Annotated in this window: 17 protein-coding genes, 13 tRNA genes and 2 rRNA genes (2 of these 32 only partly in view); 2 read left to right on the top strand and 30 right to left on the bottom strand. The window is 51.5% G+C overall.

The window, feature by feature from the left end; all coding sequences use genetic code 11:
• The 7 genes from ACUC6J_RS21425 to ACUC6J_RS21455 form a co-directional block, all read right to left on the bottom strand.
• Window positions 1-5,022: the 5' end (the start) of a non-ribosomal peptide synthase/polyketide synthase gene (locus ACUC6J_RS21425; RefSeq protein ID WP_447249401.1), read on the bottom strand. It extends 12,318 nt beyond the left edge of the window; 5,022 of the gene's 17,340 nt are visible here — the first part of the coding sequence; the start codon lies at window positions 5,020-5,022; the stop codon falls past the left edge of the window.
• A 230-nt stretch (window positions 5,023-5,252) separates the two neighbouring features.
• Window positions 5,253-6,986 (bottom strand): ABC transporter ATP-binding protein, encoded by a 1,734-nt coding sequence (locus tag ACUC6J_RS21430; protein WP_447249402.1) that lies wholly within the window; start codon window positions 6,984-6,986, stop codon window positions 5,253-5,255.
• Window positions 6,983-8,809, bottom strand: a complete 1,827-nt coding sequence (locus ACUC6J_RS21435; RefSeq protein WP_290404370.1) for an ABC transporter ATP-binding protein — start codon at window positions 8,807-8,809, stop codon at window positions 6,983-6,985. The genes ACUC6J_RS21430 and ACUC6J_RS21435 overlap by 4 nt, the downstream gene beginning before the upstream one ends.
• Complete coding sequence (locus tag ACUC6J_RS21440) at window positions 8,799-12,107, bottom strand: non-ribosomal peptide synthetase (RefSeq protein ID WP_447249403.1); 3,309 nt, start codon at window positions 12,105-12,107, stop codon at window positions 8,799-8,801. The genes ACUC6J_RS21435 and ACUC6J_RS21440 overlap by 11 nt, the downstream gene beginning before the upstream one ends.
• Window positions 12,108-12,261: 154 nt before the next feature.
• Window positions 12,262-27,198 carry an amino acid adenylation domain-containing protein gene (locus tag ACUC6J_RS21445; protein WP_447250313.1) on the bottom strand — a complete coding sequence of 4,979 codons (14,937 nt, stop codon included), beginning with the start codon at window positions 27,196-27,198 and terminating at the stop codon, window positions 12,262-12,264.
• Window positions 27,170-27,802, bottom strand: a complete 633-nt coding sequence (locus tag ACUC6J_RS21450; protein WP_016818706.1) for a hypothetical protein — start codon at window positions 27,800-27,802, stop codon at window positions 27,170-27,172. The genes ACUC6J_RS21445 and ACUC6J_RS21450 overlap by 29 nt, the downstream gene beginning before the upstream one ends.
• A 690-nt stretch (window positions 27,803-28,492) precedes the next feature.
• On the bottom strand, window positions 28,493-28,738 hold the full coding sequence (locus tag ACUC6J_RS21455) for a TnsA endonuclease N-terminal domain-containing protein (RefSeq protein ID WP_230877431.1): 246 nt from the start codon (window positions 28,736-28,738) through the stop codon (window positions 28,493-28,495).
• A gap of 438 nt (window positions 28,739-29,176) precedes the next feature.
• Here ACUC6J_RS21455 and ACUC6J_RS21460 point away from each other — a divergent pair, with 438 nt between their 5' ends.
• The gene (locus ACUC6J_RS21460; protein ID WP_447249404.1) at window positions 29,177-29,344 is read left to right on the top strand and encodes a helix-turn-helix domain-containing protein; all 168 of its coding nucleotides are present in this window, start codon (window positions 29,177-29,179) and stop codon (window positions 29,342-29,344) included.
• A 521-nt stretch (window positions 29,345-29,865) separates the two neighbouring features.
• On the opposite strand, the gene ACUC6J_RS21465 is transcribed toward ACUC6J_RS21460, so the two are convergent.
• Entirely contained in the window at window positions 29,866-30,807 is a 942-nt protein-coding gene (locus tag ACUC6J_RS21465; protein ID WP_045245422.1) for a zinc-binding dehydrogenase, read from the bottom strand.
• Between the two features lie 121 nt (window positions 30,808-30,928).
• Here ACUC6J_RS21465 and ACUC6J_RS21470 point away from each other — a divergent pair, with 121 nt between their 5' ends.
• Complete coding sequence (locus ACUC6J_RS21470) at window positions 30,929-31,807, top strand: hypothetical protein (RefSeq protein ID WP_016818710.1); 879 nt, start codon at window positions 30,929-30,931, stop codon at window positions 31,805-31,807.
• Between the two features lie 1,557 nt (window positions 31,808-33,364).
• Here ACUC6J_RS21470 and glmS read toward each other — a convergent pair.
• The 22 genes from glmS to ACUC6J_RS21580 form a co-directional block, all read right to left on the bottom strand.
• On the bottom strand, window positions 33,365-35,197 hold the full coding sequence (gene glmS / locus ACUC6J_RS21475; RefSeq protein WP_447249405.1) for a glutamine--fructose-6-phosphate transaminase (isomerizing): 1,833 nt from the start codon (window positions 35,195-35,197) through the stop codon (window positions 33,365-33,367).
• A gap of 630 nt (window positions 35,198-35,827) precedes the next feature.
• Window positions 35,828-37,168 (bottom strand): phosphoglucosamine mutase, encoded by a 1,341-nt coding sequence (gene glmM, locus ACUC6J_RS21480; protein ID WP_017427765.1) that lies wholly within the window; start codon window positions 37,166-37,168, stop codon window positions 35,828-35,830.
• A 59-nt stretch (window positions 37,169-37,227) separates the two neighbouring features.
• Window positions 37,228-38,697 (bottom strand): CdaR family protein, encoded by a 1,470-nt coding sequence (locus ACUC6J_RS21485; protein WP_447249406.1) that lies wholly within the window; start codon window positions 38,695-38,697, stop codon window positions 37,228-37,230.
• Window positions 38,694-39,527 carry a diadenylate cyclase CdaA gene (cdaA, locus tag ACUC6J_RS21490; RefSeq protein WP_013373237.1) on the bottom strand — a complete coding sequence of 278 codons (834 nt, stop codon included), beginning with the start codon at window positions 39,525-39,527 and terminating at the stop codon, window positions 38,694-38,696. Before cdaA ends, ACUC6J_RS21485 begins: the two co-directional genes overlap by 4 nt.
• A gap of 221 nt (window positions 39,528-39,748) precedes the next feature.
• A complete protein-coding gene (locus tag ACUC6J_RS21495; protein ID WP_045245420.1) occupies window positions 39,749-40,372 on the bottom strand; it encodes an anti-sigma factor in 624 nt (207 codons plus the stop codon).
• A gap of 150 nt (window positions 40,373-40,522) precedes the next feature.
• A complete protein-coding gene (gene sigW, locus ACUC6J_RS21500; RefSeq protein WP_013373239.1) occupies window positions 40,523-41,089 on the bottom strand; it encodes an RNA polymerase sigma factor SigW in 567 nt (188 codons plus the stop codon).
• 190 nt (window positions 41,090-41,279) lie between these two features.
• Entirely contained in the window at window positions 41,280-44,072 is a 2,793-nt protein-coding gene (gene ppc, locus ACUC6J_RS21505; protein WP_045245419.1) for a phosphoenolpyruvate carboxylase, read from the bottom strand.
• 727 nt (window positions 44,073-44,799) lie between these two features.
• Window positions 44,800-44,870: transfer RNA gene (locus ACUC6J_RS21510), tRNA-Gly, on the bottom strand.
• 9 nt (window positions 44,871-44,879) lie between these two features.
• Window positions 44,880-44,953: transfer RNA gene (locus ACUC6J_RS21515), tRNA-Pro, on the bottom strand.
• 22 nt (window positions 44,954-44,975) lie between these two features.
• Window positions 44,976-45,052 (bottom strand) — tRNA-Arg (locus ACUC6J_RS21520).
• Between the two features lie 5 nt (window positions 45,053-45,057).
• A tRNA-Gly gene (locus ACUC6J_RS21525) sits at window positions 45,058-45,132 on the bottom strand.
• Between the two features lie 10 nt (window positions 45,133-45,142).
• Window positions 45,143-45,223 (bottom strand) — tRNA-Leu (locus tag ACUC6J_RS21530).
• A 12-nt stretch (window positions 45,224-45,235) separates the two neighbouring features.
• A tRNA-Lys gene (locus ACUC6J_RS21535) sits at window positions 45,236-45,311 on the bottom strand.
• A gap of 4 nt (window positions 45,312-45,315) precedes the next feature.
• Window positions 45,316-45,390 (bottom strand) — tRNA-Gln (locus ACUC6J_RS21540).
• Window positions 45,391-45,445: 55 nt separating this feature from the next.
• A tRNA-Val gene (locus tag ACUC6J_RS21545) sits at window positions 45,446-45,521 on the bottom strand.
• Window positions 45,522-45,532: 11 nt separating this feature from the next.
• Window positions 45,533-45,604, bottom strand: a tRNA-Glu gene (locus ACUC6J_RS21550).
• An 11-nt stretch (window positions 45,605-45,615) separates the two neighbouring features.
• Window positions 45,616-45,688, bottom strand: a tRNA-Thr gene (locus ACUC6J_RS21555).
• A 3-nt stretch (window positions 45,689-45,691) separates the two neighbouring features.
• A tRNA-Asn gene (locus ACUC6J_RS21560) sits at window positions 45,692-45,767 on the bottom strand.
• An 18-nt stretch (window positions 45,768-45,785) separates the two neighbouring features.
• A 5S ribosomal RNA gene (gene rrf, locus ACUC6J_RS21565) occupies window positions 45,786-45,902 on the bottom strand.
• A gap of 150 nt (window positions 45,903-46,052) precedes the next feature.
• A 23S ribosomal RNA gene (locus tag ACUC6J_RS21570) occupies window positions 46,053-48,980 on the bottom strand.
• Window positions 48,981-49,165: 185 nt separating this feature from the next.
• Window positions 49,166-49,241, bottom strand: a tRNA-Ala gene (locus ACUC6J_RS21575).
• A gap of 20 nt (window positions 49,242-49,261) precedes the next feature.
• Window positions 49,262-49,315: transfer RNA gene (locus tag ACUC6J_RS21580), tRNA-Ile, on the bottom strand (it continues 23 nt past the right edge of the window).

Below are 49,315 nucleotides of genomic sequence, written 5' to 3' on the forward strand. Positions count from 1 at the left end.
CGTTCCCGACGTGTAGATGACATAAGCCAGGTTGAGCGGCCCGGAAATCGGCTCCAGGTTCGAAGCGTCCAGCGCACCTTCGGAGTCCGCCCCTCTGTCGCCCCAAACGAAATCGTCCAATTCGAGGCGCGTTCCTACGAAGTCGGTCTTCTCGTGCAGATGCTTTTGAATCAGCAATAACGGCGCACCCGAATCCTCGATCATGAAGCGGATGCGCTCCTCCGGGTAGTCGGGATCGACAGGCACGTATGCTCCGCCTGCTTTGAGAATCGCCAGAATGCCGACGACCATATCGAGCGAGCGTTCGGCCAGAATCGCTACCAGCTGGTCCGCTTCTACTCCCGTCTCCCGCAGCTTCCGCGCAAGGCGGTTGGATCGCTCGTTCAGCTCGCGGTAGGTCAGCTGCCGCTCGTTCATGACGGCGGCCACGTTGTCCGGGTAAAGCTCCGCCTGCTCTTCGAACAAGCCGTGAATCGTCTGCTGCCGCGGGTAGTCCGCCTCTGAATCGTTGAAACCGCGCATCAGCTCGCGGATTTCCTCCTCCGTGAGCATTTCCAGCGAGGCAATATCCCCGTCCGGCGCTGCTGCGATGGTTTCGAGCAGCTTGTCATAATGTCTGGCGAACCGCTCCGCGGTCTCCTGTTTATACAAAGCCGTAGCGTACTCCAACCGACATTCGAGCTGACCGTCCATCTCCGAAATGTCCAAGAGCAGCTCGAACTTGGATGTTCGGTTTTCCAGCGGATAAAACGATTGCTCCAGCCCCTCGATGACAATTTGCTCGTTCTCCGTATTTTGTAGGGAGAAGAACGTGTCAAAGAGCGGATTCCGGCCGGTCGCGCGCGGAATGTGAAGACTTTCTACCAAGTCTTCGAACAAATAATTTTGGTGTTCGAAAGCCCCGAGCGTGATATCCTTGATTTCTTCCAGGTACGAAAGGTACGGCTTGGAACGCTCCGGACGGCTGCGAATGGCCAGCGTGTTGATAAACATCCCTACGATCGGCTGCACTTCTTCCTGCGTTCTTCCGGCAATCGGCGTTCCTACGATCAGATCCTCCTGACCCGAATATTTATGCATAAGGATGGTGTAAGCCGACAGCAGCACCATGTACAGGGTCGTCCCTGTCCGTGCCGCTAGTTCTTTCAGCTTCTCCGTCCGATCTTTCTCGATATAAAACTTCACGGTTCGGCCGTCAAAGCTTTGCACCGCAGGCCGCGGGAAGTCCGTCGGTAGCTCCAAGACCGGCAGCTCGCCCGACAGCTGTTCCAGCCAATACTCCTTCTGCGGCTGGAGCATCTGCCCGTAAGCTTCGGAATGCTGCCAAACGGCATAATCTTTGTATTGAATGCGCAGCGGGGCCAGCTCCTCGCCCCGATACAGGCGGCTGAACTCGTCGAAGAGCAGCGCTGTCGAAATGCCGTCCGAGACGATATGGTGCATATCGAACAGCAGAATGTGGCGATCCTCGGCGACTTCGATCAAGCCGATGCGGAGAAGTGGTGGCTTAGTCAGATCAAACGGGTGATAGTAAGCTTCCACCACTTGCTCCACTTCCCGCTCGCTCGCTTGGAAATAATCTACAGCAAAATCCAACTCGTCATAGATGCGCTGGACAAGCTCGCCTTGAACCTGCTCGATCCCGGTACGCAGCGTCTCATGGCGCTGAATCAGCGCCCGGAACGCGTGCTCGACGCGTGTGCGGTCCAGCTTGCCTTCGAGAAGAAGCGCCGCCGACATATTGTAGCTGCGCTCGGCCCCGTCAAGCTGGCGCAGGACGTACAGACGCTTTTGCTCGGATGAAACCGGATAGTACTCGGCCTCAGCCGCCTTTGTAATCTCATACGTCTCCTGCTGCCTTAAACCGCCGATTCTTTGGGCCAGCTGTTCGATCGTGGTGTAGCGGAAAACCTCCCGCAGCGGAACCTCGACTTGCAGCTCTTTCCGAATCTTGGAAACCAGCGTGGAGGCCCGCAAGGAATGACCACCCAAGTCAAAGAAATCGTCTTGGACTCCTACTCGCGCAATACCCAGCACCTGCTGCCAAATGAGAGCAAGTCTTGTTTCCAGCGTTGTGCGAGGAGCCACATACTCACGGCCTGCTTCTATCTCTCCGGTCGGTTCAGGCAGCGCTTTGCGGTCAATTTTGCCGTTCGGCGTGAGCGGAAGCTTATCAAGAGACACCAGCCGGGCCGGGACCATATGAGCCGGCAGCTCTTGCTTCAATTGGGACAGCAGATCGCTCAGCTGCACGGAAGCATCCGCCGCCACGTAGCCGCACAAATACTTTTGCCCCTGCTCATCCGTACGGTCGGTCACCACAGCCTGCTTGACGCCCGGGAAACGCAGCAGGGCCGTTTCAATTTCACCGAGTTCGATCCGGAACCCGCGAATTTTCACCTGATAGTCGATCCGGCCGAGGAAGTCGACGTTGCCGTCTTCCAGCCAGCGGGCCAAATCGCCTGTCCGGTACAGACGTTCACCCGGCACAAACGGGCTGTCCGCAAACTTCTCGGCGGTTAGGTCCGGACGGTTCCAGTACCCGCGCGCCACCCCGGCGCCGCCGATGACAAGCTCGCCCGGAACCCCTACAGGAACCGGCTTTAACGCAGCATCGACAATGTAAAACCGGGCGTTCAGCCAAGCTTTGCCGATCGGCACATGACCCGACGGCGGCAGCTTATCCAGCGGCTCACCGTAAAAGCTGCTGTCAATGGCCGCTTCGGTAACGCCATAGCTGTTGATGATGCGGAATTGTCCGCCGAATCTTTCCTGCAGCAATCGGTAATCGGTGACACTGCAAGCATCCGAGCTGGTAATCAGCAACTGCATGGAGCTAACGTCCAGCCCTTCTTCATAAATATGCTGCATGAATGGCAGGATGAGCGCAGGCGTCGATTCGAATACCGTAATGTTTTGGTCCCGAATCCAGCCGTATAAGAGGTTCGGATCAATCCGGTCATCCTTCGGCACAATCACCATCGTGCCTCCGTTATACAGCGTCCGCGCGATGTCTCCGACAAACACGTCAAACGAGAAGCTGGCCAGCTGCAGCAGCCGCACCGGAAACTGATCCAACCGGTACTCGCGACGGTACGCATCCGCCGTATTCACGAGACTACCGTGCTCAATCATGACGCCTTTCGGGCGTCCCGTCGTACCCGAGGTGTAAATCACATAAGCCAAGTCTTGCGGGGCGCTGTCGGCAGATTCAAATTCCACGGCTAAGGCATCCCCGTTATAAATCTGTTCATCGTCCATGGCATAGACAGCTTGAAGCTTCAGCCGGTCATCGGCCAACCAACCTCCGGCCCGCTCCAACAGATGACGCTGCGTAAGCAGCACCGATGCATCGCTATCGCTGAGCATATACTCAATCCGCTCCGCTGGATAATCGGGGTCCAGCGGTACATAGGCTCCGCCGGCTTTCCAAACGGCGAGCACCCCGACCAGCAGTTCCACCGAACGCTCCGCCCAGATCCCCGTAATCGTCTCCCTTCCCACGCCCTGTTCGCGAAGGAGAGAAGCCAGCCGCTCGGCGCGTTCGTTCAATTCGCTGTAGGTCAGCTGTTTGTCCATGTAGACGACTGCCGGATGATCCGGAATTTCCCGGGCAAACTTTTCAACATACCGATGAAACGCTTCTCCCTCGCTCAGCCCTGCCACCGGCGGGTTAAAAACGTTGAGAATGCGGTGTTTCTCATCATCGCTCAGCAGAGAAATCTCGCGTACCGGCAGTTCGGGAGTCTGAAGAAACTGGTCCAGAACGGTTACGTACTGTTCCATAATCCGATCAATCTCGGCCTTCTCGAACAGGCCGGTACGATAGGAAGCATGGAGAATTACATGGCCTTCATTCAGCATATGGTCGAAGCGCAGCAGCAAATCGTCCATCTCGTGCCTAGCGAAGTGAGCCTCTAAGCGTACCTTGATTTCCTCGTACTCCACGATTTTCAAAGGCAGATATTCCAGAGACGTGCGGAACAGCCCCGAAAGATCGTTGCGGCCGTGTTGTTCGCGTAAATCCTGGATCAGTTGGTTATAAGGGTATTTCTGATACCGCAGATCCGCCGTATTTTCCTTGGAAACCGTTTGGATCAAGGAAAGTACGTGCTCGTCTGGATTCAGACAAATCCGCGTAGCCACGGTGCTGACGAACATGCCGATCGTTTCTTTTTCCTTCTTGCTGGTACGATTGGCGAAAACCGTGCCGACCGGAACATCGGTGCTGTCGGTCAGTTTGTACAATAAGGCGTACATGGCGGACAGAAATAACGTATATAAGCTGACCTGATATTGTTCGCTGAAGGCCAGAATGCGTTCATACCGGGAACCGTCCAAAGTGATGGACAGTTTATTGGATTCGCTGCCGATCGAGAATGGCGGATACGATTTAATGCCGGTCGTTTCAGGCAAAGTGTTGTACTTTGTCAGCCAGTATTCCTTGCCTTTTTGATAACGCTGCGATTGCTCATATTCACGCTCTGAGGAAATATAATCTAGATAGGAAGGGGGCTGGTAACTGCTGGAGATGCCTTTGCGCAGTTCCAGGTACTTTTCCATCACCGCATGCAGCAAAGCATTGACGGACAAGCCGTCGGCGATAATATGATTTACCGTCAAATTGAGCCATACTTGGCCGTTCGCAAAATGGATAATCGTAAATTGGTAGAGGTGTTCGTCGAACACGCTGGCCGGTTTTTCGCTTACTTCTTTCACCCAAGCATAGAATTGTTCGGTTGTGCCTATTTCGAGGCGGCTTATCCTAGCTTGGACATTCTCCGGCTCTTCGAACCACTGCGTTGGATTTTGCAAATCCCCGCTAATGCGGATTCGGAAAACGTCATAGGTTTTGACGATCTCTGCCGCCGCTTGCTTCAGAAGCTGTGTGTTGATCTCGCCCGTAATCTGGTAGGTCGCGGAAAGCATCGTGATGGACGTTCCCGGATTCATAATTTCCATGAACCATATTCGGCGCTGGGCTTGCGTTAATCCATATTGCTCGTTGGTATCCTCTCTCACATCGACACACTCCCGGTTTAGAGATTCTTTATAGATAGGCTTTGTACCTAGATGTCACTTAGTCACTCTTAGAAGAACCGCGCAGGCCATTCCCGGAACGGCTCCTTCGGACTCTTCCTCCTTTTTCGTGTCTGCGTTTTCTGGTAACTACCGGTTATAAAGTCATACCTTGGATTGCTAAAAGACTCTGTCGCATTCGCGAGCAAGAAGCCGCCCGCCGTAAAGCGGGTCTAGCCGTACAGCCGGGCGTAATAACCTCCGAGCGCAATCAGGTCCTGATGGCAGCCCCGCTCGACGACCGTCCCTTGGTTCATGACGGTAATCAAATCCGCATGTTCCACGGTGCTGAGACGGTGGGCGATCAGGATGGTGGTGCGCCCTTTCATCAATACGTTCAGGGCCTGCTGTACCCAATGCTGGGATTCGTTATCCAGCGCGGAAGTCGCTTCGTCCAGCAGCAGAATCGGGGCGTTTTTGAGAATCGCCCGTGCGATCGCAATTCGCTGCCTTTGTCCGCCCGACAACGACGCTCCTCTCTCTCCCACCGGCGTTTTATACTGTTCAGGAAGTTCCTGAATGAAATGGTGAGCGTACGCCGCTTTGGCCGCTTCGATCACTTCTTCATCCGTTGCATCCAGGTTGCCGTAGCGGATGTTTTCCTCAATTGTGCCGGTAAACAAGAACGGCTCCTGCGGAACGTATGCAATCTGCCTGCGGATTTCGTCCAGCGTGTAATGGCCGAACGGTTTGCCTTGGAGCAGGATTTCTCCGCTGTCCACAGGATAAAAGCCGAGCAGCAGCTTGATCAGCGTACTTTTGCCACTGCCGCTGGCCCCCACGATAGCGGCGACCTGTCCGGGAAACACCTGCATGGAGATGTCGACAAGCACCTTTTTATCCGCCTGATAGGAAAATTCCACATCGCGAAACTCCACCGCAGCCTCCGACACGAGCTCGCTGTGAGGAGATCCCAAACGCTCCGGTTCCTCTTCCTCTTTTAGTACTTCTTGAATCCGGTGAGCGCCCGCGAGCGAATTTTGGGTCATCGACAGAACCGTCCCCAAGTTCAACAAGGCGTGCGTCAGATTCACTTGCAGAACCGCCAGGGCGGCGACGCTTCCCATTCCCATCAGTCCGTAGGCATAAAGAAGACTGCCGATGACGATGATGCCGCAGAACGTGACGTAGCTGATAAAATGATTCACCGCAGCCTGCATGCCGTTCTTCTGCGCGGTTTGCCGAAGCGTCTGCGTCATTTGTTCGTTCAACGCCTCGTACTGGCCGTAAATCGTGCGGATGCGGAACAGCTTCACAATTTGAATGCCGCCCATAAAATCTTTGAATTTTTCGGTCATTTTACCGAGCGTTTGCAAGCCTTGTTCGGACAAGGCGCGAATATCCCGCGCAAATTTCAGGCTGACCACGGAGGACAGCAGCAGAATGACGAAGGATACGCCGGCAAACCGCCAATCGATCAACACCATGGAGACAATGGAGCCGATGCAAAAGACAACTTGAAGCAGCAAAACAAAGTAAACCTGCGAGAATGTAAACTCAACGGTCGTTACGTCGTTGTTCACCCGCGACAGCAAGTCCCCATGGTGCGTCTGCTCCAGGAATCTCGGCCGCACCCGGCACAGCTTTTCATAAAGACGTTCGCGGATATTCAGCACAGTCAGCTCGACACTGCGCTGGTATAAGTAAATGAACCAGGGAGAAATCACATTTTCCAGGAACAAGGCCGCGCCCAAAATAATAAAGGCTTCCACTATCAGGGACGTATCTCGGGACACGGCGAAATCAACCAAGTTATGTACGACCAAGCTGAAGGCGATCAGGAACAATGTCTGGGTGAGCGCCGTCACTGCCAGGCCAATGGCGTACTGGGTTTTGCGCTTGCGGTTCATAAACATCAGCAAGTAGCTTAGTTCTTTCACTTGCAAGAGCCATCCGCCCTTTTTCATGTGTACGCCACCTCCCTGCGTTCGGCAGACTCGGTAAATTCCTGATAGTACGACTGGGCGTACAGTCCCTTCATCTTCAGCAATTGTTCATGAGTGCCCTTTTCAACAATACTCCCCTGTTCCATGACCCAAATTTCGTCGGCGTTTTGTACTGTAGAAAGCCGGTGGGCAATAATCATCGTCGTTCTCTGCTTCATCAATACGCCCAGCGCTTCCTGAACCGCGCTTTCCGACTCCGGATCAAGAGCCGACGTTGGCTCGTCCAGCAGCAGAACGGGAGCATCCTTCAGAAAAGCCCGGGCCATTGCAATGCGCTGGCGCTGCCCGCCGGACAAAAAGCCTCCGCGCTCTCCGACATACGTCTGGTAGCCGTCGGGAAGCTGCATAATGAAGGAATGCGCCTGAGCGGCTTTGGCGGATTCGATAATCTCGTCCATCGACGCTACTTCCCGCCCGTAGCCGATATTTTCAGCGATCGTGCCGCTAAACAAATACGAATCCTGAGTTACCACGGAAAAATGCGACCGAAGCTGCTCCGGATCGGCGCCGTGGATCAGGCTGCCGAACACGCGGATCTCGCCCTGGTCCTTCGGAAGCGGATAAAAGCCGCATACAAGCTTAAACACCGTGCTCTTCCCTCCGCCGCTCGCTCCGACAAGCGCGATCGTCTTCCCTTCCGGCACCGAGAAGCTAACATTCCGCAGGATCGGGGAGCTCTCCTCATACCCGAAGGTTACGTTCTGAAACTCGATGGGGGCGGCGCTCGCTTTCGATAGCGAACGGCCATTTTCCGTTTCGGTCGGCTGCTCGACGATTTCGGAGACCCTTCTCAGGGCACCGGTCATTTCGAACGTCCGCGTGATGAGCTCGGGAATATGCTCCAGCGGTTCCAGACACAGATTCAGCAAGTACAGGAAGGCGATCAGCTCTCCCGCGCCTAGCTGCCCTTTGTAGATCAAATAGCTTCCGTAACTGACGGCGAAAATGATCGGGCTGATCATCAACGTGGAAAGCAGCGGGTTGACCCAGGCTTCCCGCTTTTTCACGGCCAGCTTTTTTTGGGCCGTCAATTGCAGCAGCACTTGGTAGGAGCGAGATAACATGCCGGATAGCAGGTAGCTTTTTACAATAGGCATACCCCCAAGCGTATCCTGGAGGTTGACGTTCATTCGGCCCATGTTCGCCTGGGCTTCCTCCGTCAACCGCTCCAACTGCTTGCCGATCCATTGGGAAACCAGCAGCGCTACGGGAAATAACAGCAGGCTGTACAGCATCAGCTCCCATTGGAGGTAGAGCAAATAAGCGAAACAGCCGATGAACAACAGCGGATGATAAAACCACTGGGCGAGGTCCCGAATCATAAACTGCTGGATGAGCTGCAGGTCGTTGTTGATCCGCGACAATACGTCGCCAGAGTGCTGCTTTTCTAAATAGGAGACCGGGAGTTTACCGATATGACGCATGACATGGTTGCGGATATCCTGCACCGCAGAGGCGCTGCTTCGCTCCACGCCGAAGCTCATGAAAAACTTCGCCGGCACACCGATCAAGATGACCACAAAAACCGCGTACACGATTTGCAGAACGATTGGCCCCGCCCCCTTCTCGGCCTGGGTGGTCAGTTGCTCGATCAAACCTCCCGTCCATATCTCAATAACGGCGGCGGCAATCGCGGACAAGACACCGACGATCATCCAGCCTTTGTGACGGCTTACATAGGACATCAGCCAGCGGAACGCTTTCCAGGCGGCGTAAGCGGTTTGGCGCTTGAAAGGCGCCGCTGTGCCTTGTTCTTGAACAGACGGCTGTCGGTCAGCTTCCATGCAGTACACCGGCCTCCGCTTCAATCTGCCGCTTGACTTGCTCTAAGATGTCCCGGATGACGACGGCCGTTTCGTCCACGCGCGCGAGTTCCAGCAATTCCTCGTGCGCGCCCTCCAGCCGGTAATCAGCGTAAGCTTGCGTCGTTGCCCCCCGCCAGGAAGGCAATTGGTGCTCCAGGCGGAACGCTTCGCTGTCCTTCGCAATCAGTTCGTAAATCCTGGCCGGGATCGTGCCGGAATTAATGAGCTGCGCTTCGTACGCCAAGGTCGCTTTGACCTTCCGATGAACCCGCTCCCGCATGAGCGGGTTGCTCATTAATCCCTTCTCTTCTTCGTCGAAATCGGCAAGCGTTTCTTCAAGCTCTTTCTCCGACGTTTCGGAAGGCGTCAGCGTGTGCTTAATCCACGAGTCCACCATAAGCACGTCTGTTACGGAATACCCTCTTTTCTCCATCGTTTTGGCTACCTCGAACGTCAGGTTTCCTCCGAAGCAGTAGCCGAGCAGCACGTAAGGTCCTTCCGGCTGGATGTGGACGATCTCGTCCACATAACGGTTCAGCATGGCCTCGTAATCGACGGCATCGTCGATAAAATCAATGCCGTGAAGCACGAACCGACCGTCGAGCCTGCTTGCGAGCTCTCGGTAACCGATACCGAAGCCGCTGCCCGGAGGGAAGCAGAACACGTTCAGATCTCCTGCTTTATTCAGCTTAATGAAGGAGTCTCCCCCTTTATCCAGGCCCAGGTCCCCCTCTCCGAAAGCCATGGCTTCAACTGTTACATTGTGGAATTGGCGGTTTAGCGGTATCTCAATGCCCGTTTCATCGTAAACGGCTTGAACGAGCCTCATCAGACTTAACGAATTGCCACCCAACTCAAAAAAGTTATCCTTTACGCCGACCTGCGGAACGCCAAGCGTATCCTGCCAGACGCGGGCGATCTTCATTTCGAGCAGCGTTCTCGGCGCGACATATTCCGTTCCTCGGGCCGCGGCTTCCTCCGGCGCGGGCAGCGCTTTGCGGTCGATTTTCCCATTCGGCGTCAGCGGCATCCGCGCAAGCTGCACGAGGTGCGAAGGAATCATATACCCCGGAAGCTGCTTGGCAAGCTCCTCCTTGAGTTCATGCGCCGCCAGCCTCGTTTCCGCAACGTAGTAAGCGACAAGCTGCTTTTGGCCGTTCGCGTCGTCGCGGTCGAGCACCTTGGCTTCTTGCACGGCGGCGATCTTCAGCAACTGCGTCTCGATTTCGTCCAGCTCGATCCGGTACCCGCGGATTTTCACCTGATGATCGATCCGGCCCAGGTATTCGATGTTGCCGTCCGGCAGCCAAGCCGCCAAGTCGCCCGAGCGGTACAGTTTCTCCCCCTCCGCAAACGGGGAATCGACGAACTTCTCCGCCGTCAGATCCGGACGGTTCAGGTATCCTCTCGCAAGGCCTTCCCCGGCCACGTACATTTCGCCCGCTACACCGATCGGCACAGGGCGGCGGCTTTCATCAAGGACGTACACCCTCAGCGTCGGGATCGGCTTGCCGATATTGCTCTTCGCCGCCTCCATTTCGACCCACGTGATTTCCTTATATGTAACGTGAACCGTCGTCTCGGTAATGCCGTACATATTAATCAGCTTCGTCTCCGGGTACTTCGTCTTGAAGCCCTTGAGCAGCAGCGGACTCAGCGCTTCGCCCCCGAAGATGACGTTGCGAATCCGCAAATCGTACGGATGGTCCGCCAAGACCTTACGCAGCAGCTGGTAGAAGTACGTTGGCGTCTGGTTCAAAATGGTAACCTGTTCGCGGCCCAGCAGCGCCAGGAAATCGGCTGGATTTTTCGCTGTGAGCGGCGGTACGATGACCAGCTTGCCTCCGTTCAGCAGCGCTCCGTACATTTCCCAGACGGAGAAATCGAAGCAGAACGAGTGAAACAGCGTCCACGTGTCGGACGGCCCGAAGTCGAATAGGTTCTTGTCGTTGAACAGGAGGCGCACGACGTTCTTATGCTCGATCAGCGTTCCTTTCGGTCTGCCGGTCGTTCCCGACGTGTAGATGACATAAGCCAGGTTGAGCGGCCCGGAAATCGGCTCCAGGTTCGAAGCGTCCAGCGCACTTTCGGAGTCCGCCCCTCTGTCGCCCCAAACGAAATCGTCCAATTCGAGGCGCGTTCCTACGAAGTCGGTCTTCTCGTGCAGATGCTTTTGAATCAGCAATAACGGCGCACCCGAATCCTCGATCATGAAGCGGATGCGCTCCTCCGGGTAGTCGGGATCGACAGGCACGTATGCTCCGCCCGCTTTGAGAATCGCCAGAATGCCGACGACCATATCGAGCGAGCGTTCGGCCAGAATCGCTACCAGCTGGTCCGCTTCTACTCCCGTCTCCCGCAGCTTCCGCGCAAGGCGGTTGGATTGCTCGTTCAGCTCGCGGTAGGTCAGCTGCCGCTCGTTCATGACGGCGGCCACGTTGTCCGGGTAAAGCTCCGCCTGTTCTTCGAACAAGCCGTAAATCGTTTTCCCCCGCTCGAACCCGGTTTCGGTGTCATTAAATCGCTTCAGCAGCGTCTCCCTCTCGTCTGGGGACAGCACATCGGCTTGTCCAAGCTCCAGATCCGGCTGAAATAAAAGCACGGACAGCAGCCGAACAAGATGGTCGGCCGCCTGTTCTACAAATGCCCGCTCGTACCGCTGCCCGTCAAAGCTTATTTCCAGCTCGATGGAGTGGTTTTTGCGGTCGAAGCGAAAAACCGTATCGGCCGCCACCCGGTTGCCCAGCGGTTCCGGATGAATCGGGGCGAAGGATGCGACGGTGTTGACGACCGGGAGACCGTCCCCCGTATAGTCCAGATGGAGCGGCTCCACCATTTTCCGAAAAGGCAGGTGCTGATGCTCCAGCGCCTCGCCGATGGAGGCTTTGATGCCCCCGAGCAGCGTTCTCAGCGTAGTCTCGCGGCTTACGGACGTCTTGATCACCAAGATGTCATGCGGCGGCGGAGTCCCGTCGGGGTCTGCGCTATAAGAAGGCATGCCGACCAGCACTTGGTCCCGCCCGGTATATTTGAACAGCAGGCTTTTTACTCCTGCCAAAACAATCATGTACAAAGCCAAATCCGAACCGTTGGCAAGGCAAATGATTCTCTCCGAGATTTCGCTCGGCAGAGTACGGTGAAGCAAACCCGGCTCGGCCGCAGCTTCCCCGTCGGCCGATAATTTGGAGGATTGACTGTAGGGAAGGAAGCTCAGGCTGTCATCGGCGTCAAACTTGCCGCTCCAGTACCGTTCTTCCTTTTCAAACAAAGATTTCATTCGTACCTCCCCTAAAAATGAAGTGACCGCATGCCCCGGCGCAGGTCCGAAAAAGCTTGCTTTCGGCCTGCGCGTTTACGGGCTTGGACGTTGTTCGCCGTCTTCCTTGGGATGCGCGCCGCTTTCGTTTGACGGCGGAGGCGCGCTTGTAGGATTAGAACGCGAATTCGATCGTATCGACGGCACTCTTTGCGCCTGCCGCCGGTTTATGATATTCAATCCGGCTTAGCTCGAGTTGTGGATTTTCCGCAATTTGAGACAGTACCCGCAGGTAATCCTCGGTCAAGGTGCGGATCATCGCTTCTTTGAACAGCTTGGTGGCGTAGAAGAAGCCCCCGCTCAGCGCCCCGTTGTTTTCATACATAAACAGCGTCAGATCGAACTTTGCTTCTTCCAAATGGTCAAGCTCGTAAGTCTTCAGGCTAACCCCTTCCAGCTCGGCGTCTCGTTCTTCGATATTTTGCAAGTCGAAAACGGCATCGAACAGTGGGAAGCGGCCCGGCTCCCGCTTCACATTCAAACGCTCCACGAGCTCCTCGAATGGATAGTCCTGGTTCTCGAAAGCACCCAAAGCCGTTTCCTTCACTTCTTCCAGGTAGGACAAGAACGTCTTGTCGCCCGAAGGACGATTGCGGATCGCCAGCGTATTGACAAACATCCCGATGACCGATTCCAAATCGGCGTTCGTTCTTCCCGCCACCGGGGTGCCCACGATCAAGTCCTCCTGCCCGCTGTACTTGGACAGCAGCACGGTATAAGCCGCAAGCAGCACCATGAACAGTGTGCTTTCACGCTCGGCCGCCAATTCGCGTAGCCGCGCAGAGAGAGAAGCTTCGACGTTGAACTCCAGATGCGCGCCTTCGTAGCTGCGAGCCGCGGACCGTTCGTAGTCGATCGGCAGGTCCGCCGTCGGCAGCTCGCCTTCGAAGGTTTGCAGCCAGTACGCTTCCTGCCGCCCGATCCGCTCTCGGTGGGCCTTCGACTGCTGCCAAACGGCATAATCCTTGTATTGAATGCGCAGTGGCGGCAGTTCTTCCCCGGCGTAGAAACTTGAGAACTCATCGATCACAATCGCCATCGATACGCCGTCAGACACCATATGGTGCATGTCGAAAAGGAGAATATGCAGGTTCGGCTCCAACTCGATGACCCCGGCGCGCAGCAGCGGCGGCTTGCCGAGATCAAACGGACGAATGAAGCTGCGGACGATCTGCTCGATTTGAGCCGCATCCTCTTTATCCGCTTGATGATGCTCGATAGCAAAATCGACCTGCGGGTAAATCCGCTGAACCGCTTCGCCCTTCACGATTTCAAAACCGGTGCGCAGCGATTCATGCCGTGTTATCAATTTCCGCAAGGCGGCTTCCAACCGGTCTAAATCAAACTCGCCTTCCACCTGCACCAGCTCCGGCATGTTGTAAAGCTGATCCGCTCCATCCAGCGTGTGCTGAATGAACAGCCGTTTCTGCGCGGAGGACAGAGGGTAGTACTCTCTCTCCTCCGCTTGAGGAATGGCCTCATGCTCCCGCCGTTCCATCCGGGCGATCGCCTCAGCCATCGCCGCAATCGTCGAGTGACGGAATACGTCGCGCAGCGGCAGGTTGACGTTTAATTCCTTAAATACCTTGCCCGCCAGCGTCGTCGCCCGCAGGGAGTGGCCGCCGATGTCGAAGAAGTTGTCGTGAACGCCAATCTCCTTCGCAAGCCCCAGCACCTCTTGCCAAATCGCCGCCAGCTTCGTTTCCAGCTCATTGCGCGGTGCGACGTACTCCGTTCCGCTTCCCGCTTCCCCTTCCGGCGCCGGCAGCGCCTTCCGGTCAATCTTTCCGTTCGGCGTCAGAGGCAGGTGCTCCAGCTCCACGAAGTACGACGGGATCATGTACCCCGGCAGCTCCTGCGCCAGCGCGCTGCGCAAATCGTTCACCGCCAACTCCGCTCCGGTATCCAGCGTGTAATACGCGCATAGCGCCTTCTGCCCGTTCGCGTCACTTCGAACCAGCACCACCGCTTCGCGCACGCCTTCCACCCGCAGCAGCTGCGACTCGATCTCGCCCGTCTCAATCCGGTACCCCCGGATTTTCGCCTGGTTGTCGATCCGGCCGATGAAGTCCACGTTGCCGTCTTCCATCCACCGCGCCAAGTCTCCCGTGCGGTACAGCCGCTCGCCCGCGGCGAACGGGCTGTCTACGAACTTCTCTTCCGTCAGCTCCGGACGGTTCAAGTACCCGCGCGCCACTCCGATTCCGCCGATGACCAGTTCGCCCAGCACCCCGACCGGCACCGGGTTCAGATGCGCGTCCACGATGTAGAATTTCGCATTCAGCCACGCTTTGCCGATCGGCACATTGCCTGTCTGTGGCAGCTTCGCCAGTTCCTCGTCGTAGAAACTGGAGTCGATCGCCGCTTCCGTCACGCCGTATGCGTTGATGATCCGGAACAACGAGCCGAAGCGCTCCTGCAAGGTCCGGTAATCCCCCACGCTGCAGTTGTCCGAGCTCGTGATCAACAGCTCCATCCGGCTCATATCCAGTTGCTGCTCGTGCACGTACTCCAGGAACGGCACAATCAGCGCCGGCGTCGATTCGAAGATGGTGACCCGCTCCTGCTCAATCCAGTGGTGCAGACGAGACGGATCAATCCGGTCGTCCTTCGGCACAATCACCATCGTGCCTCCGTTGTACAGCGTCCGCGCGATATCTCCCACGAACACGTCAAACGAGAAGCTTGCGAGCTGCAGCAGCCGAACCGGAAACTGATCCAACTGGTATTCCCGCCAGTAGCCCGCCGCCGTGTTCACCAGGCTGCGGTGCTCGATCATCACGCCCTTTGGCTTGCCCGTCGTTCCCGACGTGTAGATCACGTACGCCAGATCCTCCGGACGGGCTTCATGGAAGCTGTTGGTGCCAACATTCTGAGGGCTCTCATCGCCGTCGTCCACAGCATCCGTCAGCTTGCCGGAGACCATCGGCGCATTCGCCCGCTCCTCGCTGTACGACGCTTCGTCGTCCAGGTACAGCACCGCCGCTAGCGCCAGCTCCTCTTCGCCGAGCCAGGCTTCGGCACGCTCTCGCAGCGCCGTTTGCGTCAGCAGCACCTTCGCTCCGCTGTCTTCAAGCATGAACCGCACGCGCTCCGCCGGGTAATCCGGGTCGAGCGGCACATACGCCCCGCCCGCTTTCCAGACGGCCAGCACGGCCACCAGCAAGTCCACCGAACGCTCGGCGAGAATGCCGACGATCGTCTCCCGGCCGATGCCGCTTGCGCGCACCGTGGTCGCCAAGCGGTTTGCCCGCTCGTTCAGCTCCGCATACGTCAGCCGGTCGTTCTCGTACACAACGGCCGTCTCTTCCGGCGTGCGCTCCGCTTGTTCTTCGAACAGCCGATGGAACGCGGCCGCAGGAGCCACTTCCGGCTGCGCCGGGTTAAACGCGCCGAGAATTTGTTCTTTTTCCTCTGCCGTCAGCAAGTTCAGCTCGGCGATCTTCGCATCCGGACGGCTTACGATCGTTACGAGCAGCTGTTCGTAATGTTTCGCCAGCCGTTCGATCGTCTCCCTTTTGTAGAGAGCCGTCGCATATTCGAAGCTGTAATCCAAGCCGCCGTTCTCCTCGCCCACATCCAAGCTGATATCAAACTTCGCGGTATCCAGTGCGCTCGGATAAGGAATCAGGCGAAGCCCTTCCAGCTCAAATTCCTCGTTCTCCGTATTCTGCATCGTAAACAGCGTGTCGAAGAGCGGATTGCGGCTTAAATCACGGGTGACTTGCACCTTGTCCACCAATTCTTCGAACGGATAGTTTTGATGCTCGAAGGCGTGGAGGGTCGTTTCTTTGACTTCGTTCAGGTATGACAGGAATGTCTTCTCCGAAGCCGGATAACTGCGGATAGCCAGCGTGTTTAAGAAAATCCCGATCAACGGCTGTACATCTCCATGATTCCTTCCAGCAATCGGTGTACCGACGATCACGTCTTCCTGACCTGAATATTTATGCAAAAGGACGTTATACGCCGCAAGCAGCACCATAAACAGCGTCGTGCCCGTTTCCGAGGCCAGCTGCTTCAGGCCGTCGGTTTTCGAAGCGTCGAAGAAAAACTCCAGCGTTTGGCCTTCGTAGCTCTGCACGGCCGGACGCGGATAGTCGGTCGGCATTTCCAGCACCGGAAGCTCGCCTTGGAACATGTCCAGCCAGTATGCCTCCTGGCGCTGAAGCCGTTCCTTCTGCTTCTGCGAATGCTGCCAAACGGTGTAGTCTTTGTACTGAATGCGCAGAGGCTCCAATTGCTCGCCGCCGTACAAGCGGACGAATTCTTCAACAAAGATTTCCATCGATACGCCGTCGGAAATAATATGATGCATGTCGTACATTAGAATATGGCGTTCCGGAGCCAGCTCGACAAGGCCTACCCTCAGCAGCGGAGGCTTCGCCAAGTCAAACGGACGGACGAAACGACGAACCGTCTCTTCGGCCTCTTGCTTATCCGCTCGATAAAACTCCACGGCAACATTCACGTCCTGATAAATCCGCTGCGATGCTTCGCCATCCACCATTTCGAACCCGGTGCGCAGCGTTTCATGCCGCGTCACGAGCTTACGGAACGCTTCTTCGAACCTTGCCCGGTCCAAAGCACCCTCCAGCAGCATCGCTTCCGGCATGTTGTAGCTAAGCTCCGCGCCTTCCAGTTGATTCAGGATAAAGAGACGTTTTTGAGCAAAAGATTGCGGGTACACCTCTCGGTCATCCGCCACCGGAATGGAAACGAATGTCTGCTCATCCAGCCGGGAAATGGCGGCCGCCATGCTCTCGATGGTGGAATGGCGGAACACGTCGCGCAGCGGCAGATCCACGTTCAACTCTTTATGAATCTTGCTGACCAGCGTCGTCGCCCGCAGGGAGTGGCCGCCGATGTCGAAGAAATTGTCGTGAACGCCAATCTCCTTCGCAAGCCCCAGCACCTCCTGCCAAATCGCCGCCAGCTTTGTTTCCAGCTCATTGCGCGGTGCGACGTACTCCGTTCCGCTTCCCGCTTCCCCTTCCGGCGCTGGCAGCGCCTTCCGGTCAATCTTTCCGTTCGGCGTCAGAGGCAGGCGCTCCAGCTCCACGAAGTACGACGGGATCATGTACCCCGGCAACTCCTGCGCCAGCGCGCTGCGCAGATCGTTTACTGCCAGCTCCGCTCCGGTATCCGGCGTGTAATACGCGCATAGCGCCTTCTGCCCGTTCGCGTCACTTCGAACCAGCACCACCGCTTCGCGTACGCCTTCCACCCGCAGCAGCTGCGACTCGATCTCGCCCGTCTCGATCCGGTACCCCCGGATTTTCGCCTGGTTGTCGATCCGGCCGATGAAGTCCACGTTGCCGTCTTCCATCCACCGCGCCAAGTCTCCCGTGCGGTACAACCGCTCGCCCGCGGCGAACGGGCTGTCTACGAACTTCTCTTCCGTCAACTCCGGACGGTTCAAGTACCCGCGCGCCACTCCGACTCCGCCGATAACCAGCTCGCCCAGCACCCCGACCGGCACCGGGTTCAGATGCACGTCCACGATGTAGAACTTGGCGTTCAGCCATGCTTTGCCGATCGGCACATGGCCTGTCTGCGGCAGCTTCGCTAGCTCCTCGTCGTAGAAGCTGGAGTCGATCGCCGCTTCCGTCACGCCGTATGCGTTGATGATCCGGAACAACGAGCCGAAGCGTTCCTTCAAGGTCCGGTAATCCCCCACGCTGCAGCTGTCCGAGCTCGTGATCAACAGCTCCATCCCGCTCATATCCAGCCGCTGCTCGTGCACGTACTCCAGGAACGGCACGATCAGCGCTGGCGTCGATTCGAAGATGGTGACCCGCTCCCGCTCAATCCAGTGGTGCAGACGAGACGGATCGATCCGGTCGTCCTTCGGCACAATCACCATCGTGCCTCCGTTGTACAGCGTCCGCGCGATATCTCCCACGAACACGTCGAACGAGAAGCTTGCGAGCTGCAGCAGCCGCACTGGGAACTGATCCAACCGGTATTCCCGCCGGTAGCCCGCCGCCGTGTTCACCAGGCTGCGGTGTTCGATCATCACGCCCTTCGGCTTGCCCGTCGTTCCCGACGTGTAGATTACGTAAGCCAGATCCTCCGGACGGGCTTCATGGAAGCTGTCGGTGCCAACATTCTGAGGGCTCTCATCACCGTCGTCCACAGCATCCGTCAGCTTGCTGGAAATGCCGAAGACAATCGGCGCATTCGCCCGCTCCTCGCTGTACGACGCTTCGTCGTCCAGGTACAGCACCGCCGCTAGCGCCAGCTCCTCTTCGCCGAGCCAGGCTTCGGCACGCTCTCGCAGCGCCGTTTGCGTCAGCAGCACCTTCGCTCCGCTGTCTTCAAGCATGAACCGCACGCGCTCCGCCGGGTAATCCGGGTCAAGCGGCACATACGCCCCGCCTGCTTTCCAGACGGCCAGCACGGCCACCAGCAAGTCCACCGAACGCTCGGCGAGAATGCCGACGATCGTCTCCCGGCCGATGCCGCTTGTGCGCAGCGTGGCCGCCAAGCGGTTCGCCCGCTCGTTCAGCTCCGCATACGTCAGCCGGTCGTTCTCGTACACGACGGCCGCCGCTTCCGGCGTGCGCTCCGCCTGTTCCTCGAACAGCCGGTGGAACGCCGCCGCAGGAGCCGCTTCCGGCTGCGCCGGGTTAAACGCGCCGAGAATTTGTTCTTTTTCCTCTGCCGTCAGCAAGTTCAGCTCGGCAATCTTCGCATCCGGACAGCTTACGATCGCCGCAAGCAAATGTCCGAAATGAGTCGACAACCGCCGGATCGTGCTTTCTTTATAAAGAGCCGTTGCGAATTCAAAGCTGCACTCCAGGCCGCCGTTTTCTTCCGTAACATCCACACTCAGGTCGAACTTGGCCGTACCGTATTCGCTAGGGTACGGGGACAATTTCAGCCCTTCCAGCTCAAACTCTTTATCCTCCAAGTTTTGCAGGGAGAACATCGTGTCAAACAGCGGATTGCGGCTCAAATCCCGGCTGACCTGCACTTTATCGACGAGCTCTTCGAACGGATAATTCTGATGCTCGTAAGCACCTAAGGTCGTTTCTTTCACTTCTTCCAGATACGACAGGAAGGTCTTCTCCGAAGCCGGATAATTGCGGAGCGCCAGCGTATTGACGAACATTCCGATCAAAGGCTGCGTGTCTCCGTGCGTTCTGCCCGCAATCGACGTTCCGACGATCAAATCGTCCTGACCTGTGTATTTATGCAAAAGCACGGTATATGCCGCAAGCAGCACCATATACAGCGTCGTTCCTCTTTGAGCGGCCAGTTGCTTCAAGCCTTCGTTCGTTGCCTCGTCCACGAAGGACGTCAGCGTTTGTCCCTCAAAGCTCTGCAAGGCAGGACGCGGATAGTCCGTCGGCATTTCCAGAACCGGCAGTTCACCCCGGTAACGGTCCAGCCAGTAAGCTTCCTCGCGTTTCAACTGCGCTTTTTGCTCGTCCGACTGCTGCCATACCGCATAGTCCTTGTATTGAATGCGCAAAGGCTCTAATGACTCGCCACCGTACAGACGAACGAGTTCCTCGACTAACACGTCCATCGAAACCCCGTCGGAGACGATATGGTGCATGTCGAACATCAGCAAATAACGTTCGGTTGCGAGCTCTACGAGCTCCACCCGCAGCAGCGGAGGCTTCGCCAAGTCGAAAGGTCGGATGAAGGCCTGCACGACTTCAGGCGCTTCTTCCTCGCTCGCATGACGGTACTCGACGGCAAAGTCGACGCTCTCGTAAATGCGCTGTACTGCTTCGCCTTGTACGATCTCAAAGCCGGTTCGTAGCGTTTCGTGCCGTACGATCAGTCCGCGGAAAGCCTTCTCCAGCAGGCTCCGGTCAATCGATCCTTCCAGCAGCAGCACGCCCGGCATGTTGTAGCTCTGATCGGACCCTTCTAGCTGATTCAGGATAAACAGCCGCTTCTGAGCTGAGGAAAGCGGATAATATTCTCTTACGCCTGCCAGCGGAATCGACGAGAATGACTGCTCTCCGATCCGGGTGATGGCGAGAGCCATCTCTTCGATCGTCGAGTAGCGGAATACGTCGCGCAGAGGCAGCTCGACGTTCAGCTCCTGATGCACCTTGCTCACCAGTGTCGTCGCCCGCAGGGAATGGCCGCCCAGGTCGAAGAAGTTGTCATGAACGCCGATGTGCTCCAATCCGAGTACGCTTTTCCAAATTCCGGCCAAGCTGGCTTCCAGCGGAGTACGAGGCGGAGTACGTCCTTCGCCCGGCTGCAAGCTCTCCTCCGGCGTCGGAAGGGATCGGCGGTCGACCTTGCCGTTCGCCGTCAGCGGGAGCCGCTCCAACTGGATCAGGTACGCCGGGATCATGTAGGCCGGCAGTTCCTGGGAAAGCACGCTCTTCAGCTCGGCCGCCGGAAGCTCGTAGTCCGCTTCATAATAGGCGCAAAGCTGCTTCTCGCCGGAGGCGTTCTCCCTCGCGAATACCGTCGTTTTCCGAATTCCCTCCACTTTCTGAAGCTGAGCTTCGATCTCTCCCAGCTCAATGCGGAAGCCGCGGATTTTCACTTGATCGTCCGTCCGTCCCACGTATTCGATCGTGCCGTCCGGAAGCCATTTCGCCAAATCCCCCGTCCGATACATGCGCTCTCCCGGCACAAATGGATTGTCCACAAATTTCTCCGCCGTCAGCTCCGGCCGGTTATTGTAGCCTCGTACCAAGCCTTCTCCGCCGACGCAAAGCTCTCCAGCCACGCCGATCGGCAGAAGCTTATTCCGGCTGTCGACGATATACACCGTCGTATTGCTGATCGGCCGTCCGATGGGTACGGTAACCGCCGACTCATCGACAAAGTCGACCGGAAGGTACGTGGTATAAACCGTGCTTTCCGACGGGCCGTACAGGTGGTTAAGCCTGCCCGGTCCGATATGGGCGAGCGCTCGACGCACATGGCCGACCGACACGCGCTCTCCTCCAAACAAAATCGCCCGGACATCCCGCAGGCAGTCGACGTTCACATCTACAAGGACGTTGAAGTAAGCCGTCGTAATCAGCATGACCGAGATGCGCTCGTGCTGGATGAGATCCGCCAGCCGGCCGATTTCCAGCAAAGTCTCGCGGGGAACCAGCACCAGCCGCGCCCCATTGGTCAAAGCGCCGAAAATATCGAAAATCGCTCCGTCGAACGAATAGCTTGAAAGCTGGAGGACATGATCCCGCTCGGTGATGTCGATATAATTCGTATTTCGCACGATCCGCACGATGTTGCGGTGCGAAACAAGGTTGCCTTTCGGCTTGCCCGTCGTACCTGACGTATAGATGACGCAGGCCAGATCTGTCGCTTCGGTGCCCGGATTAAGATTTGTGCCGTCCTCGTGATAGAAGGACTCGTCATCCAGTAAGATCACGGAGTCTGAACCCGCCAGGCGCTCGCGCAAGCGGCTTTGCGTCAGCATGACCTGCGCTCCCGAATCCTCGATCAAGAAACGGATACGCTCGTCGGGATATTCCGGGTCAATCGGTACATAAGCCGCTCCGGCTTTGTGTGCCGCCAGCATGCCTACCACCATTTCGATGGAACGCTCAGCCATAATGGCGACCAGACGGCCTTTGGATATCCCGTGGCTACGCAAGGTACGGGCAAGGCGATTGACGCGTTCGTTCAGCTCGCGGTAGGTCAGCTCTTGCTCATTCAAGGAGATGGCAGCTGCATCCGGGATGCGCTCCGCCTGCTCTTCGAACAATTGAATGAGCGTCTTCCCGCGCGGAAATTCCGTGATGGTGTCGTTAAAACGTCCAAGAAGGTCGGCCTTTTCCGCCTCCGTCACAAGTTCCAGCTCGCCCACTGTAATTTCCGGGTTATCCGTCACCTGCTCCAGCAGATGGACCAGATGCCCCTTGAGCCGCTCGATGCTGTCTTTATCGAACACTTCGGCGTTAAAGTCGAAACGAATTTCGATCTCGACTCCCGGCACCACGGTCACGTTGAAGTTATAGTTCGTCTGCTCCTCCATCTGAACGTCAGCGATCGTCAGGTCGCCGTGCTGCTGGTCGCCCGCCTGCTCCATCTGCTCGTCCACCGGATAGTTCTCGAAAGCGATGATATGGTTGATCAGGTTCTGCTTTTGCACGCTGTGGGCTTGAATTTCATACAGCGGATAGTAATCATAACGCCCAGACTCCAGCGCCCGCTCTTGGAGCTTCGCCATCAGGTCGGCGAACACGGTGTCCGCTTCGCTCGTGACGCGGACCGGCACCGTATTGATGAACAGCCCGATCATGGACTCGATGCCCGGGATTTCCGCCGGTCTTCCGGCTACGACGCTGCCGAATACGGCATCGTTTGTCCCGTTATATTTTTGTAGCATCACGCCCCATGCGGCTTGCAGCAGCGTATTGACCGTAACCAGGCGCTGTTTCGCCACCCGGTCCATTCGCTCGCTCAAATCCTTGCCGAGCTCGGCGGTGACGTGATCAGCCGTAAATCTGCCGTTTGGCGCCGGTTCCTTTTGTCCTGGGAGTACGGTTTGCCCTTCATAACCTGCCAGGAATGCCGTCCAATAGCCGGATGCCGCCTGATCGTCCTGTTTCTCCAACCATTCGATATAAGCGCCATAATCCGATCCCTTATCTCCCGCTGGCTGCTTGCCGGATGCCAAGGCCGAATACGTCTCAAACAGCTCCTGCGTCAGCTGCGGCAGACACCAGCCGTCCATCAAAATATGCTGGAAACTCCACAGCACATGATAGCTTTGCTCTTCGGTGCGCAGGATCGTAACCCGAACGAGCGCATCATGTTCCAGGTCGAAGCCGCGAAGCTTGTCATCCTCGGCCTTTTTATCCAAATACGTTTGTTTCTCGTCCGCCTGCAAATGGAGCAGCTCTTCATATTCAAAGCCGACCGGCTTGTCGCGGTATATGATTTGCAGCGGCTCGCCCGCCGGTCCTTTCACAAAATTTGCCCGCAGCACCAGATGACGTTTCGCAAGCTCCATCCAGCTCCTCTCGAAAAGCTGGACGTCGAGTGCTCCCCGCATCGTAAACCGCGTTTGCTCGAAGTAAGCGGCCGTCTGCCGGTCAAGCGCGCTGTGGAACCACATGCCCTTCTGCATCGGCGTAAGCGAGTAAATATTTTCGATTTCCCCGAGATGGCCCGAGCGCTGGGCGATTTGCTCCAATTCCGCGATGGTCAAGCCTTTAAATTGCACGTCGCTCGGCGTCAATTCGGTGTTTTCTTTGCCTGCGCAGTGGGTAATGAGCTCTCGGAGACTTTGCTCAAGCCGCTGAGCGAAGGATTCCATCGTTTCCTTGCGATACTGCTTCCGGCTGTAGCTGAGATCGAGCGATAAAGCGCCGTCCAGCACCATGCCGTTGATATCCAGCACAAAGCTGCGGGCCTGCCGGTCGCTGGCCGGGCTGCCGCTGGAATAAGATGATATGCCGATCTCGTCCTGGTTGACATCATCGTCGAACTGACCGAGGTAGTTAAAATTAATTTCCGGCTCTGCACCCCAAACAAAGCCATCCTCCGATTTGGAGAGATAGCGGCATACGCCGTACCCAAGCCCTTTGTTCGGAATGCGGCGCAAGCTTTCCTTGACCTGTTTAATCTGATAGGCCAAATCCCGGTCGGTTTCCGGCTCCAGGACGACCGGAAACTTGGTCGTAAACCAGCCGACTGTGCGCGTGATGTCGATATCCGTTCCGATCGATTCGCGTCCGTGTCCTTCGAGATTGATCCGCACCCGTTCGTGTCCCGTCCACTTGCGAATGGCTATGCCGAGCGCCGTTACCAAAATATCGTTCATTTCGGTGTTGTAGGCCCGGTGAACCCGCTTCAGCAGCAGTTCCGTTTCTTCGGGAGTCAAACAGACGAACAGCGATTCGCTGTCCTGCTGCGTCGTAACGTCCGCCTCCAGATCCTTCGGCACGGCCGGAACCGCAATTTGTTCCACGGCCTGCCAATAGGCCCGTTCCTTCGCCATCTCCGGGCTTTGCACGTAAGCGGCCAACTGCTCGGACCAAGTGCGGTACGCATCCGTTTTCGCCGGGAAACGAATTTCCTCACTTTTGCCGGCCTGCTCGTAACCCAGGGCGAAATCCTCCATCAAAATACGCCAAGACACGCCGTCCACCACGGCATGATGAACCGCGAGCAGCAAATGATCGCCGTCCGCGCATCGGAACAGTCCTGCCTTCACGAGGGGCCCGTTCTCCAGATCGATGCCCGCTTGAATGTCCGTTGCCTTCGCTTCCACAGCCTGCGCGGTATTCTCTGCATCCTTGAAGTCGAACACGTCCAGCGTGAACAGCCCGCCTTCTTGAATCGCACGGTTCCGCGCGCTAAACCCTTGTTCCGTTTTGCGGAACACCATCCGCAAGGCGTCATGATGCTCGGCCAGCTTTTGCAGCACCTGACGCACCGTCTCTTCGTCGAAGCGTTCCTTCCGGTACAGTATCACCGACTGGTTGAAATGATGCGGGTCCGCAAAGGAGCTCTCGAAAAACCAATGCTGAATCGGCGTCAGCGCCGTTTCACCCGTTATTTCGCCTTGATCGATGGTACGTCCGATCGGTTTCACATGCAGGCTGAGCTGTGAGATAGTCGGATATTTGAACAAATCCCGGATTTCCAGCTTGTACCCGGCTTGATGAAGCCGCGAAGATACTTGAATGGACTTGATCGAGTCTCCGCCCAGCTCGAAGAAATGATCCGTTACCCCAACGCGATCGGCGTTCAATACCGCCTGCCACACATCGGCAAGCGTCCGCTCGGCTTCATTGCGGGGAGCTACGTACGCGCCGCCGGTCAGTGCGTTTCCTTCCGGGACGGGCAAAGCCTTGCGGTCGATTTTGTCGTTCGGCGTGAGCGGCATCCGCGGAAGCTGAACAAAATGCGCCGGAATCATGTAATTCGGCAATTTTTGCGCCAGCGCGCTTCTCAACTCGCCGAGCGTAAGCGGGTGGCTCGCGACCAGGTAAGCGCACAGTTCTTGCCCGCTTTTGCCTTCCCGCGCGATTACGATCGTCTCCTGCACGGAGTCGATCTTCAGAAGTTGCTCTTCAATCTCGCCGATCTCGATCCGGAATCCACGGATTTTCACCTGATGATCGATCCGGCCCAAGTACTCAATATTTCCGTCCGGCAGCCAGCGGGCGAGATCTCCCGTCCGGTAAAGGCGTTCTCCAGGCGCAAACGGATGTTCCACGAACTTCTCTGCCGTCAGCTCCGGATGGTTCAGGTAACCTCTCGCAAGCCCCACGCCTGCCACACACAGCTCGCCGTCCACTCCCGGAGGCACAAGCTGCAGGTGGGTATCCAAAATAAATATCCGGTGATTGGCCAGCGGGCGCCCGATCGGAATGACTCTGCGCTCCGACTGCTCCTCATCCGCATCCCAAAGCGTCGTAACAATCGAAGCTTCGGTAGGGCCGTAAGCATTGAAATAGTGGACCTTCGGTTTCCACTGCTGCACGAATTCGGCCGATACCGCAGAGCCTCCCGTTACGAGCTTCGTTAAGCTGGGAAGGCGGTCCGGGTTCAAATAAGCGCTGTACGTTGGAGGCAAAATCGCCGCCGTAATCGCATGCTCGTTCATATAACTCTCGAACAAGCGAGTGTCGAGAATCGTCTCGGCCGTCGGGATGTACAAAGCCGCGCCAAAATAGAGCGCTTTGAACATTTCCCAGCAGGACGCGTCGAACGACAGGCTGGCGAATTGAACGATCCGGTCATGCTCCGTGATGCCTAGCCTATCCGCGAACATCAGCTTCAAGCTGACCAAACCGCGATGCTCCAGCATGACCCCTTTGGGTTTGCCCGTCGTACCTGACGTATAGATGACATAAGCAAGATCATTCGGACCGCTGGCCGGCTCCAAGTTCGAGCCATCGTCGCTGTAGATCTGCTCGTCATCCAGCGCCAACACGGTTCCTTCGAACGGCACCTGCTGCAGCAGCTCCCTTTGAGTCAGCAGCAGCTGCGCGTTCGAGTTCTCCAGAATGTAGCGGATGCGTTCTTCCGGGTATTCCGGGTCGATCGGCACGTAGGCACCGCCAGCTTTCAGAACCGCCAGTATGCCAACGACCGTCTCCAGTGATCTCCTGGCCATCAAGCCTACCAGCTGATTGGGCAGCACACCGACCGATCGCAGCGTCCGCGCCAGCCGGTTCGCCCGTTCGTTCAGCTCCGCGTACGAAAGCCGCCGACCCTCAAAGACAACCGCCGTCGCTTCGGGCACCCGCTTCGCCTGCTCCTCCACGAGTTGATGAATCGTCCGATCACGGGGATAGTCCTTCTCGGTATCGTTAAAGCTTTGCAACAATTGAAATTTCTCGTCCTCCGACAGCATGTCCACACGCACGATGTCAAGCTCCAACTCGTGAAGCCCCACGGTCAGCAGGCGATTCAGATGGCCGACGACCCGAGTCATGAACTCGGAGTCATATAAGTGCTCGTTATATGACAGCGCTAGCTGTATCGCCCCGCCTGTTAAGCTGAATTCAAAGGAACAATCCGTGACCACGTTTTGCCCAATTTCGTCCAGATGCAGCTCCTTAAGGGATACTAGCGTATGGACGGCGGGTATCCCGTCTGCATATTGCAGATCCAGCTTCTCCGTCATTTTCAGGAACGGAATATGTTGATGCTGAATCGCTTCCGGCAAGGAAGTCCTCAGCTCGCTCAGAAGCGTTTTAAAAGTCGCACCCGCCGAAAGCGAGTTTTTCAAAATGATCGTATGATTAACGGATCGGCGCGTCTCCTTCGGTTTCCGTACAACCGGCATGCCGACCAGAATGTCAGAAGCGCCTGTATATTTATGCAAGAGTGACTGAACACCTGCGAGCAAAATCATAAAAGTGGCCAGAGGAGCGCCCTTGCTCATTTGAAGGACGCGCTGCGCCACTTCCTCCGAAAGCGTCCCGCCGACGGTTGTCATAATGGGCGTCAGGGAGCTTGGAGCTTTGCTGTAAGGTAGCCGCGTCAAGGTATAATCGTCGCTACCGAATTTTTCGTTCCAAAACAACGTTTCTTTTTCAAAAGCCATCTGGATCGTTCCCCTCTCTTCATCGGTAAAAGCAATCCGGCGGAGCATATGCAGCAGCAACGCTCCAGCCTCGCTCTCCGCCTTTCAAACATGTGCCAACAATGTCAATGGCTTTCGCCAGGTCACCGCTTCGCTTGCCCGGTTGATCGCATGCGGCAATCCTCTGTCTAGCAGCTGCTCGGCTCCCATGCGTGAAAGACAACAAAGAGCATCGTTCTACGCAAGAGAAGCGCTGCTTCCGGCTCCTCTGCTTCATTATGCTTGCTGCGGACGAGCCGCCCGAAGACGGTCTTTGGTTTAACAATGGGTTCGGAATTGGATTTGGGGGTTGGACAAGGGATGTTCCTCCCATCGATGTAAGGCTTGCTGTAGGGTTCCGGCTGGCCAGCAGGAAGTCGGCCGTACCTCCGGATTCGGCACCGGAGCTGCCTTTGTCGAAGCCTATGTTTAAGGGATATTGATACACTCTATGTACGATTTGTGTATTCCCCCGCCTGGTGTGGATAAGTAAAGATCGGCTGCGGGGTAGTGAGCTTTTCCTGACGATTAGATGTGACGATGGTGCTGCATGAGGCTCAAAGAATGCTCCGTATGGCATGAACGGGACAGCCCTTGGATTGGCGGAGAATTCCAGCTTTTCAAAAATGATCACGCGCTTCATCCTCCATCGGAATTGGGATAAGGTTGGATTTGTCCTTTCTGAACCTTCCGACGTCATGGAGCAACATATTCTCGGCTGTCATTTCCACAATTGTCGGTCCCCGCATGCCGGCTTGCTGGGTAGCCAGTGGACTGGTCTCTCGCGCACAGCTTGGATAGGTATAAAAACCATCAAATTCTATTTTCTATCATAATTGGAAAGTTGACCTATGTAGAATTATATCAAAATTTCCAAGAATGTATAGTAAAACTTCAGTTAAATTTGGTCTGTCCAACATAAGATGTTAATATTTTGCCTAAAAAGAGCGAATGGAGAGGAAACGCTGGGAATGGTTTGCCATCAATGAGGAATTCGACGAATGTCGACATTCAGACGGGGTGCCGGCCGATTTGGGAGATCTTCCCTGTAGATATTCTCTGCCGGTGCTCCGAATCCTTGCACTTTGCGATAACTTAACATGATTACCTGACAAATTTCTGGAAGCCTAGCTGAAAACGTGACTGGATGTCAGCTAGATATTCTGCTGGAAAATCCGCGAAAAAGTCCCTCAAGGTATCTTCCGTCAGATAAAAGAGATACCTCCCGATGGGAAGTCATTTTCTAAAATAATCATGGATTGTAGAGTAGGCTGTATTAGATGAGTCATATCCACTACCCAATAGCGCTTCGCTATTAAATATTTCACGATTTGCATGCAGTACCCACTTGGTAAACCAAATAATTCATCTTGTTCTCTTGTAACTTTCGCAAAAAATATGCAATAAATTTTATACTTTCTTCTTGTTTTATTGTAAGTAACATATCTGTAGTCATAATGATGGGAAGCTTATTCTTGGGGTCAGTTGGATGTTTAATGCCTAACTTTTGTGCAATATAGAGGGTTTTATCTAGGGGTAATAAAGGAAATTGTTCGCGAATATCAATCACTTGCTCTGACCACTCCATTTGGTAATGATGTGTCAATTCAAAGTGTTTAGACAGATAATGGTGAAGTCGACCACTTTTCCAACCAAGAATTCGAGTAACTATCCCTATTGAAGGTACATCATGTACAGTCAACCAAGGTTTATATTCCGAAAAGTGGCCTTGACCTCTTCCTTCTTTTATTTTCCGTTGAATAGATGCTATAGATCTACTCCTAAGATATATTTTAGGTTTACTTCAAAATACAAATGTAGAATATAACAACTCACAGCTTTATACAATAGCAAAGTAATATTTTTTAGCTATATTTTACTTCGTAGCCTATTCATAGGCTACTCGTAGGGTATGAATAAGCTATAATATGGGCTATTAAGTAGGCATAATTAGTAAGCATATGGGTCGGGTTAAAACCTATTTGATATTCTCAATAGAGGTGAACTCATGAATACTTTGGGACACCAATGTAGAAATTTAAGACTACTCCATAAATGGACACAAGAGGAACTTGCTAATAAAATCGGGGTAACTAAACAGGTTGTTTCTAATTGGGAGCGAAATGTAGCACGGCCTGAAATTAATCATTTAAAAATCTTTAGCAAAGGTTTTTGATGTTACAACCGATTATTTACCCTGTATTGCTAATCAAATGCTGTTCCCCTACTGTGTGGACTCAATTGATACAATTCATTCGGACCTTAATAACGAGAAAATCATAAAATCCTTTGATCTTTTAGCATTTCTCTTCGGACAATAAAGTTGTGTACAAAAATCCAATATATGTGATTTATATTTTTTATTAAAATTCTAAAAATATGAACGTTAATTCCTTATAAATATGTTGTCCTGTTGTCCGAAGAAAATAAAGTATTAGACTGGTGAGCACTTCATTAAGCCAACTGGCAGAATAGTGAGAGAAAATGAACATTCTTAAAGCGGTGCCACTGAGGGTAGAGGAATAACTGTGTTGCTATTAAAGCTGGATGGATTACTATACGAAATATAAAGGTCAAATAGCCGGGTTCATTGAAAGGCAGCGGTACTCCCACTCAAACGAGTAAGGGTGTACTACTGCCGTTTCTTTTTCAGATTCGTTTTTAGATTCCTGGGATTATAGTTGCAAACTTATATAATCAATCTAAGTGAAGCACGGCTTTGCCCGAGAATTTCCGTTCCATAAGATTACGGGCAACGGTGTCAATTTCGGTCCAAGGCGCCTCCACTTGGATACGTGGGATTAACCGGTCATCTGTGACCAGCCGGGCCAGCAAACTCAGATCGTCCGCGGCTGATTGACGAGTGAGTTCCTCACCTAAAAAGAAGCTGTACAAGGTTCTTCCTCCGCTGGTCACCATATTCTTCATATCGATCATTGCGGTATTTGAAGAGGAAAATCCTACCGCAACGCAAATCCCTTGGGGCGCTAGCTGCGGCAGCAACGCCGCCAGTGCATTGCCGCCTACTGAATCGATGATCAGATCGTACGGCCCAAATTTGCTGGCTGATGAAATTGCGGAATATCCAATGATCACTTCGTCGGATCCGACCTCCCGAACAAGCTCAGCCTTCTCTTCCGTGCTTGCCGTACCTACAACGTATGCGCCGGATTGGACTGCAAGCTGATGGGCGAATAGCCCAACTCCGCCGCTAGAGCCTGTAATGAAAATCCGTTTGCCAAGCAGCATGCCGCCTTTTCGAAGTGCATAAAGAGCCGTGAGCCCTGCTACGGGGAGGGTAGCCGCCTCCGTAAAAGTGAGTTTGTCTGGGATTTCGGCCAACAACGATACGGGAGCAGCCACTTGCTCGCTCCAGGCTCCCATCGGGAGCAAACCAACAACCCTAGCCCCTTTTTGCGGTCCTGCGCCGTTCTCTGCCGGCTCGATGACAATCCCGGCGAAATCCCAGCCAGGACGGCTAGATATTTCCTGATTTTTAGCGTCACTCACTTCACCGCGGTTGAGTGAGACGGCCTTCACTTGCACAAGCGCTTCCCATGGCTTAGGCTGCGGGGCGTCAACTTCCTTGAAGGCCAAATGAGACGGGGCATGCGGATCAACAACAATAGTACGAATCATATCGGTTTTCCTCCATGTTGGTTATGGTCATTAGATGACCTTCATTTCAATGAGGAGTATACTTTAAATAAAGGTTCGGCCCAAGTGCAGAACTACACTTCATAAGAGAAGGGAAGAGAAGATGGATATAGATACGGAGAATTCCAGACATAGAATCGTAATGGGAGAAATTGAAGCCCTGCGGATAAAACGCCAGCAAAAGCTTGTCGATCGACCTCAACCCTCCTTGAAACGATTTACTCAACAAGAGCTGAACGACGAGGCTTTTCCTTCGTATAAAAATCTGCTGGTTGGACGTACCCGCCGCATACCGACCCGCCAGACGATAATAAATATTGCAGAATATCTTGAGTGTACATCCGACGAGCGTAACGATTTGCTTTTGGCAGCCGGCTTTCTTCCAATTCAGACCGAATTGTATGGACGGTCGTTGGAGCGTGCATTAGAGTGGGCTCAGCAAACGATGAGGAGTATCCCTTTTCCCGCCATGGTCGTAACACATACTCAGGACATCAAGGGATTAAATGAGCCGTTTCATCAATTGTTCGAAATCCCTCTCGACCGCTCATATGACGGTTTAATGAATAGGGTCGATTTACATTTTAATTCTGGTTTTCCTATCCGGTCCCGCTCCACGTTTGACAAGGCGTCGTTTAAGCAGTGGGAGGAGCACATCATAAACGGAATACAAGCCTTTAAGAGTGAGCACATGCTCTCGCGTTATGATGCGTGGTATCAAAAATTGCTGGATAGAGTTCAGAAATATAACGCGTGCGAATATCTGAGTGTGCCGGATGTAGGGGGAAATGTTGATCAAATACAAACAATTCTAGCCAGAATAGAAAGCTCCGGAGACCTTATTCCCGTACGCTACAGACAGGTTTCGATTTCCGCAGGCGGCCGCTTATATCCGCAAATTGAGGTTTTCCTACCGGTAGATTCTGCCGCGCGCACAGTTTTCGAGAACCTGGGATGTCCAGCTGATTGTACATTTGTCTAATCCGATACTTACAAGAAGATGGAATCGAAAAGTTATTGGTAGCTGATAATTCAGAATAGGTGGTTTATTAAACTATTGGGGAACGTTAGTTGAATGACAACAGCGGCAGTCTAAGGCTTTATTTATCAAGTCTTGGTCTGCCGCTGCTTTATATTAATTGTTCAGTCTAAAACTCATTTTTCAAAAGCTGACGATTCTTCAGTTCAAAAACCTCGCTAAATCAACAACTCTAGTCTAATACTTTATTTTCACCGAACACCTGTCATTAACTTTTCTAATATTTCTTTACCATAATAGCGATTTCTATTTAAACCAAAGCTGCCGACCTGATTTTAACAAAGCCTGATGACACTTGTTCATCAGGCTTTTGATTTTACTAAAAGTGATTCTTTTATTATGTTTCCTTAATATTTAGCACACAACTTTATTGTTTAGTACATAACTTTATTGTCTGTAGACAGCATTTCTAAATTCTGGTTTTTGAATTGAATTAAATGGGCAGGTATTAGAACAAGAAGATTTGGATCTAATCGGTAAAAAAATATTACCCTTTTTAATAGAGCATTTTCCATCTCTCCTTTAAAGATAAGATATAGTAAATAGAAAATTTTAGTACCCATTAGTTCGCTTAAAAAAGTGGCGCCTCACACCTTCTTTTACAATTTAATTAACTATGTGATAGCTGATGATTCTTTTACCACCACTCTACATTCTTCATAATCTTCAAATTCATTTCTTATGTAAATTGATTTTAGATCAGTTGGGGTATATCTAATGCTGAGATTCCAACCGCCTTCTTTCAAAGCTCTTTCTAACCATTTCTCACGTACGGCTCTTGAGCAAGTATAAAAAAACTGCTGAAACAGAAACCGTGGGATGTTACAAAAGCAATATGCTAAGTGAATTTAGGGATATGAATTATTACACTCCTTTCTCTATTCATATTATAGTCATTGTTAATTTTTTTATATATAAATGCCAGGAATAATCGGTATACGGATAATTCGTGACTTTTATGTACCAAGATTAAAATCAGTATTTCTAAGACATATTATTAAGAAACTCCCGTGAAAGATTAGTACCGAACAATCTTCAGTTTTATAAAATCAATAATTTCATCTCTATCTTCTTTAGTAAGCTCTCGAAACAAAGAAATAAGTTCTAATTCCTTAGCTTCAATGGCTTAATTAAAAATAGTGTTCTTTGATACAGGCGTATCTCCAAAGATTAACCACTCTATTATGGGAATTGAAGTTTTCTTTAATTGCTATAATTATATCAAGAGAGGGTCTGTATTTATCTTGCTCCAGCTCACTCAACGTCCCTTCAGAAATTCCAATCATTATTTGCAAACTTTATTTGATTTAAGTTGTTTGTTTTTCTAATCGTTCGAATTCGTTGGCCTATTGTAGACATAATTGCCCTCCTAAACTAAAAAGATCCCGATATATCATCGGGATCTTTCTTGATGTTTGTAAAATGACTAGTTCCAGACTTTTTTTACTGGTTCCACACTTTTTTTATCACCAGACAATGAAATTAGAATTTTACTAAAGCTTATTCTACAGTAACACTTTTCGCCAGGTTACGTGGTTTATCAACATCATGGCCTAGTGCAAGCGATGCGTAGTAAGCCAACAGTTGGAGAGCTATAACTGAAATGGCAGCCGACAGAATCGGAAGTGTTTTTGGAATTGCAAATACTTGATCTACGGATTTCAACAGCTCGACAGCATGCTCTTCATATGTGATTGCAAGCACGTCACCGCCACGAGCTTTGACTTCCTTAATGTTGCTCACGGTTTTTTCCAACACGGATTCCTGTGTTACCAAAGCGATAACTGGAATTCCCTCTTCGATCAATGCCAGTGTACCATGCTTCAGCTCACCCGCAGCATATGCCTCGGAATGAATGTAGGAGATTTCCTTGAGCTTCAGGGAACCTTCCTGTACTACAGCATAGTCTTGACCACGACCAATAAAGAATAAGTGCTTGTTGCTAGCAATTTGCTCAGCATAGGCCTTGATCGCATCTGCTTTACCCAACATCTCTTCTACTTGCTCTGGCAGTGATTCCATAGCAGCCAGCACATGAGCTACTTGCTCATCCGTTTGTGTGCCACGTACTTGAGCCAGATACAGACCCAACAGATAAAATGCAATCAACTGGGAAGAATACGCTTTGGTGGAGGCTACGGCAATTTCCGGTCCTGCCAGTGTAACCAACACATCATCTGCATCACGGGCGATAGAGCTGCCGACTACATTTGTAATCGCCAGTACATGAGCCCCGTTTGCTTGTGCTTCACGCAGTGCTGCCAATGTATCAGCAGTTTCACCGGATTGACTCACCACGATCACCAATGTCTCTGGTGTTACGATAGGAGAACGGTAGCGGTACTCGGAAGCTACATCGTTTTCTACCGGAATACGAGCCATACTTTCAATAACCGTACGGCCAATCAAACCAGCATTGTAAGCTGTACCACACGCTACAATTTGAATGTTGCGGATATTTTTAATTTGTTCTTCTGTCAGCTTCAGCTCTGGAAGAACAACTTTTTTAGTATCTTTATCGATACGACCCAACATCGTGTCACGGTAAGCCTTAGGCTGTTCGTGAATTTCTTTCAACATGAAATGCTCATAGCCGCCTTTTTCCGCTGTTACAGCATCCCATTCGACATGAATCATTTCCCGAGAAATAAATTGGCCTTCGATTGTCATTAATTCGACAGCATCACTAGTCAGAACAGCCATTTCGCCATCGTTCAAAATAAATACATTGCGTGTATATTTCAGAATAGCCGGAATGTCGGAACCGATAAAGTTCTCGCCTTCTCCCACACCAATAACCAGCGGGCTGGCTTGGCGAACAGCTACCAGCTTATTAGGCTCGTGCTCGGTCAGCACTCCCAGTGCAAAAGCACCGCGCATAAAGGTAATTGCTTTTTGTACTGCTTTAACAATATCTCCTTCATACTCACGCGCAACCAGATGGGAAATAACTTCTGTGTCCGTTTCGGAAATAAAGGTATGACCTTCGCTGATCAGCTGTTCCTTCAGTTCCAGATAGTTCTCAATAATTCCGTTGTGAACTACAGAAAACTTTTGGCTCTCATCCAAATGCGGATGGGAGTTCTCATCAGAAGGTTTACCGTGCGTTGCCCAACGTGTATGTCCGATGCCTGCATGACCTACTAACGGCGTACCATCCAGTTTAGCTTCCAGGTTTGCCAGACGACCTTTTGCCTTGGCTACTTGCAGTCCTGAATCTGTAAACACGGCAATACCCGCAGAGTCATACCCGCGGTACTCCAGCTTCTTCAGTCCGTCAATCAATACCTCTTGCGTATTCTGATTACCAATATATCCTACAATGCCACACATATTCGTTATCCTCCCGATCATCATTTCACAAGACGACTCATCACAGGACTAACGTGTGCGGTAGATTGTGGAATAAAGTTCATTCATCTATGAAGTTGTCAATGATAACTATAGAATTTACAGGCATCTCTTCACGAATGTAACGAAATTCCCAAACCGCGCACGCCAATGATGATGGCCGCACATTCATGAAATGAATCTTATAATTTAGGTTATAAAATAATTAGGGCATCTACCGGTGCGTTGTGTAAACAGTTGCCTGTTCATTTTCCGCTGCCGGTTTACGGGTTGATGCTTCACCGGAAGGTCCCCGCCGAATGTTTCGAACACCTTCACCTCGTCAGCTTGCTTTGTCGTGAACCGATTGCGAGCAACATCCTCTCAATGGAATCTATTGCTTCTCCACCAAGTTCCCCCGCACAAATCAAGCTCTGGCGCTTGTAATACGTTACCTCACAACCCTCGCTTTCTCTATCTAAGTCACAGCATCCCTATATTATATTCAGCAGAGTATCATTTGGCAATGACACTTTATTCATAATTACACCCTAAAGGCATTAAAGCATTAGTGAATAACCGCAAACGCGGTTGCCTGCTTGTGTTTAACAGGCAACCCACGTTTACAAAATTTTAAACTAATTCTTTTTTCACGACATCTACGATCTGTCCGACAAATTGCTCCAGCTCATCCTTATCCGGGCCTTCGGCCATCACACGAATAAGTGACTCTGTACCTGAAGCACGGACCAATACACGCCCATTATCGCCCAATTGTTGTTCCACCTGTTCAATCGCTTCTGCAATCGCAGGGTTCCCCTCGTAATTACGTTTGTCCTGCACACGTACATTTACAAGAACTTGTGGATATTGTTTCATAAGCGATTTTAGTTCGCTCATCTTCTTGCCAGAAGCTTTCAGGGTATCTACCAGTTGAATCCCCGTCAGCATGCCATCGCCTGTCGTATTGTGATCAAGGAAAATAACATGACCAGACTGCTCACCGCCCAGATTAAATCCACCCCGACGCATTTCTTCCATCACATAACGGTCTCCAACCGCAGTTTTTGCAGTCTTGAGAGCTAGCTTTTCAGTAGCTTTATAAAAACCGATATTACTCATTACTGTCGATACAATAGTGCTGTCCTTGAGTTTTCCAGCCCGGTTCATTGCATCTCCGCAAATACAGAGAATGTAGTCTCCATCAACCTCTTCCCCGTTCTCATCAATTGCGATTAGGCGATCGGCATCGCCGTCAAAGGCAAGACCAATGTCGGCTTTCAAGCGGCGCACTTCCTCTTTCAGCTTTTCAGGATGAGTCGAGCCGCAATGATCATTGATATTCAATCCGTTTGGCTCCGCGCCGATCGTATGCACTTCAGCTCCCAAATCCGCAAAAAGCTTCGGCGCCAGCTCATAAGCTGCTCCGTTTGCACAGTCCAATACTATTTTTAGGCCTTCAAAAGAATGACTGATTGTTGTTTTCAAAAACTCCAGATAATCGTAGCGGGAATGCTCGTCTACAACAACCGTGCCCAATCCGCTGCCAATCGGACGAGGCAATTGGTCTTCTTTCGCATCCATGAGCTCTTCAATTTTCAATTCCGTTTCATCGGTTAATTTAAACCCATCGCCGCCAAAAAACTTAATCCCGTTGTCCTCAACAGGATTGTGAGATGCTGAGATCATGACACCAGCGTCCGCTTTTAATTGCCGTGTGAGATATGCCACCCCAGGCGTCGAAACAATACCTAGGCGAACCACATTAGCCCCAATAGACAACAAGCCGGCTACCAGTGCCGATTCCAACATCAGTCCAGATATCCGTGTATCCATACCAATAACAACTGTCGGTTTCTCTACATTACCTGCTAAAACATATCCGCCGCAGCGGCCAATGCTATATGCCAGTTCGGCTGTTAGTTCCTGATTAGCAACGCCTCGTACACCATCTGTACCAAAATATTTCCCCATGTAAAATGACTCCCTTTTTTTGTCTAATAATCTTGATCATTTACTACAGATAAAACATGTTATGGCTGACCGTTCTCCGAGGTTCCATTCGCAGAAGATTCTGCGCCGTTATGAGGACTTGTTTTATCCTCCGCAGCTGCGTTGTCCCCGGTATTTGCGTCAGAGTTGCCACCTTGATTGCCTTGCCCCTCCTGTGGCCTCTCCTGCCCCTTATCACCACTACCAGAAGGGTTTGATTCATTCTCACTATTCGGATTCGTTACAGCAGGCGTAGAAGGGCTCTCAATGTTTACCGTTGCCTTTAGTTGGCCGGCATTCCCGGCTTGCGTAATGTATTTAGGCAAGCCTACTTTTAGGGTAACCTCGTGTTGACCAGCCGCGAGGCCACTTACATTTGCCACCAAACTAACGTCATCATTGGTTAAATTGTTTACCAAATCCTGCGGGCCCTTCACAGTAACATCCATCGTCTTGCCTGCGGGTGCTATAATAGTCGCGTTAGCTCCATCTGCTGCACCTTGTAAAACGATTGGGATGCCTGACAGCGTCCGTTCCGTATCTGTAACTTCATTAGAAGGAACGACGGTCACCTGAATTTGTATTAACCCTGGCTCGATTTTATCAGAACCTGAGGGAGCTGCCAAATTAGCTTGAACTGTACGGGTCCCCGCTTCTGTAAATTGACTCAGATCGAGTGTAGCCGTGACATAAGAGCTCAGGCTGCTTAATACATCCTGTGATGCATATACCGCTGCTTCCTTCACATTTGCGTTTACTTTAGAAAGCGCCAATCCGTCTGGCAGCTCTCCGGAATAGACTATCTTGACAGGCACAGACTTCGCCTGCTGAGTGACCGGGATTTCAACTGACACAGTGGATGGCTCAATGACCGCACCTGTGAGTTCCTGCCCCTTTTTGTTATAGGCCTTCAGCTTTACCCGTTTCTGTTCAAACTTTTCTGAGATGCCATCCGTGTTAACAGCCCCTTGCACCGCAGTAACGGTATTCAGCTGGCTTTTGGGTAAAGTAACCTTTACTGTTTGAGGAGCAATCACAGGCTTACCGAGCTGTAGCCCCGCATCTGGACTACCCTTAGGTACTATAGATACATTAAATGATTTCGTTTGTTTTTCCTCAATTGTTACTGTAACACGGTTAGGAGTCATGGATACCAATTCCACCCCATCCGGTAAATCCGGTTCAAGTGACAATGTTTTAGTGCCTGCTCCTAAGCCGCTTAAGTTTAATTTTGCCTGATAATTATCCGCGAAAAAAGTAGTCAGGACAGAGCGCTGTCCTCTGACCTCCATCTTTACATGATCAGTGTCCATCGTAGACAGCACATATTTTGAATCATCCAGACCACTGGCCTGAATGGCCACATTATCAATTATTTTATTATTGTAGGAAACGGTCAATGTAGACGAAGGAGTACCTGTATCCAGATGAACCATTCCCCACAGCATTATAGCAACCGCAAGCGCCAATATCTTGGAAATCGTATTATTGTTAATCCATTTGTCCATCATGAATTTCCACGGCCTCCCCTCCGATTCCAGAATGAGCCGCGTTTTTCCTTCAAAGACGGTGTTGGCCGCAACTCCTCATACAGCTTGGAGATTAGGGATTCTTCCTTAATGTCACGCACGACCTGACCATTGATAGCCAACGAAATTTGCCCTGTTTCCTCCGATACCACGACAGTTACGGCATCCGTTACCTCACTCACCCCAATTGCAGCCCGATGACGGGTTCCCAACTCCTTGCTAATGAAGGGATTTTCGGATAATGGCAAATAGCAGGCCGCAGAGGCAATCTGTTTATTTTGTATAATCACCGCACCATCATGCAAAGGCGTATTGGGAATAAAGATGTTAATTAGCAGTTCAGAACTAACTACGGCCTGTGTCTTGATGCCAGACTCCGTATATTCGTTCAGTCCTGTCTCGCGCTCGAATACGACCAATGCTCCTATTTTTCTACGTGATAAATAATTCAGCGCCTTAATCATTTCTCCAATTAACTTATTGATCTCTTCATCATCTACTGACGAACGCCCAAATAGTTTACCACGTCCCAACTGCTCTAGAGCACGACGTAACTCAGGCTGAAAAATAATAAAAATAGCCACTACACCAAAGGTGAACATCTGATTCATCAACCACTTGAGCGTGTACAAATCAAACCAGGTACTAACCGCCCAAATAACGACCAGGAACAAAATCCCTTTTAACAATTGAACCGCTCGCGTTCCGCGAACAAGTAAAATAAGCTGATACATAATATAGGTTACGATTAAAATGTCGATAATATCTTTAATGGACTCTTTCCAAGTCAGGTCCGCAAAATAATCCAACATGCGCATGCCCCCGCAATTTTCTGTAGTGAGTGGGTGTAGTATGTACACAGTATGCTCTCTCTATCTAGGTTATAACGATCAGGCTCACGTTGCAAGCTGTGCGACAAAAGAATCGCCAAAATCAGTAAAATAAAGTACAATTCGCCAGACCTAGATACAAAAAAACGCCTTTTCCAGCGGAAAAAGGCGCTCGATATCGTTCTTGCCATTTCAAGCTTCTTTTATCGAGAAGACGGTCCCCCGAACAAATCGGTAACCTTGTACCAAATCCAGTCCAAGGTTTGATCGATACTTTTAACCTGTCCTGCAATATGGGCGGTTGAAGCTTGATAGTACGAGCCGTCAATCACAGTAAGATTTCCTTCTACATCACCGTATACACGTGCCTCACCATTCTGTACTGTTAAATCTCCGGCAATGGATTTCCCTTCAGGTACAATTACAGTATCGCCCTGAATAACAACTTGATCTAGATTGCTTCCTTTGACTACTAATTGATGGTCCGTGCTAGAAAAGCTGGCCATACTTGAGCATATCACAATAAGGAAGAAGGCGGCGGCTGTTACAGCGGGATGCCTCTTCACCCAAGCTAGCATAGGCACCGCAGGCTGTCGTTTATGCGGCGGCAAAGCATTCATAATGCGAAATGTCAGCTCATCCGATACACACGGCACTTGATGATAGCGTGTACCGTAAAGCATCGCATCCGTCCGCTCCAGCTCTTTAAAACGCATGCGGCATTCCGGGCAGACTAACAAGTGTTGTTCCAACTCATGTTTGTCCTGCTCAGACAGGTCGCCATCTAGATAGTCATGCATAAAAGAGACGGCTTGTTTGCAATCCATATGAGCCAATCCTTTCTAATATTCTTCCGTGTTTCTCAACATAACATGCTCCGGCTTAGAAACTTTGCTCATCTTACATACGTTACAACGAACATTATGTTTCATAAAAACATCTACGCAGGCTCTTTTCCTAGAATGTATGCACAGCATTTATAGCTTGTGCTCCAGTTTTTTGCGTAGAAAATCCCGTCCCCTGTGTACTCTTGTCTTAATTGTGGTAACTGGGAGATTGAGCACATCGCTAATTTCCTGTAAGGAAAGCTCCTGCAAATATCGTAGAACCATAATCGTCTTGTATTTATCTGGAAGGCTGTCAATGGCGTCATGAATTAAAGCTTGCGTTTCCGACAACAGCGTACTCCCTTCAGGGGTAAGCTCTTCACTAGCAAGCATGGCGTACCCATCAACACCTTCTTGATCATTCATTTCAGCATCAAGTGAGTATGTAGGTTTTCTCCTTCGCAGACGATCAATGCATAGATTTGTAGCAATCCGATAAATCCAGGTTGAGAACTTCTGCCCATGGTCATACTTTTCCAGGTTACGATACACACGCAAAAAAGTTTCCTGCACCAAATCCTCCGCCTCATGACGATTACCTAGCATCCGGTAGGAAAGATGAAAAATCCGATCTTTATATAACTCGACTAACTCCGCAAAAGCTCGCTGATCACCTTTCTGCACCAGCCTAACCAAGCGGCTTTCCATATTATCCACTCTATACTCCCCCAGACTTGCTGATGGGTTACTTATTACATGTTTATGATTATTCATCGTAGTTTAATTTTATCCAGAAATCAACTGAAGTGTGGACACAAGTAACAAACTCGCGCTTCATTACTATAAACACAGCACAATCGGGCACTCCATGAGTACCCGATTGCCTGTATCATACGGCCAAACTATATCAGCCTGTGTTTCTCAAGCCTGCGGCAATTCCGTTAATCGTCAACAGTACCTCACGCAGCATTTCAGCGTCATCACCGTTCTGATTACGCAGCTCGCGTAGCTCACTCAGCAATTGAACCTGCAAATAACTTAACGGATCGACATAAGGATTACGCAACCGGATAGATTCCTGAATAACAGGTACATCGTCCAAAATCTCAGATTGTCCGGTTATTTTCAAAATCAATTCAGATGTCAGCTTGAACTCTGCAGAAATCTGCCCGAATATACGTTGCCGTGCTTCTTCGTTATCCGACATCCCAGCATACTCCTCTGCAATCAGCAAATCCGCTTTAGCGATTGCCATTTGGAGTGTATCAATAAGCGACCGGAAGAAGGCAGAGTCTCTAAACATCGTTTGCAGCACTTTAAGGTTATCTTCATTGTTTTGATAGTAGCTTTGCAAACCTGTTCCTGCCGCATACCAAGCAGGTAGCAAGTAACGACTTTGTGTCCACGCAAAGACCCATGGAATAGCGCGCAAATCCTCAAAACGTTCACTGTTCTTACGCTTGGACGGACGAGAGCCAATATTCAGCTCGCCTACCTCAGGCAACGGTGTAGATTCTTTAAAGAAAGTGAAGAAATCTGGATCTCGGAAAATCAAATCCTGATACTTCTCCAGTGATACTTCGGAAATACGGGCAATAATCTCCTCCCAGCTTTCCTCGAACACTTCTTTCTTTCCTGAGCGATGATACGCAGCAGCCGTAATTAACGCTGATGTCGCCTGCTCCAAGCTCCGATATGCAATCCCCTTGAGCGAGTAGCGGGATGATAGCACTTCGCCTTGCTCCGTAATCTTAATTCCTCCACCAATGGTATGAGGAGGCTGAGCCAGAATACTGCGGTTAAGTGGCATTCCTCCGCGCCCCAGCGCTCCTCCACGTCCGTGGAAAAACTTCACTTTTGCGCCATACTCGTTCACTACTTCCGTAATGCTATTCATAGCGACCCGAAGTTCCCAGTTCGCTGTAACCACACCGCCATCCTTATTACTATCCGAGTAGCCGAGCATGATCTCCTGAAGCTCATCCATCGCGGCTACAGATTGTCGATATACAGGCAGGTTCATCAATCTTCTCATAATATCAGGTGCAGCATGCAAATCATCTATCGTTTCAAACAAAGGAACGGATTGCAGCGTACTAATGACAGTGCCATCCTTCTCAATGCGGAACAGGCCTACCTCTTTGGCTAATACCATAACCTCAAGCAAATCACTGGCACCCTGAGTCATACTGATCAAGTAGCTTGTAATGGATTGTTTGCCAAATTCCTCCTGAGCCAAATAAATCGTACGATATACATCAAGACATTCCTGTGTGCTATCGCTATATTTCAAATATGGCGAAGTAATCGGACGGGGTTCATTTAGCAGCTGTTCCAGCAGATCTATTTTTTCTTCCTCTGACAGCTTACTGTAATCTGACACAATATTCATTTTAGAAAGAATTTCAGTCATCGCATTTTCATGCTCCTGACTGTGCTGACGTACATCCAGCGTAGCTGTATGAAAGCCGAATAGCTCTACCTGACGAATCATCTTTTGAATATACGTGTCTGCCACATAATCAGCAAAATGATGACGCAGGCTGCTGGCAATCACATTCAGATCTGCAATAAGCTCTTCTGCGGAGCTATAGCGTTCCTTAGTACCCTGTTTGCTCTCATCCAAAACGTTATTCACCTTAGCAATCATATATGCTAGTTTGATGCGATAAGGCTCTTTTTCGTTATGCCATACTTCCATTTTTTTAAGTGTGATGTGGGCGCGATCTTCTTCAATAGAAGCCAACAAATCATCAGAAACTCGCACAATGCTGGTACTAAAGCTCAAGTAACCCATGAGTTCCTTCAGCGTGTGCTGATACTCTCTCAAAGCCAGCTTGCGTTGCATACACAACGTTTCCCAAGTCACATGAGCTGTAACAGATGGATTCCCGTCCCGGTCTCCACCGATCCAAGAACCAAATCTCAAATAAGTTGGAATGTGCCATTTTTGCTCAGGATAATATTTATCCAAACATCGCTCCAATTCTTGGTATACATCTGGCAATACATGAAACAAGGTCTCATGAAAATAATACATTCCATTTCTTACTTCATCTAATACAGTTGGCTTTCGATCACGCAGTTCATCCGTCTGCCACAGTGTAATTACTTCATTAAGCAGATTTTCCCGTACCTGTTCTCGCTCACGCAAGGTAAGCATCGGATTATCCAGCAGCATGACGTCTTCAGAAATACGTTTGTGGATATCCAGAATTACTCGTCGTGTTGCTTCTGTAGGATGTGCAGTCATGACCAGCTCCAAGGAGAGTTCATTCAGCATGTTGCTAACGTCCTCAGCGGAGAAGCCTCCTTGTTTAAGCTCCTGAACGGAACTTTCGATAGAACCGGGTTGAACCTCTTCACCAGCGGAATGCTCATAATCCCGCTTACGACGAATACGATGGTTTTGCTCAGCGATATTCACCAACTGAAAGTAAATCGCAAACGCGCGAATAACCTGGTGACGAATATCCGTATCCAGTCCACTGACCATTTGTTTAAAATTCTCGTATAACTCCGGCTGATACCCGGCACGTAACGATTTACTTGCCTCACGTATTTTCTCCACGATATCCAAAAGTTCGTTGCCACCTTGATGAACCAAAACCTCACCAAGAATATTTCCTAGAAAACGAACGTCCCGCCGCAGCAGATTGTTGGATTGGTTTTTGTTAGCGGTTAACGTAAGCTCAGTCATGCTTTTCCCCCCATCTGATCTGTTCCACACCATATTCAGTTGTAGCAAAGGTACGTATACACACGAAATTTGACACTTTCTTAACATCATACAATAAAAACGTATGAAAAGCTGCAAAATTTACAGGAAAAAATCATGCTTTTGAAATACTTTTTTGGAGAATATATTGGTCACTTATACATAAAAATGAAATTAATAAATAAAACTGATTTTAAACGCTAAAAATGTGCGAAACATTATGCACAGTCTCTTTTAAAAAGCGTGTTTCCAAAGGTACAAATTCTTGTGTCATGATGTGTATATGTTTATTATTTGTTGACAAAGTGAAATTCATTGCGCTCTATCCACAAAGATATACACAAATAAGCCATAATCTCAGTATTCTAAATCTGTTTACTCATTAATCCCTACGTGTTACCCACATAAATAAAGAAGAGTGTGTAAAACAAAAGGAGCAGGTATAAAGTTATCCCCATGAATTTCGTAACATAATAATTATAGGATTCCTATTTTCAATGGATTTGATCACGAATTTAGCCTTACTACAGGAAAAAGGGGGCCGTAAGAGGGGAAATTCGGGTCTAGGTGATAAATGCCTATGTAGGATATGCACAAGTCATCCCCAACCGTGCATGACAAGAGACATCATTTAATGGTCTATATACATAGAAGTTAATATATTGTGGACAAAATAAAAAGAAGCCTTTCGGCTTCTAGGTAATCGGTAAGCGGGTGATGGGAATCGAACCCACGCTATCAGCTTGGAAGGCTGAAGTTCTACCATTGAACTACACCCGCAAATCAGTATCGGGATGACACGATTTGAACATGCGACCCCCTGGTCCCAAACCAGGTGCTCTACCAAGCTGAGCTACATCCCGATATTATATTTTTTCAAAAATATGGCGCGCCCTGAGAGATTCGAACTCCCGGCCTTTTGATTCGTAGTCAAACGCTCTATCCAGCTGAGCTAAGGGCGCAAATATGGAGCGGACGACGGGAATCGAACCCGCGACCCTCGCCTTGGCAAGGCGATGCTCTACCGCTGAGCCACGTCCGCAAAAACAGGATGCGCGTGGAGGGACTTGAACCCCCACGTCAAAGACGCTAGATCCTAAGTCTAGTGCGTCTGCCAATTCCGCCACACGCGCATGCAATGATAATGGTGAGCCATGAAGGACTCGAACCTTCGACACCCTGATTAAAAGTCAGGTGCTCTACCAACTGAGCTAATGGCTCTTAATGGCTGGGGATATAGGATTTGAACCTATGCATGACGGAGTCAAAGTCCGTTGCCTTACCGCTTGGCTAATCCCCAATATGCATATGATTCACAATTCCCCTATATTTCATCCATGTAAGAGAACAAAATATGGTGGAGGCTGAGGGGATCGAACCCCCGACCCTCTGCTTGTAAGGCAGATGCTCTCCCAGCTGAGCTAAGCCTCCATACTATCCTATGACCCGTAGGGGATTCGAACCCCTGTTACCTCCGTGAAAGGGAGGTGTCTTAACCCCTTGACCAACGGGCCATCCTGTAACAAGCTCTCAACCGGGATCGAACCGGTGACCTCATCCTTACCATGGATGCACTCTACCTACTGAGCTATGAGAGCAAATGGCTCCCCGAACAGGACTCGAACCTGTGACAACTCGATTAACAGTCGAGTGCTCTACCAACTGAGCTATCAGGGAATAATAATTATAAAACTCGCTTGGCGGCGTCCTACTCTCCCAGGACCCTGCGGTCCAAGTACCATCGGCGCTGGAGGGCTTAACGGTCGTGTTCGGGATGGGTACGTGTGGAACCCCTCCGCTATCGCCACCAAACATGAATTTGCTCCGCAAATTCTCCCGTAAGGTTATTCGCTTCAGCACAGATCGTGTGAATGAATCGCCATACGCTTGTCGTATGTACTTCTACATACCTTCAAGGTTACACCTTGAAAACTGGATCCGAAACTTCATTGCGTCTTATCTTAGGATAAGCCCTCGACCGATTAGTATTGGTCAGCTCCATGCATTACTGCACTTCCACCCCCAACCTATCTACCTCGTCGTCTTCAAGGGGTCTTACTAATTGGGAAATCTCATCTTGAGGGGGGCTTCACGCTTAGATGCTTTCAGCGCTTATCCCTTCCGTACATAGCTACCCAGCGGTGCTCCTGGCGGAACAACTGGTACACCAGCGGTACGTCCATCCCGGTCCTCTCGTACTAAGGACAGCTCCTCTCAAATTTCCTACGCCCACGACAGATAGGGACCGAACTGTCTCACGACGTTCTGAACCCAGCTCGCGTACCGCTTTAATGGGCGAACAGCCCAACCCTTGGGACCTACTTCAGCCCCAGGATGCGATGAGCCGACATCGAGGTGCCAAACCTCCCCGTCGATGTGGACTCTTGGGGGAGATAAGCCTGTTATCCCCAGGGTAGCTTTTATCCGTTGAGCGATGGCCCTTCCATGCGGTACCACCGGATCACTAAGCCCGACTTTCGTCCCTGCTCGACTTGTAGGTCTCGCAGTCAAGCTCCCTTCTGCCTTTGCACTCTTCGAATGATTTCCAACCATTCTGAGGGAACCTTGGGGCGCCTCCGTTACTCTTTAGGAGGCGACCGCCCCAGTCAAACTGCCCACCTGACACTGTCCTCGTACCGGATTACGGTACCAAGTTAGAACCTAGATACGATCAGGGTGGTATCCCAAGGATGCCTCCTCTCAAGCTGGCGCTCAAGGCTCAACGGCTCCCACCTATCCTGTACAGATCGTACCCAAACTCAATATCAAGCTGCAGTAAAGCTCCATGGGGTCTTTCCGTCTTGTCGCGGGTAACCTGCATCTTCACAGGTATTAAAATTTCACCGGATCTCTCGTTGAGACAGCGCCCAAGTCGTTACGCCATTCGTGCGGGTCAGAATTTACCTGACAAGGAATTTCGCTACCTTAGGACCGTTATAGTTACGGCCGCCGTTTACTGGGGCTTCGGTTCATAGCTTCGCTCTTGCGAGCTTACCACTCCCCTTAACCTTCCAGCACCGGGCAGGCGTCAGCCCGTATACTTCGCCTTGCGGCTTCGCACAGACCTGTGTTTTTGCTAAACAGTCGCTTGGGCCTTTTCACTGCGGCCCCCTCGGGCTATTCACCCTACCGAGGCACCCCTTCTCCCGAAGTTACGGGGTCATTTTGCCGAGTTCCTTAACGAGAGTTCTTCCGCGCGCCTTAGAATTCTCTTCTCGCCTACCTGTGTCGGTTTGCGGTACGGGCACCTTCTCCTGGCTAGAGGCTTTTCTTGGCAGTCTGAGATCATGACCTTCGCTACTGTAATTTTCGCTCCCCATCACAGCCCAGCCTTAACGATGTGCGGATTTGCCTACACACCAGCCTCACTGCTTAGACGGACATCCATCAGTCCGCGTCACTACCCTACTGCGTCACCCCATCGCTCATAGCGGATTACGGTGGTACAGGAATTTCCACCTGTTGTCCTTCGACTACGCCTATCGGCCTCGCCTTAGGTCCCGACTTACCCTGAGCGGACGAACCTTCCTCAGGAACCCTTAGGCTTTCGGCGGATCTGATTCTCACAGATCTTTTCGTTACTCATACCGGCATTCTCACTTGAATGCAGTCCAGCGCTCCTTCCGGTACACCTTCAACCCGCATTCAACGCTCCCCTACCCCTGATGCAAGCATCAAGCCATAGCTTCGGTGGTGTGTTTAGCCCCGTTACATTTTCGGCGCAGAGTCACTCGACCAGTGAGCTATTACGCACTCTTTCAATGGTGGCTGCTTCTAAGCCAACATCCTGGTTGTCTGTGCAACTCCACATCCTTTCCCACTTAACACACACTTGGGGACCTTAGCTGATGGTCTGGGCTGTTTCCCTTTCGACAATGGATCTTAGCACTCACTGTCTGACTCCCGGAACTAAATCTATGGCATTCGGAGTTTGACTGAGCTTGGTAACCCTTGCGGGCCCCGCACCCAATCAGTGCTCTACCTCCACGATTCTTCTTTCCGAGGCTAGCCCTAAAGCTATTTCGGGGAGAACCAGCTATCTCCGGGTTCGATTGGAATTTCTCCGCTACCCCCACCTCATCCCCGCATTTTTCAACATGCGTGGGTTCGGGCCTCCAGTGCGTGTTACCGCACCTTCACCCTGGACAGGGGTAGATCACCCGGTTTCGGGTCTACGTCCACGTACTCATCCGCCCTATTCAGACTCGCTTTCGCTGCGGCTTCAGCTCTTCACCTTAACCTTGCACGGGAACGTAACTCGCCGGTTCATTCTACAAAAGGCACGCCATCACCCATAGATCGGGCTCTGACTTCTTGTAAGCACACGGTTTCAGGATCTATTTCACTCCCCTTCCGGGGTGCTTTTCACCTTTCCCTCACGGTACTGCTTCACTATCGGTCGCCAGGGAGTATTTAGCCTTGGCAGATGGTCCTGCCGGATTCATACGGGGTTTCACGTGCCCCGCACTACTCGGGATCCGTCTCGGAGGGAACAAGTTTTGAACTACAGGGCTTTTACCTTCTCTGGCGGGCCTTTCCAGACCTCTTCATCTAACCGGTTCCTTTGTAACTCCATGTGAGACGTCCCACAACCCCAAGGAGCAAGCTCCTTGGTTTGGGCTAATCCGCGTTCGCTCGCCGCTACTGACGGAATCACTATTGTTTTCTCTTCCTCAGGGTACTTAGATGTTTCAGTTCCCCTGGTCTGCCTCTATTCTGCCTATGTATTCAGCAGAAAGTGACTGTCGATGAAGACAGCCGGGTTTCCCCATTCGGACATCCCCGGATCAAAGCTTGCTTACAGCTCCCCGAGGCTTTATCGTTGTTCGCCACGTCCTTCGTCGGCTCCTGGCGCCTAGGCATCCTCCGTGTGCTCTTTGTAGCTTAACCTAGACTTTTCTTTCACAGAAAGAAAATGTCGATGTTCAATAAAGAGTGATTTTTGCCAAAGGCAAAATATCTTTCCTTATTTGCTACCTTTATTTCACTTGTTTACACAAGATCAGCTTAAAGGAATATTCTAAAACGCAATTTCGTTTCGGTATCCAGTTTTCAAGGTGCAATGATAAAACTATTGGTGGAGCCAAGCGGGATCGAACCGCTGACCTCCTGCGTGCAAGGCAGGCGCTCTCCCAGCTGAGCTATGGCCCCAAAAGAAAATATAAAATTTATGGTGGGCCCTAGTGGACTCGAACCACCGACCTCACCCTTATCAGGGGTGCGCT

Source organism: Paenibacillus sp. JJ1683 (assembly GCF_053006485.1).

What these genes read in the sequence shown, in the direction of transcription:
- ACUC6J_RS21430 (WP_447249402.1), bottom strand. Translation starts at nt 6,986, where the DNA reads ATGAAAAAGGGCGGATGGCTCTTGCAAGTGAAAGAACTAAGCTACTTG.
- ACUC6J_RS21435 (WP_290404370.1), bottom strand. Translation starts at nt 8,809, where the DNA reads ATGGAAGCTGACCGACAGCCGTCTGTTCAAGAACAAGGCACAGCGGCG.
- ACUC6J_RS21440 (WP_447249403.1), bottom strand. Translation starts at nt 12,107, where the DNA reads ATGAAATCTTTGTTTGAAAAGGAAGAACGGTACTGGAGCGGCAAGTTT.
- ACUC6J_RS21445 (WP_447250313.1), bottom strand. Translation starts at nt 27,198, where the DNA reads ATGCTCCGCCGGATTGCTTTTACCGATGAAGAGAGGGGAACGATCCAG.
- ACUC6J_RS21460 (WP_447249404.1), top strand. Translation starts at nt 29,177, where the DNA reads ATGAATACTTTGGGACACCAATGTAGAAATTTAAGACTACTCCATAAA.
- ACUC6J_RS21465 (WP_045245422.1), bottom strand. Translation starts at nt 30,807, where the DNA reads ATGATTCGTACTATTGTTGTTGATCCGCATGCCCCGTCTCATTTGGCC.
- ACUC6J_RS21470 (WP_016818710.1), top strand. Translation starts at nt 30,929, where the DNA reads ATGGATATAGATACGGAGAATTCCAGACATAGAATCGTAATGGGAGAA.
- glmS (WP_447249405.1), bottom strand. Translation starts at nt 35,197, where the DNA reads ATGTGTGGCATTGTAGGATATATTGGTAATCAGAATACGCAAGAGGTA.
- glmM (WP_017427765.1), bottom strand. Translation starts at nt 37,168, where the DNA reads ATGGGGAAATATTTTGGTACAGATGGTGTACGAGGCGTTGCTAATCAG.
- ACUC6J_RS21485 (WP_447249406.1), bottom strand. Translation starts at nt 38,697, where the DNA reads ATGATGGACAAATGGATTAACAATAATACGATTTCCAAGATATTGGCG.
- cdaA (WP_013373237.1), bottom strand. Translation starts at nt 39,527, where the DNA reads ATGTTGGATTATTTTGCGGACCTGACTTGGAAAGAGTCCATTAAAGAT.
- ACUC6J_RS21495 (WP_045245420.1), bottom strand. Translation starts at nt 40,372, where the DNA reads ATGGATTGCAAACAAGCCGTCTCTTTTATGCATGACTATCTAGATGGC.
- ppc (WP_045245419.1), bottom strand. Translation starts at nt 44,072, where the DNA reads ATGACTGAGCTTACGTTAACCGCTAACAAAAACCAATCCAACAATCTG.